Genomic DNA, 52,295 nt, shown 5'->3' with positions numbered 1-52,295 from the left:
CAAAGAGCAAACTAGGAAGCTAGCCGCAAGCTGTACTTGAGTACGGTAAGGCGACGCTGACGTGGTTTGAAGAGATTTTCGAAGAGTATGATTTTGTGAGAGATGAGTCAGATACGGGACAGGCAATCCAGACTTCCACAGGCAACTATAACCATGTTGCCATTTGTTTGGATGGGATGATTTACCACGCTAGTGGAAAAGCGGGTGTTGTCTGTCAGGAACCAGCAGACTTCTTTGAGCCCAATCACTTGTACGACCTTTATGTCTACCCAGAAATGGATATCCATTCGGTGGAGGAAAGAGCTTTCAAACATCTTGGAGCTCCTTATAATGCTTCTTTCTATCCAGATGAAGCTGGTTTTTACTGTTCCCAGTACATAGCAGAAATCCTACCGATTTTTGAAACCATTCCTATGAAATTTGGGGATGGGACTCAGGAGATTAGTGATTTTTGGAGAGAGTATTATAGAGAACTAGGTCTTCCTGTTCCTCTGAACCAAGCTGGGACCAATCCTAGTCAGTTGGCAACATCGCCTCTGTTAGAAAGTAAAGAAAGGAATCTTCATGATTCAGATTTTTAATCCATCTCGTTTGACGAGACAGCCATTTTTTAGAGAATTGATCCGCTATCTGGACCAGCATGAGGATGTTATTTTGCGAGAAATTAAGGCTCAATTTCCAGATGTAGCAGTTGACAAACTCATGGAAGAGTATATAAAGGCAGGCTTGATTCTACGAGAAAATAAGCGTTATTATCTCAATCTTCCTATGCTTGAATCACTCGATAGTCTCGAACTGGATCAAGAGATTTTTGTCAGCGAAGCTAGTCCGGTCTATCAAGCTTTGTTACAGAAGAGTTTTGAGACGGAATTGCGTAATCAAACCAATGCAGCTATTTTAGTTGAAAAGACAGACTTTGCGCGCACTAAAATGACCCTTTCTAATTATTTCTATAAGGTCAAACATCAGTATCCTTTGACAGAAAAACAGCAGGAACTTTATGACATTTTAGGAGATGTTAATCCTGAGTATGCTCTCAAATACATGACAACTTTTTTGTTGAAATTTCTCAAAAAAGACCAGCTTATGCAGAAACGCCGTGATATCTTTGTGGACAGTTTAGTTGTACTAGGTTATATTGTTCAAAATGAAGATGGAAAGTATGAGTTGGCTATCGATTTTGATAAGGAAAGATTAACTTTCTACTTGGCGTGATTTCTTGTTTCTGAGCACATTGTTTGACTTTCCTTAGTATTCGGTATAAACTATATGTAACCGGTAACACATATCGGAATAAACTAAAGGAGACAATCATATGTCACTTGAAAACAAATTGGAACAAGCAACAGGCGCTATCAAAGAAGGATTTGGTAAAGTTACTGGGGATAGCAAGACAGAACTTGAAGGAGCTGTTGAAAAAACAGTTGCTAAGGCAAAAGACGTTGTAGAAGACGCTAAAGGTGCTGTAGAAGGTGCCGTTGAAGGTTTGAAAAACGCTTTTAAATAAAAATAGAAAAAATCAAGGGTTCTATTCCCTTGATTTTTTACTATCTTATAAATAATTTTCTGCGACGGCTGCATCTCCAGGATAGGATTCTTTCTTGCCTTGGACGATTTGGTAGCAATCGGCACCCTTACCGGCGATAATAACTGCATCTAATTCGTGATTTGTGATAGCCATAGCTGCCTTGATGGCTTCTTGGCGATCCGCAATTTTTTCAACAGGATGATCGATATAGCTACTAATTTCATCCGCAATGGCCATTGGGTTTTCGTAGTTGGGGTCATCAGCAGTCAGAAAGACTTGAATCTCAGGATGTTGATTAAGGAGGAGGCCAAAGTCCTTACGACGGCTTTCTCCTTTATTTCCTGTCGAACCCAGAACCAGAGCAATTTTTCCAGTTTGATGAGTTTCAACCACATTGATGAGTTTTTTGAGACTATCACCATTGTGGGCATAGTCGATGAAGACCTTGGCTCCATTTTTCTGAGTGAGGACTTCCATACGACCAGGAACGCGGGTTGCAGCAATTCCTTTTTTGATGTCCTCAAGACTAGCTCCGAGACGGAGGCAAGCAAGTCCAGCAGCAACGGCATTTTCTTGGTTGAAGTGACCAATCAGTTGGATATCATAATCACCAGCCAGTTTCCCACTAGCTGAAAAGCTAAAGGCTTTGGAATTCTCGATTTGATTATTTGATTGGCTACCATAGAAATCATGGTCTTGATCTGCCACTTGTTCTTTCAAGACAGAAAAGTGGTCCATGTCACTGTTAACGATGACTGCTCGGCTATTTTCCATCAAGAGACGCTTGTGGTAGAAGTAGTCTTCAAAGCTAGGGTGTTCAATCGGGCCGATATGGTCGGGGCTGATATTGAGGAAAACTCCCACATCAAAGGTTAGACCATAGACACGTTTGACCAGATAGGCTTGACTGGAGACTTCCATGATGAGGTGGGTACGGTCATTTTGTACAGCTTGATGCATCATATCAAAGAGGTCAATACTCTCAGGAGTTGTCAATGCAGATTTAAAGAAAGTCTTGCCATCTAGAGTTGTGTTCATGGTCGACAACATTGCAGGTCGGTGACTTTGAGATAAAATGTTATAGGCGAAATAGGCTGCTGTTGTCTTACCCTTAGTACCAGTAAAGGCAAGGAGTTTAAGTTTTTTCTGTGGATTGCCATAAAACTCCATGGCAATCAAACTCATGGCTTTCTTGATATCACTGACGATAATAGCAGGAATACCAACCTCATAGTCTTTTTCAGCCACATACCAACCGAGGTCTTGAGAGATGGCAGAAATCAGGAATTCCTTCTTAAAGGCAGCACCTTTGACGAAAAAGAGGCTCTTTTCTTTGGCCTTACGACTGTCATAGCAGATACTGTCAAATACGACATGGCTGTAGTTGTAGTGATAATGTCCTTGGTCGATAATCTCGCGGAAGAGACCATCTTTCTTTAATATATCTAATACGGTTTCAATCTTAATCATACTTTCTATTGTAAACCGAAAGTCGCAAATTTACAAGTAACAAGGAAAAGTTTATAATGGAAGATAAGGAGTTTTTCCTAGTTATCAAAATTGAATGAGGAATCTATGTCGCACGAAAACAATCACCAGCAGGCCCAGATGTTACGGGGGACTGCTTGGCTAACGGCTAGTAACTTTATCAGTCGCCTACTCGGGGCTATTTATATTATCCCATGGTACATCTGGATGGGGTCTTATGCAGCTACGGCCAATGGTCTCTTTACCATGGGTTATAATATCTATGCCTGGTTCTTGCTGGTTTCAACAGCAGGGATTCCAGTTGCGGTGGCCAAGCAAGTTGCCAAGTATAATACCATGCGAGAAGAAGAGCATAGCTTTGCCCTGATTCGGAGCTTTTTAGGATTTATGACAGGACTAGGCCTCGTTTTTGCTTTAATCTTGTATGTCTTTGCTCCTTGGCTAGCAGACTTGTCTGGCGTGGGCAAAGACTTGATCCCAATCATGCAAAGCTTGGCTTGGGGAGTCTTGATTTTCCCATCTATGAGTGTTATCCGAGGATTTTTCCAAGGGATGAATAACCTCAAACCTTATGCCATGAGCCAAATCGCTGAGCAGGTCATTCGTGTTATCTGGATGCTCTTAGCGACCTTTATCATTATGAAGCTCGGTTCAGGAGATTACCTAGCAGCCGTTACCCAATCCACCTTTGCTGCCTTTGTCGGCATGGTAGCTAGTTTTGCAGTTTTGGTCTATTTCCTTGCTCAAGAAGGGTTACTCAAAAGAGTCTTTGAAACAGGAGATAAGATTAACAGCAAGCGTCTTTTGGTTGATACCATTAAGGAAGCTATTCCTTTTATCTTGACTGGTTCGGCTATTCAGCTTTTCCAAATCTTGGACCAAAATACCTTTATCAATAGCATGAAGTGGTTTAGCAACTACAGTAATGAAGACTTAATTGTCATGTTTTCTTATTTTTCTGCCAACCCAAATAAAATCACGATGATTTTGATTTCTGTTGGGGTTTCAATTGGGGGTGTCGGTTTACCACTTTTGACTGAAAACTATGTCAAGGGGGACTTGAAGGCAGCTTCTCGTCTCGTTCAGGACAGCATTACCATGCTTTTTGTATTCCTGTTACCAGCAACGGTTGGAGTGGTTATGGTAGGAGAACCTTTATATACAGTCTTCTATGGCAAGCCAGATAGTTTGGCTATGGGCTTGTTTGTCTTTGCAGTTTTGCAGTCTACTATTTTAGGTCTGTACATGGTCTTGTCTCCAATGCTTCAGGCCATGTTCCGCAACCGCAAGGCTGTTCTCTATTTTATCTATGGTTCCATTGCCAAGCTAGTCTTGCAAATACCTACCATCGCCCTCTTCCACAGTTATGGTCCTTTGATTTCCACAACCATCGGTCTTATTATTCCTAACGTCTTGATGTATCGGGATATTTGTAAGGTAACTGGTGTTAAGCGCAAGGTGATTTTGAAACGAACCATTTTAATCAGTTTGTTAACTATTTTCATGTTTCTAGTAGTAGGGACATTGCAGTGGATTTTAGGATTTGTCTTCCAACCAAGTGGACGTTTGTGGAGTTTCCTATATGTAGCCCTTGTCGGTGCCATGGGTGGAGGAGTATACGGAGTCATGAGTCTTCGTACCCGTCTATTGGACAAGGTGATTGGACAAGCCCAAGCTAATCGCCTACGAGCAAAATTAAAAATTTCTTAAAAAAATAATTTATAAATAAAATGAATAAGTTGAGTTTTTTTAAAATCAAAACACTCTCTTATTCATTTTTTATTGTTAGAATTGGATATGAAATGTAAAACAGAGAATAAATAATGAAAGTAATTGAATTTTATGTCAAAAAACACTTGACTAAAAAGTAGTTAGTTTGTATAATAAAACAAATATTTAAATCAGGAGGTTCTGGAAATGAAAAAGTCTAAGGCCAAGTATGCAACGCTTGCAGGTATCGTGTTAAGTGCAGGTATTTTATTAAGCGCGTGTGGAAATTCTAGCACAGGATCAAAAACCTATAACTATGTTTATTCAAGTGATCCATCTAGTTTGAACTATCTAGCAGAAAACCGTGCAACAACAAATGATATTGTGACCAATCTGGTAGATGGTCTCATGGAAAATGACCAATACGGGAACTATGTTCCATCCTTGGCAGAGGATTGGAGTGTTTCTAAGGACGGTTTGACCTATACCTACAAACTTCGTAAGGATATTAAGTGGTATACTTCAGATGGGGAAGAATATGCTCCTGTAACTGCCCAAGATTTTGTGACAGGTTTGAAATATGCGGCTGATAAAAAATCAGAAGCCTTGTACTTAGTGCAAGAATCTGTTGCTGGTTTAGATGACTATATCACTGGTAAAACAACAGACTTTTCAACTGTCGGAGTCAAGGCTCTTGATGACCAAACCGTTCAATATACTTTGACACGACCAGAATCTTACTGGAACTCAAAAACAACCTCAACCATTCTCTTCCCAGTCAATGCGGATTTCTTGAAATCAAAAGGGGATGATTTTGGGAAGGTAGACCCATCTAGCATTTTGTACAATGGACCTTTCTTGATGAAATCCTTTGTTTCAAAATCGGTCATCGAATACAAGAAAAATCCTAACTACTGGGATGCTAAAAATGTCTTTGTAGATGATGTCAAATTGACTTATTTTGATGGTAGTGACCAAGATGCGTTAGCACGTAATTTTACTGAAGGTGTTTATAGCTATGCTCGTCTCTATCCAAACAGTTCAAGCTTCGAAGGGATCAAAGAAAAGAATAAGGACAATATCATCTATAGCATGCAAGATGCTACTTCTTACTTCTTAAACTTCAATTTAGATAGAAAATCTTATAAATTCACTTCCAAGACAAGTGATGCTGAAAAGAAATCGACTCAAGAAGCGGTTCTTAACAAGAACTTCCGTCAAGCCATTAATTTTGCCTATGACCGTACAGCTTACGGGGCCCAATCTCAAGGAGAAGAGGGGGCAACTAAGATTTTGCGTAACCTCGTCGTTCCTCCAAACTTCGTAAGTATCAACGGAAAAGACTTTGGTGAAGTAGTAGCCTCTAAGATGGTCAACTATGGTAAGGAATGGCAGGGAATCAACTTTGCAGATGCCCAAGATCCATACTACAATCCAGAAAAAGCTAAAGCTAAATTTGCTGAAGCTAAGAAAGAACTCCAAGCCAAAGGAGTTCAATTCCCTATACACTTAGATAAAACTATAGATTTGGCTAATAAGGCTGAAATTCAAGGAATTAATTCCATGAAGCAATCAATAGAATCTGTCTTAGGTGCAGATAATGTTGTGATTGATGTTCATCAACTTTCTACAGAGGACTATGATAGTTCAGGTTATCTTGCTCAAACTGCAGCTCAGAAGGATTATGATCTTTACAATGGTGGTTGGACTGCAGACTATCAAGATCCTTCAACCTATCTTGACGTCTTTAACGTTAATTCTGGTGGTTTGATGCAAAATCTAGGTATAGAGCCAGGTGAAGCCAATGACAAGGCCAAGGCTGTTGGGCTGGATGTCTACACTCAAATGTTGGAAGAAGCTAATAAGGAGCAAGATCCAGCTAAACGTTATGAAAAATATGCAGATGCCCAAGCTTGGTTAGTAGATAGCTCTCTAGCAATTCCAAATGTTTCACTAGGCGGAACACCAACATTGAGAAAAATTGTTCCTTTCTCAACACCATATTCATTGGCTGGTAATAAAGGGGTTGAATCATATAAATACCTCAAATTACAAGATAAGACAGTTACAAAAGACGAATATGAAAAAGCCAAAGAAAAATGGTTGAAAGAAAAAGAAGAATCTAATAAAAAAGCCCAAGAAGAATTGGCAAAACATGTGAAATAGGGATTTTTCAAGAAAAACGATGGTTTCGAAAGAAGCTGTCGTTTTTTATAGAATGATGGCAAATTTGGGCTGAAAGTGTTTACATTTTTTAATTGGTTTACTGAATTTATGTTATAATGAATATAACAAAAACATGAGGAACTATTTTCGAAAGTCTCTTCCAGCGTTAATGGAAGTATGCACATGTTAGGATGATTTTATAGGAGGGATGCTGTCTACTAAAAAAGTAAGATAAAACGTAACAAATGATAAGTTCTTCGTTTATGTGAAGAGTTCTTATCTGCCTATTTACTAATCGTTATGGAGGTATCATCATGGTCGCTATTATGGAGTTTGCAACAGAAAAACAGATTGCATCATTTCTTTCAACTTGTCGCATTGAAGGGCAAAAGAATTTTCTGATGGCTTTCAAGAAAAAGACATTGTTGAAATCCTTTATTGATTTTTTCATTATAGGAGGTAGTTACTATGTTCAGTCGAGTGTGAAGCCTAAGATTCTGGCATTCACACCTAAGGGAATCTACTTGATGGACATTAGTGATGTAACAGAAAATCATTCTAATCAAGTCGTAGAGATGCCTTGGAATCAAGTTCAAGATTTTACTTATAAGCCAGTCTTGAATACAGTTAGGCTGAATTGGAACTATCAAAATGAAGACTATATTTTTTCCGTGGATGTCGGTCAGATTGGTCAGCATGTGGGCAAATACCAATTTAACAAAGACCATTATGACTATTTAGCCCAACAGGATTTCTTTCAGTCAAAGTAAACTCTAGCAATCATTTTCACAAAAGAATCTGGAAGCTTTTCTGGATTCTTTTTAGCTTTACTAGCTAATACTCAATGAAAATCGAAGAGCAAACTAGGAAGCTAGCCGCAAGCTGTACTTGAGTACGGTAAGGCTACGCTGACGTGGTTTGAAGAGATTTTCGAAGAGTATAAGTCTATAGTTTTAAACTATAACTAGCTCTTGAAAAGAAGAAAATGAGTTGATGAAAATAAGTGGTACAATAGTTACTATAGATTTGGAGGTATTGTATGAGCAAGGAATTACACATCAACACAATTTTGGCCCAGGCGGGTATTAAGTCAGATAAAGCGACAGGTGCTTTGGTGACACCGCTTCATTTTTCAACGACCTATCAGCATCCAGAGTTTGGTAAATCTACTGGATTTGACTATACGCGCACTAAAAACCCAACTCGCAGTAAGGCGGAAGAAGTCTTGGCGGCTATTGAGTCAGCAGACTATGCCCTAGCGACTAGCTCAGGTATGTCAGCTATTGTACTGGCCTTTAGTGTCTTCCCAGTAGGAAGTAAGGTTTTGGCTGTCCGTGACCTTTACGGTGGTTCTTTCCGCTGGTTCAATCAAGTGGAGCAGGAAGGCCGTTTCCATTTTACCTATGCCAATACAGAAGAAGAGTTGATTGCCGAGTTAGAAAAGGACGTGGATGTTCTCTATATCGAAACCCCAACCAATCCCTTGATGTTGGAATTTGATATCGAAAAACTAGCAAAATTAGCTCATGCTAAGGGTGCCAAAGTGGTGGTGGACAATACCTTCTACAGCCCTATCTACCAACGTCCGATTGAAGATGGAGCAGATATCGTTCTTCATTCAGCAACCAAGTATCTAGCAGGGCACAATGATGTCTTGGCTGGAGTGGTTGTGACCAATAGTTTAGAACTATACGAGAAGCTATTTTACAATCTCAATACGACAGGGGCAGTCTTGTCTCCATTTGACAGTTATCAATTGATTCGTGGTCTCAAGACCTTGTCTCTTCGTATGGAGCGCTCAACAGCTAACGCCCAAGAAGTGGTCGCCTTTTTGAAGGATTCTCCAGCAGTTAAGGAAGTTCTCTATACTGGGCGTGGAGGTATGATTTCCTTTAAAGTAGCCGATGAAACACGCATTCCTCATATTTTGAACAGTCTCAAGGTCTTCTCTTTTGCGGAAAGTTTGGGTGGAGTGGAAAGTCTTATTACTTATCCAACGACACAAACTCACGCTGATATTCCAGCAGAAGTGCGTCATTCTTACGGTTTGACAGATGACCTCTTGCGTTTGTCTATTGGGATTGAGGATGCTAGAGATTTGATTGCAGATTTGCGCCAAGCATTAGAAGGATAAGACAAAGATGGGAAAATATGATTTTACAAGCCTATCCAATCGTTTAGGGCACCATACCTATAAATGGAAAGAAGCAGAAACGGATAGTGAAGTCCTACCAGCTTGGATAGCGGATATGGACTTTGTAGTCTTGCCTGAAATCCGCCAAGCTGTGCAGACTTACGCAGACCAACTGGTTTATGGCTATACTTATGCCAGTGAAGAGTTAATTAAGGAAGTTCAAAAGTGGGAAGCCACACAACACGGTTACCACTTTGACAAAGAGGCTCTTGTCTTTATCGAGGGTGTGGTACCAGCCATCTCAACAGCTATTCAAGCCTTTACAAAAGAAGGCGAAGCGGTTTTGATTAACACACCTGTCTACCCACCTTTTGCTCGCAGTGTCAGATTGAACAACCGTAGATTAATTATCAATTCTTTGGTGGAAAAGGATGGTCTGTTTGAGATTGACTTTGACCGACTTGAAAAGGATTTGGTGGAAGAGGATGTCAAACTTTATATTCTTTGCAACCCTCACAATCCTGGTGGACGTGTTTGGGAAAAGGAAGTGTTGGAGAAGATTGGCCAACTCTGCCAAAAACACGGTGTTTTCTTGGTTTCGGATGAGATTCACCAAGATTTGGCCCTCTTTGGTCACAAGCATCATTCCTTCAATACCATCAATCCTGACTTTAAAGAATTTGCTATCGTCTTGAGCAGTGCCACTAAAACCTTTAATATTGCTGGGACAAAAAATTCCTATGCAGTCATTGAAAATCCTAAGTTGAGAGTGGCTTACCAGAAACGCCAGTTGGCCAATAACCAGCATGAAATTTCAGGCTTGGGTTATTTGGCGACAGAAGCTGCCTATCGATACGGTAAAGATTGGTTAGAGGAACTCAAGCAAGTCTTTGAAGACCACATCAATTATGTGGTGGAACTATTTGGAAAAGAGACTAAAATCAAGGTCATGAAACCGCAAGGAACCTACTTGATTTGGCTTGATTTTTCAGCCTATGACCTGACTGATGAAAAATTACAAGAGCTTTTGAGAAATGAAGCCAAGGTTATCCTCAACCGTGGTTTGGATTTTGGAGAGGAAGGAAGTCTCCATGCCCGCCTCAATATAGCCATGCCTAAATCCCTGCTGCAAGAAGTTTGTCAGCGGATTGTGACGACTTTTGCTAAACTTTAAAAATCCAGCCTTCTAGGAGAAAAGTCTTCCTAGGAGGCTATTTTCATAGGGGAAAATATGGTATAATAAAAAGATAAGGTAAAGGTAAAAATATGGCTAAATTGATTCCGGGGAAAGTCCGTATCGAAGGCGTTGCCCTTTATGAAACTGGTAAGGTTGATATCATCAAGGAAAAGAACAATCGGCTCTACGCTCGCGTTGCAGAAGAAGAACTGCGCTATAGTTTAGAGGATGATTTGGTTTTTTGTGCCTGCGATTTTTTCCAAAAGAGGGGCTACTGTGTGCATTTGGCAGCTCTGGAGCATTTTCTGAAAAATGATGAGTGTGGTCAGGAAATCTTGCAAAGTTTGGAAGAAGGTCATGAGGAAAAAGAGGCCGTTGAAACCAAGGTGACCTTGGGTGGCAAATTTTTAGAACGAATCTTGTCTCCAAAATCAGAACGCGCCTATGAATTGTCGGCTGTGGGGCAGGTGGAAGTAGGAACCAATCATATCTTGTGGACGCTGAGAATCGGCCAAATCAATAGCCAAAAATACTACGTCATTCGGGATATCCCACTCTTTTTAAAAGTTGTCGAGAAGAGAAAGCCTTATATGATTGGGAAAACCTATGAGGAATCCTTGTCTTGGGAATCCTTTGATGAGGCTAGTCAAGAACTTCTGACTTTCTTGCGCGGACTAATGGAGGAAGGACTGGTTCCAGACCTCTTTTTCCAAAACCAAGGTCGGCACCTCTTTTTTCCTCTGACTTTTTTTGAGCAGGGTGTGAATTTACTGATGACCTTGCCCCATTTTCAATTTGACCATCAAGTGGATAGCTATCAGACCCTACTTTTTCAGGATTTGCATGCTGATGCTAATCTATTTGCCTTTACAGTAACAGAATACTCGGATTATTTTGAAATGGAAATCAGTGAGAGTTCTAGGGTCAATGTCTTTTATCAGGGAGCTGTGCTTTTCCATAAAGGACAGGTTTATTTTCTAAGAGACCAGCAGATGCGTCTTCTCAAGGAAATTAAAGCGCTACCTGTGGATCAACATGGAAAGAAACACCTGCAATTTGATAGCAGTGACCGCGATAAGTTGGCTTCCTGTCTAACGCTCTTTGGCCAGATGGGGACCATCTCAGCTCCAGAACGTTTACAAATCAAAACCTTTACGCCCTCTTTTTACTTTGACAGGGAAGAGGACAATCGGATTCGTTTAGAAATTCAGTTTGATTATGGGGATAGACAGGTGTCTAGCCGACAAGAGCTAGAAGAATTGCCATTTTCGAGTGATGCTGACTTAGAAGAAAGAATTTTCCAAGTCTGTTTGGTAGCTGGATTTGAATCAGACTTTCAATCTTGGCGTCAGGCTTTAAAAGCGGAGTCTGTCTATCATTTCTTCCATGAAATCATTCCAGGCTTTGAAAAACTCGGGAATGTTGACCTATCAGACAAGTTAGAAGAACTCTATAACCTAGCGAGTCCCCAAGTGCAGATTGCTTCCAAGGGAGGTCTCTTGGAAATTCAGTTTGATTTTCAAGATATTGCCCAGAAGGAAATCGACCAAGCCATGCAGGCCTTGGTTGCCAATCAAGATTTTTACATTGGTTCGTCTAATCAAGTCTACTTTTTTGATGAAGAAACCAAGAAAATTCGCCAAAATTTACAGGAACTGGGGCAATTTGAATTTAAAGATGGCTCCTTACAGGCTCGGAAATCCTTGGCCTACAGTTTAGCCCATTTCTTTGAAGGGCGAGACCGTGTTTCTTTTTCACAAGAATTTCAGAATCTGGCTCATGATTTGACGCATCCAGAGGACTTCCCTCGACAAGCAACTCGGGTTCAGGCTGATTTGCGAGATTATCAGGAAAAGGGAATCGGCTGGCTGCAAATGCTCCATCATTATGGTTTTGGTGGGATTTTGGCTGATGATATGGGATTGGGGAAAACTCTCCAGACTATTGCTTTTCTGACCAGCCAAGTGACAAAAGAAAGTCGAGTCTTGATTTTAGCTCCGTCAGGTTTGATCTATAACTGGGCAGATGAATTTCAAAAATTTGCCCCACAGTTGGATGTGGCTGTTGTTCATGGTTTAAAAGCTAGTCGTGAAGAGATTCTTGCCGAAAGCCATCAAATCTATGTGACGAGCTATGCTACCTTCCGTCAGGACAGTGAGCTTTATCAAGGGATGGCCTTTGACTTCCTTTTCTTAGATGAAGCTCAGGTCATGAAAAATGCCCAGACCAAGATAGCCCAGACCTTGAGACAATTTGTGGTGCCGTCGGTCTTTGCCTTGTCAGGGACTCCGATTGAAAATCATCTGGGGGAGTTGTGGTCTATTTTCCAAATCGTCATGCCGGGACTCCTGCCAAGCAAGAAAGAATTTATGAAATTGCCAGCCGAGCGTGTGGCTCAGTTTATCAAGCCTTTCGTTATGAGGCGAAAGAAAGAAGAAGTTCTGACTGAATTACCAGACTTGATTGAAGTAGTTTATAAGAATGAACTGGAAGACCAGCAAAAGGCTATTTACCTAGCCCAGTTGCAACAGATGCGAGACCGTTTAGCTCAGGTGTCAGATCAGGAATTTCAGCGTAGTCGAGTGGAAATCTTGTCTGGTTTGATGCGCTTGCGTCAAATCTGTGACACTCCTGCCCTCTTTATGGAAGATTATCAGGGAGCCAGTGGCAAACTGGATAGTCTTCGTGACCTGTTGGTACAGGTAGCAGACGGCGGACACCGTGTCTTGATTTTCTCGCAGTTCAAGGGAATGCTGGAGAAAATTGAACAAGAACTGCCAGATTTGGGCATGACATCTTTTAAAATTACAGGTTCAACCCCAGCTAAGGAAAGACAAGACATGACCAAGGCCTTTAATCAAGGGGAAAGAGATGCTTTTCTGATTTCCCTCAAGGCTGGTGGTGTCGGTCTGAACCTGACAGGTGCTGATACCGTTATCTTGGTTGACCTTTGGTGGAATCCTGCGGTGGAAGCGCAAGCCATTAGCCGTGCCCATCGGATGGGGCAGGAAGAAACGGTTGAGGTCTATCGCTTGGTAACCAAGGGAACCATTGAAGAAAAAATTCAGGAACTCCAAGAACAAAAGAAACATCTGGTGTCACAAGTATTGGACGGCACAGAGTCACGTGGCAGTCTGACCCTAGCAGAAATTAGAGAAATTTTGGGAATTTCTGAAGTCAGCACTTGAAAAATCAAGACAATACGCTATAATGAAGTGTTGAAAGGAAATAGAAAATGAAACAAGAACGATTTCCATTGGTGTCAGATGACGAGGTCATGTTGACTGAAATGCCAGTCATGAATCTCTATGATGAGTCTGATCTGATCAGTAATATCAAGGGTGAGTATCGAGATAAAAATTATTTAGAATGGGCTCCTATTGCTGAAGAAACACCAGTCAAACCGATTGAAAAGCCAGTAGAGAAACCTAAAAAGGCTCCTTTAGGGGTTAAAAAAGAAGGAAAGAGCTATGCGGAGGTGGCGCGTGAAGAAGCGCGTGCGGATTTGAAAAAGAAACGCTCGGCAAGCTATCTTACTAAGGACATTACTCCTACAAGACGCCATTCTCAGCCAAGTCTAGTTAGACAGGGAAATCAACCTACCGCGCCTTTCCAAAAGGAAAATCCTGGTGAATTTGTCAAATATAGTCAAAAATTGACCCAGTCTCATTATATCTTGGCGGAAGAAGTTCATTCTATCCCTACCAAGAATGAAGAAGTGTCAGCACCTGCTCCAAAGAAAAACAACTATGATTTTCTAAAGAAGAGCCAAATCTACAATAAAAAAAGTAAACAAACAGAACAAGAACGTCGGGTTGCCCAAGAGTTGAATCTGACCAGAATTACAGAATAGGGGAGGAAACATGTCAAAGACATATCATTTTATCGGAATTAAGGGATCAGGGATGAGTGCCTTGGCCTTGATGTTGCACCAAATGGGGCATAAGGTACAGGGATCAGATGTTGAAAAGTACTACTTTACTCAACGTGGTCTTGAGCAGGCAGGAATTACTATTCTTCCTTTTGATGAAAAGAATCTAGACGGTGATATGGAAATTATCGCTGGAAATGCCTTTCGTCCGGATAACAACGTCGAAATTGCCTATGCGGACCAAAGTGGCATCAGCTACAAACGTTATCATGAGTTTCTAGGTAGCTTTATGCGTGACTTTGTCAGCATGGGAGTTGCTGGAGCACACGGAAAAACTTCAACGACAGGTATGTTGTCTCATGTCTTGTCTCACATTACAGATACTAGCTTCTTGATTGGAGATGGTACAGGTCGTGGTTCGGCTAATGCCAAATATTTTGTCTTTGAATCTGACGAATATGAGCGTCACTTCATGCCTTACCACCCAGAATACTCGATCATCACCAACATTGACTTTGACCATCCAGATTATTTCACAAGTCTAGAAGATGTTTTCAATGCCTTTAACGACTATGCCAAACAAATTACCAAGGGTCTTTTTGTCTATGGTGAAGATGCAGAATTGCGTAAAATTACGTCTGATGCACCAATTTATTATTATGGTTTTGAAGCAGAAGGTAATGACTTTGTCGCTAGTGATCTTCTTCGTTCTACAACTGGTTCAACCTTCACAGTTCACTTTCGTGGACAAGAATTGGGTCAATTCCACATCCCAACCTTTGGTCGTCACAATATCATGAATGCAACAGCCGTTATCGGATTGCTTTACACAGCAGGATTTGATTTGAACTTGGTGCGTGAACACTTGAAAACATTTGCAGGTGTTAAGCGTCGTTTCACTGAGAAAATTGTCAATGATACAGTAATTATCGATGACTTTGCCCACCATCCAACAGAAATTATCGCAACCTTGGATGCAGCTCGTCAGAAATACCCAAGCAAGGAAATTGTAGCAGTCTTCCAACCTCATACTTTTACAAGAACCATTGCCTTGTTGGACGACTTTGCTCGCGCTTTGAACCAAGCAGATGCTGTTTACCTAGCGCAAATTTATGGATCTGCTCGTGAGGTAGACCATGGTGATGTTAAGGTAGAAGACCTAGCCAATAAAATTAATAAAAAACACCAAGTGATTACAGTTGAAAATGTTTCTCCACTCCTAGACCACGACAATGCTGTCTATGTCTTTATGGGAGCAGGAGATATCCAAACCTATGAGTATTCATTCGAGCGTCTCTTGTCTAATTTGACAAGCAATGTTCAATAGGATGTTCTCATGGAAATTCCAATTAAGATCATTCAGGCAAGTAAGTCTGATTTGGCTGAGATAGAGACACTTCAGGCTTTATCTTTTCCAGCTGAAAAGCAGCAACCTTCCCATATCTTAGAAGAAAGTATCCGTAAGTGTGCGGATACCTTTCTTCTAGCTAGGGATGAAAATCAACTTTTAGGCTATATTCTATCAAGTCCCCAGTCAGACAATCCGCAATGTCTAGAAATACATTCTTTAGTCATTGATACTGACCATCAGAGACAGGGCTTGGGAACGCTTCTTCTTGCAGCCTTGAAAGAGGTGGCAGTTGAGCTGGATTACAAAGGGATTCGTTTGAAGAGTCCTGATGAGCTGCTTTCCTATTTTGAAATGAACGGTTTTATTGATGAAGAAACTTCTCTTTATGAAACTAGCCAGGGTTTTAGTATGATTTGGTTTAATCCCTTTTATCTGGAGGCAAAATGAAAATCAGACAAGCAAAATTAGAAGATTTGGATCGTATCGTCGAGATTGAACTAGAGAATTTTTCAGTCGAAGAAGCCATTCCTCGCTCTGTCTTTGAAGTGCATTTGCGAGAAATACAGACCTCTTTTCTGGTTGCAGAAAAAGAAGGTAGAATCATGGGTTATATCGAAGGGCCAGTTGGCCCCCACCGCCATCTGCAAGATCAGTCTTTTACAGAAGAGATAGAAGATTATAGTCATGAGCCTGGTGGCTATATCTCTGTGACCTGTCTGTCTATTGCCAAGGAGGCACAGGGCCTCGGACTGAGTCAGAAATTGCTAACAGCCTTGAAAGAAGTTGCTCTTGAAGATGAGAGAGATGGCATTAACCTAACCTGTCATGACTATCTCATCGCCTACTATGAAAAGCATGGATTTGTCAATGAAGGCTTGTCCCAGTCAACCTTTGCAGGGGAAATCTGGCATGATATGGTCTGGGAAACGAAAAAATAAGCTAGGAAAAGTATCATAGGTTGCTTTTCTTGGACTTTTAAGATATAATATTATGGATTGTCAACAAGGAGGAAAAACTTTTGAGTGAAAAGTCAAGAGAAGAAGAGAAATTAAGCTTTAAAGAGCAAATTCTGAGAGATTTAGAAAAAGTAAAACGCTATGATGAAGTTCTGAAAGAAGATGAGGCAGTAGTTTCTACTCCTGCAAATGAACCTTCAGCTGAAGAACTCATGGCTGATTCCTTGTCAACGGTAGAGGAGATTATGAGAAAAGCTCCTGCTGCACCTACTCACCCAAGTCAAGATGTACCAGCTTCTCCAGCAGATGACCTTCAAAGAGAAACTCCTGCCGTCCCAACCCATCCAAGTCAAGATGTGCCTTCTTCTCCAGCAGAAGAAAGTGGCTCAAGACCAGAACCAGGTCCTGTTAGACCTAGCAAAGTTGAAAGAGAATACAATGAAACCCCAACAAGGGTAGCTGTTTCCTATAAGACAGCAGAAGCAGAGAAAAAAGAAGAACAAGCACGTCCAGAAACACCGACGCCTGCTAAAGAAACAGTGGATATCATCAGCGATACACCACGTCGTAGCCGTAGAGAAGGAGCGAAACCCGTTAAGCCGAAGAAAGAGAAAAAATCTGGCTTCAAGGCCTTCTTCATTTCTCTACTGATTTTCCTTACCTTGATTTCGGCAGGTGGTTACTTCGGTTATCAGTATGTTCAGTCATCTTTACAGCCTGTTGACGCTGATTCTAAGCAATATGTAACGGTTCAAATCCCAGAAGGCTCTAATGTTCAAGAAATCGGTAAGACACTTGAAGATGCCGGCTTGATTAAACACGGTCTAGTTTTTAGCTTGTATGCTAAGTACAAAAACTATGCTGATTTGAAATCAGGTTACTATAATTTGCAAAAGAGCATGAGTACAGAAGATATCATCCACGAACTACAAAAAGGTGGAACAGCTGAAGCTCAAGAACCTGTCCTTGCGACTTTGACAATTCCAGAAGGTTATACGATTGATCAAATGGCACAAGCTGTAGGTCAATTGCAAGGTGACTTCAAAGAGCCTTTAACAGCGGATGCCTTTCTGGCAAAAGTTCAAGATGAGAACTTTATCAGTCAAGAAGTTGCCAAATATCCGAGTCTACTTGAAAGCTTGCCTACAAAAGAGAGTGGAGCTCGCTACCGTTTGGAAGGTTTCCTCTTCCCAGCGACCTATTCTATCAAGGAAAGCACAACTATTGAAAGCTTGATTGATGAGATGTTGGCAGCTATGGACAAGACTTTGGCACCTCATTACAGTACGATTAAGTCTAAGAATTTGACGGTCAATGAATTGTTGACGATTGCTTCTCTTGTCGAAAAAGAAGGAGCTAAGACTGACGATCGTAAGTTGATTGCAGGTGTCTTCTACAATCGTTTGAATCTTGGTATGCCTTTACAAAGTAATATTGCTATTCTCTATGCTGAAGGAAAACTTGGTCAGAAGATTAGTCTTGCTGATGATACTGAAATTGATACAACCATCAATTCTCCGTATAATGTTTATACAAACCAAGGTCTGATGCCTGGACCAGTAGATAGTCCAAGCGCGGATGCTATTGAATCAAGTATCAATCAAACTAAGAGTGATAACTTATTCTTTGTCGCAGATGTTACAGATGGCAAGGTATACTTCGCTACGAACAGGGCAGATCATGATCAAAATGTTGCACAACACATCAATAATAAATTAACACAATCAAGTAGTTCAAACTAAAATTATGTGGTTTTCCACATAATTTTGTTTTAAAAAATAAAGTAAAAGAAAGTTGAGAAAAATGGCAGAAAAAACATATCCTATGACTCTTGAGGAAAAGGAAAAACTTGAAAAAGAATTAGAAGAATTGAAATTGGTTCGCCGTCCAGAAGTGGTAGAACGTATTAAGATTGCTCGTTCATACGGTGACCTTTCAGAAAACAGTGAATACGAAGCAGCTAAGGATGAACAAGCTTTTGTCGAAGGACAAATCTCTAGCTTGGAAACAAAAATCCGTTATGCTGAAATCGTCAATAGCGACTCAGTTGCCGATGATGAAGTGGCGATTGGAAAAACAGTCACTATCCAAGAAATTGGTGAGGACGAGGAAGAAGTTTATATTATCGTAGGTTCAGCGGGTGCGGATGCCTTTGCAGGTAAGGTTTCAAATGAAAGCCCAATTGGACAAGCCTTGATTGGCAAGAAAACAGGTGATACAGCAACCATTGAAACACCTGTTGGTAGCTATGATGTAAAAATCTTAAAGGTTGAAAAAACAGTCTAAAAACAAAAAAAGGAGTGGGGAGGCTGTGCGCTTCACTCACTCCTTTTTCCATTTTTAATTGAATTGGAGACGATATGAGTTCAAAGAAGAAAAAAAATAAGATGGAGCGTGGTCTGACCAATCGTCACGTGCAGGTTATGGCCATTGCGGGAACAATTGGAACAGGACTCTTTTTGGGAGCAGGTCGCTCTATCAGCTTAACAGGTCCTTCCATTGTACTGATTTATATGATTACTGGAGCCTTTATGTTCCTCATGATGCGTGCGGTTGGGGAAATGCTCTACCAAGACCCTGAGCAACATACCTTTATCAACTTTATCACGCGTCATTTGGGTAAGGGCTGGGGTTATTTCTCGGTTTGGTCTTATTGGCTATCCGTTGTCTTTATCGGTATGGCAGAAATAACTGCTATCTCTCACTATGTTCAGTTCTGGTTCCCTAGCTGGCCAAGTTGGATGATTGAGATTGGATTTTTGACCATTCTAGCCTTGGTCAATCTGATCGCGGTGAAGCTCTTTGGGGAAGTTGAGTTTTGGTTTGCTATGGTTAAGATTGTGGCTATTTTAGCCATGATTGCCACAGGAGTCTTTATGGTCTTGACTGGCTTTAAGACACCTCATGGAGTAGCAAGTTTGGCCAATATCACCGACAGTTTCTCCCTCTTCCCTAATGGTGGAGTGAACTTTGTCATGGCCTTCCAGATGGTTTTCTTTGCCTACCTCATGATTGAGTTTATCGGGGTAACAACTTCTGAAACTAAAAATCCACGTCAGGTCTTGCCAAAAGCCGTTAAGGAAATTCCTTTGCGTATCGTCTTTTTCTATGGTGGAGCTCTCTTGGCCATTATGTCCATTATTCCGTGGCGTGAACTGGCTTCGGCTGATTCACCTTTTGTTACAGTATTTGAATTGGCAGGTATCAAGTGGGCAGCGGCCTTGATTAACTTTGTCGTCTTGACGTCAGCAGCATCTGCTCTTAACTCAACACTCTATTCAACAGGTCGCCATTTGTACCAGATTGCCCATGATTCGCCAAATCCATTCTTAAAGGCTATTAAGGCAGATACGCTTTCTCGTCATAACGTGCCACAAAATGCCATCATTGCTTCAGCGGTTTTGATTGCCCTAGCAGCATTTATCAACGTCTTGCCAGGAGTTTCGGATGCCTTTGCCTTGATTACGGCATCATCATCAGGTGTCTATATCGCCATTTATATCTTGATTATGGTGGCTCACCTTAAATACCGCAAGTCACCAGACTTTATGGCAGATGGCTATCTTATGCCCCATTATCGTTTCCTAAATCCTTTAACCATGCTCTTCTTTGCCTTTGTCTTTGTAACCCTCTTTCTACAAGAGTCTACATTTGTAGGAGCAATTGGATCAGCTATCTGGATTATCGGTTTTGGGATTTACAGCCAGTGGAAATTTAGAAAATAGATTAAGGACTCATCAACTCAGGTTGGTGAGTTTTCTAGTTTGACAGTCTATTGAAATAGGACTATAATCAAGCTGTAATCGTTTCGAGGAGGTTTAGATGTACTTTAGATTGGAAAACAAGGAGTCTCAGAAAGCGCAAGAAATAGGGAATCTGATTCGTGCTTATAATCGCTCCAAAAGAGAAGAGGCTGAAAGTGAGCCACTTAATCTTTATGTCGAAGATGAAAAGGGCAATCTCCTGGCAGGTTTGATAGCAGAGACTTTTGGAAATTGGCTAGAAATCGAGTATTTATTTGTAAAAGAGGAACTGAGAGGGCAAGGAATCGGTTCAAAACTATTGCAGCAAGCAGAAACTGAAGCTAAGAATCGAAACTGTCGTTTTGCTTTTGTCAATACTTACCAGTTTCAAGCTCCTGATTTTTATAAAAGGCATGACTACAAGGAAGTCTTTAGGTTACAAGACTATCCCTACATTGGGCAAAGATATTATTACCAAAAGGATTTGTAAGGAGAATATGAAAGCATAAATCAAAGAGGGGGGGCTTGACATAAGTATGAAGTAGATTCTCGATAAATACCAGTTAAATCCTACAAGTTGTGTCTTTCTAGGTGATATTTAGGACAATACAATTGCATCTGAGAAATTGGGAATCAAGTCTTATCAGGTTAAGAAAAGAAGTGATGTCGTTGATATTTTGAAATCCTATATTTAAAGGCAACGCTCTCTATTTTTTGTAGTAGAGAGTTTTTTTGTTAATAAAATCTTACAAAATGACACATATATATTGCATTAAGTTAGATATATGGTATAATGTTTTTAAAAGAAGCGCAACTTTTTAAGAATGTGAAGGAGGACGCTAGTGGCTAAAAATTTAAAATTAAAATTAGCTCGGGTGGAGCGTGATTTAACACAAGGGGATTTGGCAGAAGCTGTGGGCGTTACTAGGCAGACTATAGGCTTGATTGAAGCTGGGAAATACAATCCTAGTCTCTCCCTCTGCCAGTCCATTTGCAGATGCTTAGGAAAAACATTAGACCAACTATTTTGGGAGGAAGAAGATGAAAAATAGAAAAAAACTTGTGATCAAAGATGAACGTACAGAAAAATTGGATGGAAAGATTTCAGGAGAAATTCTTTTGGGAATGTGCCTATTTTTGGCACTGGAAATTTTTGCCAAAGTTTATATTTTTAATTTAACGCTTCTATCCTATTCACCAGAATTACTTTTATTGATTGGAGTAGGTTTGTATGCCATTATTCGCCGCATGTATGTAGGAATTGATATTCGAGATATTGTTGAGAATACTGGAAAAGAAAGAATTTTATCTGCTTTGGGATTTTCTATAGTGATTTTATTGATTGATATCATAGGCAATCGCGAGGAACTGGTCAGTCTATTGACTTGGAAGTACTCCCTAAAAGTGGTTCTAGCAGTTATCATCTATCTCGTTGGGAGTTATTCTATGGATAGAGTTATCCTATACTTGAATCGCAGAAATCAGCAAGTTTGGGAGGAAGAAGATGAAAAATAGATTTTTTTATTATCAATTACTAGACGAAAGAGAAGAACAACTGATCAATAAAGCGGGGGCTGAAAGTTTCAATATCTCTATAGCTTTCTTGCTTTTATCTTATATGATTGCAGTATTAGCACCAAGTCTTTTTAATTCTAATATGCTGCTCATCGTTATCATCATAGGGACATTTTACTTTTTTAACCGTGCTCGAAATCTCGGAGTGACCTATTATAGCCGATTTCATTTTACGATTTTGGGATGCTTACTAGTGACTCTTGCAATTACAGCCATCTTGATGTTCCAGAACTACCAGTTCAATATTGAGATTTATCAGCATAATCCTTTGAACGTTAAATATCTATCTGCTTGGGCAATTACTTATGTCATTTACCTTCCCTGGGTCTTTATTGGCAATCTTGGTCTGAAGAGCTATGGTGAATGGGCTCAGAAAAAGTTTGAACAAGAAATGGATGAACTGGAGAGTGGTGAATAGCTTGTTACTCTTTTCTCAATCCAGCTAAAATGTGATATAATAGTACTAATTTATTGGAATACATGAAAGTTCTTGAAAATTTTCATGGGTTTCTAGCTAAGAAAGTAGGAAAAGTATGTATCCAGATGATAGTTTGACATTGCACACGGACTTGTACCAGATTAACATGATGCAGGTTTACTTTGACCAAGGAATTCACAATAAAAAGGCGGTCTTTGAGGTTTATTTCCGCCAACAGCCTTTTAAGAACGGCTATGCAGTTTTTGCAGGTTTGGAAAGAATTGTGAGCTATCTTGAAGACTTGCGTTTTTCAGATAGTGATATTGCCTATTTGGAGTCGCTAGGTTATCATGGGGCATTCTTGGACTACCTCCGCAATTTCAAGTTGGAGTTGACCGTTCGTTCTGCCCAAGAAGGGGATTTGGTATTTGCTAATGAGCCTATTGTGCAGGTGGAAGGTCCTCTAGCCCAATGTCAATTGGTCGAAACGGCTCTTTTGAACATCGTCAACTACCAGACCTTGGTGGCGACTAAGGCAGCTCGTATTCGTTCAGTCATTGAAGATGAACCTTTAATGGAGTTTGGGACACGTCGAGCTCAAGAAATGGATGCGGCCATCTGGGGAACACGCGCGGCGGTGATTGGTGGAGCCAATGGAACCAGCAACGTGCGTGCTGGTAAACTCTTTAATATTCCTGTTTTGGGGACCCATGCCCATGCCTTGGTACAGGTTTATGGTAACGACTATGAAGCTTTCAAGGCTTATGCTGCGACCCACAAAAATTGTGTCTTTCTTGTGGATACCTATGACACTCTTCGTATCGGTGTACCGGCGGCCATTCAGGTGGCGCGTGAGCTGGGTGACCAGATTAACTTTATGGGTGTTCGGATTGACTCTGGGGATATCGCCTACATTTCCAAGAAAGTCCGTCAGCAACTGGACGAGGCTGGATTTACAGAGGCTAAGATTTATGCTTCTAATGATTTGGACGAAAATACTATCCTCAACCTCAAGATGCAAAAGGCCAAGATTGATATCTGGGGTGTGGGAACCAAGCTGATTACAGCCTATGATCAGCCAGCTCTTGGGGCAGTTTATAAGATTGTTGCAATTGAAGATGAAAATGGGAACATGCGCAATACGATTAAGCTGTCAAATAATGCTGAAAAAGTGTCTACGCCAGGTAAGAAGCAGGTGTGGCGCATTACCAGTCGTGAAAAAGGCAAGTCAGAAGGAGACTATATCACTTATGATGGCGTAGATGTTACCAGCATGACAGAAATCAAGATGTTCCATCCGACCTATACTTACATCAAGAAGACCGTTCGTAATTTTGATGCCGTTCCTCTCTTAGTGGATATCTTCAAAGACGGAAAATTGATTTACAACCTGCCTAGCTTGACTGAGATTCAGGATTATGCTCGTAAGGAATTCGACAAGCTTTGGGATGAGTACAAGCGCGTGCTCAATCCTCAGCATTATCCAGTGGATTTGGCGCGTGATGTATGGCAAGACAAGATGGACTTGATTGACAAGATGCGCAAGGAAGCCCTTGGTGAAGGAGAAGAAGAATGAGTTTGCAAGAAACGATTATCCAAGAACTGGGCGTCAAACCAGTGATTGATGCCCAAGAAGAAATCCGTCGTTCCATTGATTTCTTAAAAAGATATTTGAAAAAACATCCTTTCCTAAAAACCTTTGTACTAGGGATTTCTGGAGGACAAGACTCAACCTTGGCAGGACGCTTGGCCCAATTAGCTATGGAAGAACTGCGAGCAGAAACAGGAGATGACAACTACAAATTTATCGCTGTCCGCCTGCCATACGGAGTACAAGCTGATGAAGCAGATGCTCAAAAAGCCCTAGCCTTTATCCAGCCAGATGTCAGCTTGGTGGTTAATATTAAGGAATCAGCTGACGCCATGACAGCTGCAGTTGAAGCGACAGGAAGCCCTGTTTCAGACTTCAACAAGGGGAATATCAAGGCTCGTTGCCGTATGATTGCCCAATATGCCCTTGCAGGTGCCCATAGTGGAGCGGTTATTGGGACAGACCATGCTGCGGAAAATATCACAGGTTTCTTTACCAAGTTTGGTGACGGTGGTGCGGATATTCTCCCTCTTTACCGCCTCAATAAGCGCCAAGGAAAACAACTCTTGCAGGAACTTGGTGCAGACCCAGCCCTTTATGAAAAAATTCCAACAGCAGACCTAGAAGAAGACAAACCAGGCCTAGCTGACGAAGTCGCTCTTGGAGTCACTTATGAAGAGATTGATGACTACCTAGAAGGCAAAACAATCAGCCCAGAAGCCCAAGCGACTATTGAAAATTGGTGGCACAAAGGCCAACATAAACGCCACCTACCAATCACCGTATTTGATGACTTTTGGGAGTAAAAAGGTCCGGGGGACCTTTTTAGCTTCTTGCCCTGAAACTCGAGAGCAGGAATAACCTCCAGTGGAGGTTTTTACCCTGAGCCTAGAAATAAGAAAGCGAAGAAGGTCCGGGGGACCTTTTTAGCTTCTTGCCTAGAAACTGGGAAGCAAGAATAACCTCCAGTGGACCTTTTTAGCCCGAGCATGGAAACAGGTAAGCGAGGAAGGCCCGAGAGACCTTTTTAGCTTATTACCTTGAAATTAAAAAGCAAAGTAAATTTAAATTGAGGTTGGGCAGAGAATCATCTATCAGAAAGCGAGGTAGCGTCATGAAAGCAATCGGTACGCAAATATTACAGACAGATCGTTTAATCTTACGAAGATTTGTGGAAAGTGATGCAGAAGCCATGTTTCAGAATTGGGCTTCATCCGCTGAGAATCTGACCTATGTCACCTGGGATCCTCATTCTGATGTCGAGGTGACTCGAAACTCGATTCGTAATTGGGTTGTTTCCTATGCTAATCCCAACTATTACAAATGGGCCATTTGTCTCAAAGAAAACCCGGAGCAGGTGATAGGAGATATCAGCATCGTTGCAATAGATGAGAACGATTTTTCTTGTGAAATTGGCTATGTGCTAGGCAAGGCTTACTGGGGTCATGGTATGATGACAGAGGCCTTGAAAGCTGTCTTGGACTTTTGTTTTACTCAAGCAGGTTTTCAAAATGTTAGAGCACGATATGCTAGTCTCAATCCAGCTTCAGGTCGTGTCATGGAGAAGGCTGGAATGTCCTATCTAAAGACTATTACCAATGGTGTAGAGAGAAAAGGCTATCTTGCGGACCTTGTTTATTATCAGATAAGTAGGGAAGACTAGTGAATTTTCTTTTCAGTTTCCATCCAAGTCAGACTGTGTCTGGCTTTTTTTGCAACATTTTTTACATAATCTGATTAAATTCCTATTTTTCCCTATCATTGTCCCTGTTTTTTCTGGAGTTTCGGGACTATAATAGTCCTATCAAATCAAAGAATGGAGGAAGGCAATGGATACGATTATCTTTTTTATCAGTGTTTTTCTTGCTGGAATTCTTTCCTTCTTTTCTCCTTGTATTTTACCCTTGTTACCAGTCTATGCGGGGGTTTTACTTGATGACAAAGATGGTGCTCAGGCTTCTAGCGGAAAATTTTCAATCTCACTTGTTAGTCTATTGCGAACTTTGGCCTTTATAGCAGGGATTTCCTTTGTTTTTATCTTACTAGGCTATGGTGCTGGTTTTTTAGGAGACCTTTTGTATGCCTCTTGGTTTCAGTATGTGACGGGTGTGGTTATCATTCTCTTGGGCTTGCACCAGATGGAAGTCTTACATTTGAAGGGACTCTACAAGGAAAGAAGGCTACAACTACAGAGACAGGGGCAAAAGGGTAAGGGCTATAGTCAGGCATTTTTACTGGGGTTGACCTTCAGTTTTGCTTGGACGCCATGTGTAGGACCGGTTCTGGGCTCTGTTTTAGCCTTGGCGGCTTCAGGTGGTTCAGGTGCTTGGCAGGGAGCTGCTCTCATGTTGATTTACACGCTGGGTTTGGCGCTACCATTTTTGGTTTTAGCTCTAGCCTCCAGCTATGTTTTGAAACATTTCCGAAAGCTCCATCCTTATCTCGGAACCTTCAAAAAAGTGGGTGGTTTCCTCATTATCGTGATGGGAATCTTGGTGCTTTTGGGAAATGCTTCCATTTTGACTACATTATTTGAATAGAGAGGAAAAAGAAATGAAAAAATGGCAAACATGTCTCCTTGGAGTAGGCTCAATCTGTTGTTTGGCAGCCTGTTCGGCTAAAAATATGTCAGACGAATCTACTATGAAGGAGCAAACAAAAACAGAACAAGTCAGTTCGCAAACTGCCACCAAGGGTCAGGCGGTTGCTGATTTTGAACTGACAGGAGTAGATGGCAAGACCTACCGCTTGTCTGATTACAAGGGCAAGAAAGTCTATCTCAAATTCTGGGCTTCTTGGTGTTCCATCTGTCTAGCCAGTCTTCCAGATACGGATGAAATTGCTAAAAATGCTGGTGATGATTATGTGGTCTTGACAGTGGTGTCTCCTGGACACAAGGGGGAACAAGCAGAAGCTGACTTCAAGAACTGGTACAAGGGCTTGGATTATAAAAATTTCCCAGTTCTAATTGACCCGTCAGGCAAACTTTTGGAAAGTTATGGTGTCCGTTCTTACCCAACTCAAGCTTTTATAGACAAGGAAGGAAAACTGGTCAAAACGCAACCAGGTTTTATGGATAAGGATATGATTTTAAAGACATTGAAAGAAATGGGGTAGAGAAAGGTCATGAATGATAAAGTAAAATTGTTTGTCTTGGCAGGGATTTTTTTCCTAGCCATAAGCGGTTTCTATTTTCTATTGATGCGAAATGCAGGGCAGACAGATAGCTCGCAAATTGAGAAAGCATCAGTTAGCCAAGGAGGAAAAACAGTGAAAAAAACAGAAGTGAGTAAAGATGCAGATTTGCATGAAATTTATCTAGCTGGAGGATGTTTCTGGGGAGTGGAGGAATACTTCTCACGAGTGCCTGGAGTGACAGATGCCGTATCAGGCTATGCAAATGGTAGAGGGGAAACAACCAAGTACGAATTGATTAATCAAACAGGGCATGCGGAGACTGTCCATGTCACCTATGATGCCAAACAAATTTCCCTCAAGGAAATCCTACTTCATTACTTCCGCATTATCAATCCAACTAGCAAAAATAAACAAGGAAATGATGTGGGAACCCAGTACCGTACTGGTGTTTATTACACAGATGACAAGGATTTAGAGGTGATTAACCAAGTCTTTGATGAGGTGGCTAAGAGATACGACCAACCTCTAGCAGTTGAAAAGGAACCCTTGAAAAATTTTGTAGTGGCTGAGGATTACCACCAAGACTATCTCAAGAAAAATCCAAATGGCTACTGCCATATCAATGTCAATCAGGCGGCCTATCCCGTCATTGATGCTAGCAAATATCCAAAACCAAGTGATGAGGAATTGAAAAAGACCTTGTCATCTGAGGAGTATGCAGTTACCCAGAAAAATCAAACAGAACGGGCTTTTTCAAACCGCTACTGGGATAAATTTGAATCCGGTATCTATGTGGATGTGGCAACTGGCGAACCCCTCTTTTCATCAAAGGACAAGTTTGAGTCTGGTTGTGGCTGGCCTAGTTTCACCCAACCCATCAGCCCCGATGTTGCTACCTACAAGGAAGATAAGTCCTACAATATGACACGCATGGAAGTGCGGAGCCGAGTTGGAGATTCTCACCTTGGCCATGTCTTTACGGACGGCCCACAGGACAAGGGTGGCTTGCGCTACTGTATCAATAGTCTCTCTATCCGCTTTATTCCCAAAGATCAAATGGAAGAAAAAGGCTATGCTTATTTACTAGATTATGTTGATTAAGAAGTCTTTCCTAAGCAGTTAGAGGAGAATTTTGCTATACTGATACTAGTAAGTGACCAAGGAGAGAAGCATGACCTACACAATCTTAATCGTAGAGGATGAATATCTAGTAAGACAAGGCTTGACTAAACTGGTCAATGTAGCAGCCTACGATATGGAAATCATCGGTCAGGCTGAAAATGGAAGGCAGGCTTGGGAATTGATTCAAAAGCAGGTGCCAGATATTATTTTAACCGATATCAATATGCCTCAGCTAAATGGCATCCAGTTGGCCAGTCTGGTCCGAGAAACCTTTCCTCAGGTGCATCTAGTTTTTTTGACGGGCTACGATGATTTTGATTATGCCTTGTCTGCTGTCAAACTCGGTGTGGATGACTACCTACTCAAACCCTTTTCTCGTCAGGATATTGAGGAAATGCTGGGTAAAATCAAGCAAAAGCTGGATAAGGAAGAGAAAGAAGAGCAGTTACAAGATTTATTGACCGATAAGTTTGAAGGAAACATGGCCCAGAAAATCCAGTCCCATCTGGCTGATAGCCAGTTTAGTTTGAAGTCTTTGGCCAGTGACTTGGGCTTTAGTCCGACTTATCTGAGCTCCTTGATTAAGAAAGAGTTGGGCTTGCCTTTTCAGGATTATCTGGTACGAGAGCGTGTCAAACAAGCCAAACTCTTACTCTTGACTACAGATTTAAAGATTTATGAGATAGCCGAAAAGGTTGGTTTTGAAGATATGAACTATTTTACCCAACGCTTTAAACAGATTGCAGGTGTGACACCTCGTCAGTTTAAGAAGGGAGAAGGTCGATGAAACGTTCTTCTCTCCTAGTCAGAATGGTTATTTCCATCTTTCTGGTCTTTCTCATCCTCCTGGCTCTGGTTGGGACTTTCTATTATCAATCTAGTTCCTCAGCCATTGAGGCTAGCATTGAGGGCAATAGCCAAACGACAATTAGCCAAACTAGCCACTTTATCCAGTCTTATATCAAAAAATTAGAAACCACCTCTACGAGTTTGACCCAGCAGACGGAAGTCCTAGCCTATGCTGATAATCCCAGTCAAGACAAGGTCAAGGGAATTCGAGATTTATTTTTGACTATCTTAAAGGCAGACCAGGACTTGAAAACTGTTGTGCTGGTGACCAAATCAGGTCAGGTCATTTCTACAGATGACAGTGTGCAGATGAAAACTTCTTCTGATATGATGGCTGAGGATTGGTACCAAAAGGCTATTCATCAGGGGGCTAAGCAAGTTTTAACACCAGCTCGTAAATCAGATACTCAGTGGGTCATTTCTGTCACTCAAGAACTTGTTGATGCAAAGGGAGCCAATCTGGGTGTGCTTCGTTTGGATATTTCCTACGAAACTCTGGAAGCCTATCTTAACCAACTTCAGTTGGGTCAGCAGGGTTTTGCCTTTATCATCAATGAAAACCATGAATTTGTCTACCATCCTCAACACACAGTTTATAGTTCATCTAGCGAAATGGAGGCTATGAAACCCTATATTGAGACAGGTCAGGGCTATACTCCTGACCACAAATCCTACGTCAGTCAGGAACAGATTGCTGGAACTGATTGGACGGTGCTTGGAGTTTCTTCGTTGGAAAAATTATCTCAAGTTCGGAGTCAGTTATTGTGGACCTTGCTTGGGGCCAGTGTGACCTCTCTTCTTGCCTGTCTCTGCTTGGTTTGGCTTAGTCTTAAACGCTGGATTGCTCCTTTGAAGAATTTGAGAGAAACCATGCTGGAAATTGCTTCTGGTACTCAAAATCTGCGTGCTAAGGAGGCTGGTGCCTATGAACTGAGAGAAGTGACTCGCCAGTTCAATGCCATGTTGGATCAGATTGATCAGCTGATGGCAGATGTGCGCAAGCAGGAAGAAACGACTCGTCAGTATGAACTTCAAGCCTTGTCGAGCCAGATTAACCCCCATTTCCTCTACAATACCTTGGACACCATCATCTGGATGGCTGAGTTTCAGGATAGTCAGCGGGTGGTTCAGGTGACCAAGTCCTTGGCAACCTATTTCCGCTTGGCGCTCAATCAAGGCAAGGACTTGATTTGTCTCTCTGACGAAATCAATCATGTCCGCCAGTATCTCTTTATCCAGAAACAACGCTATGGAGATAAGCTGGAATACGAGATTGCTGAAAATCCTGTCTTTGATCATCTAGTCTTGCCCAAGTTGGTGTTACAGCCCTTGGTAGAAAATGCTCTTTACCATGGCATCAAGGAGAAGGAAGGTCAAGGACATATTAGAGTTTCTGTCCAGAAACAGGATTCGGTATTGGTCATCCTCATTGAGGATGATGGCGTTGGCTTCCAAGTTGCTGGCGATAGTAGTCAGAGTCAGCTCAAACGTGGGGGAGTTGGTCTTCAAAATGTTGATCAACGACTCAAACTTCATTTTGGAGAAGATTACCAAATGAAGATCGATTCTATTCCCTCAAAAGGGACGACAGTTGAAATATACATAAATAGAATAGAAATTAACTAACTCCCAGTCAATTCTGGGAGTTTTATGCAGGTTGGAGTAAGATTTTCAGGTTGTCTATCTTGCTAAAAACAAGAAAAAACGATATGATAGATAGTGATAAAAGAGGTATCAAGTATGAAGGAAAAAGACATTCAAAGAGAGACAAGCCAGATTGTAGAAGATGTATTGGAAAAGGCCAATTTGAAGCAAGGATCCATCTTTGTTTTGGGCCTCTCTTCTAGTGAGGTGATAGGTGGTCAGATTGGCAAGGAATCCAGCCAAGAAATTGGGGAAATCATTGTGAAGACCATTCTAGATATCCTAGAGGAAAAAGGAATTCATCTAGCTGTTCAAGGTTGTGAACATGTCAATCGGGCTCTCGTTGTTGAACGTCAGGTTGCAGAGCAGTTTGGTCTGGAAATCGTCAGTGTCCTTCCTACTCTTCATGCAGGAGGTTCGGGTCAATTGGCAGCCTTCAAGTTTATGCAGGATCCAGTTGAGGTTGAATTTATCAAGGCCCATGCTGGATTGGATATTGGAGACACTGCAATTGGCATGCATGTCAAGCATGTTCAGGTTCCGATTCGCCCTCTTTTGAGAGAGATTGGGCATGCCCATGTAACGGCGTTGGCTAGTCGTCCAAAATTAATTGGAGGTGCGCGTGCGCACTATCCGCAAGATTCTATTAGAAAGTCGTGAGAATGAAAAAAACAAAACAACAACTAGAAAAAATTACCAAATATTCGATTCGTAAGCTAACTGTTGGGGTAGGTCCTGTAGCTATCGGGGCCTTCCTTTTTGGTGCCAGTACCCTTTCGGTAGATAAGGTTCAGGCCAATGAAGTTGGTGGTGCTCATAGCGTTCATTACCGTTATTTAGCGGAGCAGGAATTAACCGAGTCTGAGAAAGCCCTGATTCACCATGAGGTTCCAACAGAATTTCAAGATGATGATATTCTTTATGTAGTTTATCGTAAGAAGACAACTAACAGTCAACAACTTCCTTACACAGGAAGTAAGGAAGTTGCTTTAGCAGGTCTTGGCTTGGCTACTGCTTCTCTAGCAGTCTTTTTGGTGTCTAAAAAAGGTCGTAGAGAAGTCCTAGGTGTTCTCTTGATTGGTTCTTTAGGAGCCAGCACCTTTATACCTTATGGGACATTTGCATTTGAAAATAAAGAATTGCTTTCTTATAACCAAACTATTTCAGCCTCTACACATGAAGGTTTGGCTGAAGGGATTATCCACATTGATGGCTATGAATACATTGGCTACTTCAAGGAAGCAGAACTTCATCCATCAAGCCCAGTTTCAGCTGAACAGCCTCAGTTGCCAGTAGAGAAGCAAAGTTCAAAAGAAAATGAGAAAACTGAAGTCGTTCAAGAAAGAGCTGCGGTTACTCCAGAAACTGTCGTTGAAAAACCTGTAGTGGAGACTCCAGTTGGTCCCGCTACTGAAGAAAAACCAGTTTCTGAGAAACCTCAGACAAGACAGGAAGAGAGCTTGGTGGAGATTCCTTTTGAAACGGTCACAAGCCCAGAAACGAATCTAGCAGAAGGACAGACTCGTATCGTCACAGCCGGAGTAAATGGTCAGCGTAGAATTGTAACCAAAGTTTCGGTGGTCAATGGTCAAGAAGTTAGAGAAGTCATCGAAGATCAAGTGGTTCAAAATCCTGTGTCGCAAGTCATTGCAGTCGGAACTAAGAAAGAGGTGCAACCTGCCCCAACTCCAGTACCACAAGCTGAACCAAGTCATCAAGTAGCTAAAGGAACCCAAGAGGCAGGTAAGGAAGGTCAATCTTTAACGCAATCCGAATTGCCAGAGGCTACAGTAGAGTCTAAAGGTACCCAAGAAGAAGGTAGAGAAGGCCAAGCCCTAACGCAACCCGAATTACCAGAAGCTCCAGTTGAAGTGAAAGGTACTCAAGAAGAAGGTAAGGAAGGCCAAGCTTTAGTACAGCCAGAACTTCCTGAATATAAAGAACCAGTTTCAACTAAAGGAACACAAGAACCCGAACATGAAATGAAGTCTCCAGTGCTAGACTTACCAGAATATAAAGTAACAACTGGTACAGTTGAGAAATCTACTGAAAGTGAATTAGATTTCACAACAGAAGTAGTTCCTGACGACACAAAATATGTGGGTGAAGAGGTAGTTGAACGTCAAGGTACTAAAGGAGTTCAAGTTACGAAAACAACTTATGAAACAGTAGAAGGTGTTGAAACAGATAAAGTCCTTTCTACAACGACAGAAGTAAAAACTCCCGCTGTTTCTAAAGTCGTTAAAAAAGGTACGAAACCTATTGAAGGAACAAAAGTTGAGACAAGAGAAGAAGTCATTCCTTTTGCTACAAAAACAGAAGATGATGACACTTTAAAACGTGGAACAACTAAAGTTGCTCAAGAAGGTGTAGACGGTAAGAAACAAATTACTGAAACCTATAAAACGATTCGTGGAGAAAAAACAAGTGAAGCTCCAACAGTAGAAGAAAAAGTTATCTTACAACCTCAAGATAAAATTATTAAGAATGGTACAAAAGGTTTAGAAAAACCAACATTACAGTGGGCTAATACTGAAAAAGATATCTTGAAGAAGAGCGCTGCAGCTAGTTATACATTGAATAAACCAGCTGGAGTAGAAATTAAATCAATTAAATTAGCGTTAAAAGATAAAGATGGACAACTTGTTAAAGAAGTAACGGTAGAAGAAAATAAATTAAACGCTACTTTAGATAAATTGAAATATTATCAAGGTTACACTCTATCCACAACAATGGTTTATGATCGTGGAGAAGGCGAAGAAACTGAGAAATTAGAAGATAAACAAATTCAATTAGACCTTAAAAAAGTTGAAATCAAAAATATTAAAGAAACAAGCTTAATGAGTGTGGATGCTGAAGGAAATGAAACAGATAAGAGCTTATTATCTGAAAAGCCGACAGACGTTTCTCCATTGTATTTACGTGTAACAACTCATGACAACAAAGTGACAAGACTTGCAGTAAGTTCAGTTGAAGAAGTTGTTGTTGATGGAAAAACATTGTACAAAGTTGTAGCCAAAGCTCCAGACTTAGTTCAACGTAGAGACGATGATACACTAAGCGAAGAGTATGTACATTACTTTGAAAAACAAAAAGCAAAAGAAGGTAATGTATACTACAATTTCAAAGAATTAATTGAAGATATGCAAAAAACTCCAAATGGTGAGTTCAAGTTGGGTACGGACTTAACTGCTGCAAATGTTCCGACTCCGAATAAACAATACGTGACGAACATTTTTAAAGGGAAGTTGTATAGTGAAGGTGACAAACGTTATACCATTCACAACCTAGCTCGACCATTGTTCAACCGTGTTGAAAATGCTCATATTCATGACATCAACTTTGGTAATGTGAATATCAATATGCCGTGGGCTGATAAAACAGCTCCACTTGGGGATATGTTTAAGAACTCAACGATTGAGAATATTAAAGTTACGGGTAATGTGGTTGGTAATAACGACGTTACAGGCATGGTCAACAAACTAGATGAATCCAATATGCGTAATGTAGCCTTTATCGGTAACATCACAAGCGTGGGTAACAAAGGTTGGTGGTCTGGTGGACTTGTAAGTGAAAGCTGGAGAAGTAATGTAGACAGTTCTTATGTTGACGCGAACATTAAAGCTAACAATGCTAAATTTGGTGGACTTGTTGCCAAAGTCAACCATGGTGGAAATCCAAATGATGTTAAACAAAAAGGTCGATTAACAAAATCTGTTGTCAAAGGTACCATGACGCTTCAAACGAACAATCAAAGTGGTGGTTTAATTCATGAAAACTATGATTGGGGTTGGGTTGAAAATAACGTCAGCATGATGAAAGTGACAAATGGTGAAATGATGTATGGTTCAGGATCGGTTGACTCAGGTGACCCATACTTCGGATTTGATTACTTCAAGAACAATGTGTATGTGAATGATGTTGCATCAGGTAACGTTTCTTATAACCGTTCGAAACAAATTAAGGGTGTCGATCAAGTAGAAGCGGATAAACGTATTGCTTCGTTCAATATCACAGCTGATAAATATGAAATCACACCATATTTGACTGATAAACTGAATTATGTAGCGTATAAAGAAGACACGTATAAAACTACTCAAGATTACAATGCAGAACGTGAACTTGCATACCGTAATATTGAAAAACTTCAACCGTTCTACAATAAAGAGTGGATTATCAATCAAGGTAATAAACTTGCAGAAGGTTCAAACTTGTTAACCAAAGAAGTATTATCAGTTACAGGTATGAAAGATGGACAATTTGTAACAGACTTGTCAGATGTCGATCATATTATGATTCATTATGCTGATGGTACGAAAGAAGAAAAAGCTGTGTCACCTAAGGCTACATCAAACGTGGAACAAGTAAAAGAATATGGTATTACAGATTTAGGAGATGTAGTTTACACACCAAATATGGTGGTTAAAGACCGTACTCAATTACTAAGTGATATTAAAGCAAAACTAGATACAATTACTCTTGAATCTCCTGAAGTTCGTGCGATAACAGGTAATGTTGGAGCATTATATTTAGAAGAAAGTTTCTCAGAAGTAAAAGGAAATCTTGATAAATTAGTAAAAGCTCTTGTTGAAAATGAAGATCATCAGTTAAATGGTGATGAGGCAGCCATCAAAGCACTTCTTAAGAAAGTAGAAGATAATAAAGCTAAAATTATGATGGCACTTACTTACCTCAATCGTTATTATGGAATTGAATATGGTGACTTGAACATTAAGAATATGATGATGTTTAAACCAGACTTCTATGGTAAGACACCAAGTGTTATTGACAGATTGATTCGAATTGGCTCGCAAGAAAAGAACTTAAAGGGTGATAGAACTCAAGATGCATACCGTGAAATTATTGCAGGAGACACTGGTAAAGGTGATTTACGTAGTTTCTTAGATTATAATATGCGTCTCTTCACAAATGACACTGATCTTAATGATTGGTTTATTCACTCAGCGAAAAATGTTTATGTTGTAGAACCTGAAACAACAAATCCAGATTTCAAAAATAAACGTCATCGTGTCTTTGATGGTCTGAATAATAATATGCATGCACGTATGATTTTACCATTATTGAACTTGAAGAAAGCACATATCTTTATGATTTCAACCTATAATACTATGGCTTATAGTTCATTTGAAAAATATGGTAAAAATACAGAAGCTGAACGTGAAGCGTTCAAAGAACGTATTAATTATGTAGCTAAAGCTCAACAAACATACTTAGACTTCTGGTCACGTCTTGCACTTCCGAATGTTCGAGATAGACTTCTTAAGAGTCAAAATATGGTTCCTACACCTGTATGGGATAATCAAGCTTATGCAGGTATTAAGGATGCTAATCGTCGTGGATATGGTACAGATGGTAAGGTAGCGACACCAATTCGTGAGTTATTTGGCCCAACAGATAGATGGCATCAAATTAATTGGAATATGGGAGCTATGGCTAAAGTCTATGCAAATCCATATGAAGATGAACAAGTTTTCTTCATGGTAACAAATATGTTAGAGGACTTTGGTATTTCAGCATTTACACATGAAACAACACACGTAAATGACCGTATGGCATATCTTGGTGGTCATAGACATCGTCCAGGTACAGATCTTGAAGCATATGCGCAAGGTATGTTACAAACACCTGATAAATCAACATATAATGGTGAGTATGGAGCATTAGGTATTAACATGGCTTATCATCGTCAAAATGATGGAGATCAATGGTATAATCCAGATCCTGATAAATTACAAACTCGTGAACAAATCGATCACTACATGAAGAACTATAATGATGCTCTTATGATGTTAGACCATCTTGAAGCTGATGCTGTATTACCGCAGTTAAAAGGAAATACAAGTCGTTGGTTCAAGAAAATGGATCGACAATACCGTAGTGGAAATTCAGGTCATCAGTTCGATAAAATTCGTGAGTTGACAGAGGATGAGAAAAAAATCACCATCAATACAATTGATGACTTAGTTACTAATAACCTAATGACGAAACATGGCGCTCCTGGTGACGGTACTTATAACCCAACGGACTTCAGCTCTGCTTATGTCAATATGAATATGATGACAGGTATCTATGGCGGTAATACAAGTCAAGGTGCTCCTGGTGCGGCATCATTTAAACATAATACATTCCGTATGTGGGGTTACTTCGGATATGAGAATGGATTTGTTGGATATGCTTCTAGTAAGTATCAAGATGCAGCTAATAAAGAAAATAATAAGATGTTAGGTGATGACTTCATTATCAAGAAAGTTTCTAATAACAGATTTAGTACTCTTGAAGAATGGAAAAAAGCTTATTATCAAGAAGTGAAAGCAAAAGCTGACAAAGGATTTACTGCAATTGAAATTGATGGTAAACAAATTACTAATTATGCTGAGCTAAAAGTCTTATTTGATAAGGCGGTTGAGGCTGACCTAGCAGGTGGAGGAACAGCTAAAACTGTAGAGCTTAAATCAAAAGTCTTTAAAGCACTTCTTAAGAATACAGACGGATTCTCAGGAAATCTTTTTAAAGCATAGATTGTATTAAATAGATGAGTAAAAAGGTAGATTAAGTTTTTCTTGATCTGCCTTTTTATGCTATACTTAAGGTATGCATAGAAAAACAGTGATTGATTTTAGGGCTTTGGGGGAGAGATACACCTTTACCCAGCCGATTAAAGAGTTGAAAACGAGAAATGTAGCAGAAGTGTCAGACTTGCTGGCACAAGTGGAAAGCTACCAAGAGCAAGGCTATTATGTGGTGGGCTATGTCAGCTACGAGGCTGCACCTGCTTTTGAAGAGAAACTAGCAGTTCACAAGGCACCTTTATTGGACGAGTATTTACTTTACTTTACTGTTCATGATAGGGTGGAGACCTCCCCTATTCCCTTGACTTATGATGAGGTTGATTTGCCTTCAAATTGGCAGGAAGTAACATCTGCAGATGACTATGAAAAAGCCATTGCTCAGATTCATCATCATTTGCGGCAGGGGGACACCTATCAGGTTAACTACACCGTCCAACTCAAGCAGGACTTAAGTGCTAATCCTTTTGCTATCTACAATCGTATGGTGGTAGAGCAGGAGGCAGGCTACAATGCTTATGTGGAACATGATGAGATGGCAGTGATTTCCATGAGCCCAGAGCTCTTTTTTGAGCAAAATGACCGTGAGTTGACAACACGACCAATGAAGGGAACAACTCAGCGTGGGATCACCGACCAAGAAGACCTTGCCCAAGCTAGTTGGTTGGAGCAGGATCCCAAAAATCGCTCTGAAAATATGATGATCGTGGACCTCTTGCGCAATGATATGAACCGTATTTCTGAGGTGGGGAGTGAGCATGTGGAGCGTTTGTGTCAAGTGGAGCAGTATTCGACTGTCTGGCAGATGACTTCGACTATTAAAAGTCAAGTTCGATCAGATGTGGATTTAGTTGAAATTTTCCGCTCACTCTTTCCTTGCGGTTCTATAACTGGCGCACCAAAGATAGCGACTATGGAAATCATCAAGAACTTAGAGCCTCAAGCACGTGGTGTTTACTGTGGGACCATTGGTATCTTGCTTCCAAATGGACGGAGGATTTTTAATGTGGCCATTCGTACCATTCAACTTCACAAGGGTCAAGCCATTTATGGAGTTGGTGGGGGAATCACTTGGGACAGCACCTGGGAGTCTGAATATCGTGAGGTTCATCAAAAGGCTGCTGTGCTTTATCGGAAACAAATCCCTTTTCAGCTTATTACGACAGGGAAAATTAGTCAGAACCATTTGCTATTTAAAGAAGAGCATATAGAAAGACTCAGAAAGGCTAGTCGCTATTTTGCCTATCCTTTTAATCCAGAATACTTGAGACAAAGGATAGAGGAAGAGTGTCAGGCTTGTGATGCTAATCAAGATTACCGCTTGCGTATTTCTCTCGACAAGTCTGGAGAGATAGAACTCAGTCGTCAAGTATTAACACCCCTTAGTCCAAGTTTTTGTCAGGCCAAACTTTACCTTCAGGAAACCAATTTGCAACAAGCCTTTACCTATTTTAAAACGACTTATAGACCGCATTTGAACCTAGGGAAGCAAGAGATTATTTACCACAATAAGTCTGGAGAACTTCTTGAAACCTCTATCGGAAATTTGGTTCTGAAAATCGCTGGGAAACTCTACACACCGCCTATCGAACTTGGAATCTTACCAGGAATTTATCGTCAGCATTTGCTAGAAACAGGACAGGTAGAAGAGAAAGTCTTGACCTTGGCAGATTTAGCCCAAGCAGAAGCTATTTACGGCTGTAATGCAGTGAGAGGCTTGTATGAATTAAGCCTAGAGGAGAACTAAATAAAACTGGTATTTTACACGGGCTAGGGCAGTCAGCAGAGAGTTGGAAAGAAGTTCGAAATCTACTGACAGATTATCCTTCTGAGGCTATCGAGTTATTTCCTTCTACAGTTAGCAACTATCAACAAGCCAAGGAACGAGTTTATCAGCATCTAGCTCAAGAGACAGAACCTTTTATTTTGGTTGGATTGTCTTTAGGTGCGGCCCTGGCACTAGAACTTTCCAGTTATGATTTACCAAATCTTCAAGGTTTAGTTTTGTCAGGTTGCCCTCTGAAATTAGCTGGAAATATCTTATTTAAAATCCAGTTGATGATTTTTAAACTACTTCCAAAAAGTTTTTTTGAAAAACGGGGAGCAAACAAAGCTCTTATGGTCGGAGTTTCTGAGGAATTGAAGACACTTGATTTAACGGCTATATCAAGAACTTGTCCTTATCCAACCTTACTAATTTGTGGTAGCAAAGATAAACCGAATCTTAGTTCTATGAGAAGTCTTCATAAATTAATATCAGAATCCCAATTTCAGATTATCCCAGACGGCCCTCATGTTTTGAACGAAGCTAAACCAGAAGAGTTTGCTGGGACAGTCAAAGATTTTCTTGAATTGTTAAAGTAAGTTTTGTAAAATAATATTGAAATCGATAACATTGTTATAGGAGAAAGAAATGAACAAACGTCTATTTTTAAAAATGAGTCTGGCTACCTTGCCAGTTTTAGCCTTGTTTTCACAACCTGTGTTAGCAGAAGAAAACATTCATTTTTCTAGTTGTAAGGAAGCTTGGGCGAATGGATACGCGGATATTCATGAGGGAGAACCTGGTTATTCTGCCAAGTTAGACCGTGATCATGATGGTGTGGCGTGTGAATTGAAAAATGCCCCAAAAGGTGCTTTCAAAGCAAAACAATCAACGGCGGCTCAAACTGATACAAGTTCAGCAACAGCAAGTGGCTGGGTTAAGCAGGACGGTGCTTGGTACTACTTTGATGAAAATGGAAATCCAGTGAAAAATGCTTGGCAGGGAAGCTATTACCTGAAAGCTGATGGTAAAATGGCACAGAGCGAATGGATTTATGACTCTTCTTATCAAGCTTGGTATTATTTGAAATCAGATGGTTCTTATGCAAAGAATGCATGGCAAGGAGATTATTACCTTAAATCAAACGGTAAAATGGCACAAGGTGAATGGATTTATGACTCTTCTTACCAAGCCTGGTATTACTTGAAATCAGATGGTTCATACGCTCGCAATACATGGCAAGGCAATTACTATTTGAAATCAGATGGCAAAATGGCTAAAAATGAGAGAGTTGATGGAGGTCGTTACTATGTCGATGCTTCAGGTCTCTGGAAACCATAAGTCAGGATAAAATTCAGAAAGTTAATGCAAACCTTTGCATAAACGATTAGTTTTTGTTATACTATATCTGTAAGCATTTTCAGTTAATTCATAATGAAAAAGGAGAATATGATGAGTCAAAAGATTATTGGGATTGACCTTGGTGGAACTTCTATCAAATTTGCAATCTTGACAACAGCAGGAGAAATCCAAGAAAAATGGTCAATCAAGACCAACATTTTGGATGAGGGAAGCCATATCGTTGATGATATGATTGAGTCTATTCAACATCGTTTGGACTTACTTGGATTGGCAGCAGCAGACTTCCAAGGTATTGGAATGGGATCACCAGGTGTGGTTGATCGTGAAAAAGGAACTGTTATTGGTGCCTACAACTTGAACTGGAAAACTCTTCAACCAATTAAAGAAAAAATTGAAAAAGCCTTGGGTATTCCATTCTTCATCGATAATGATGCCAACGTGGCAGCTCTTGGTGAACGTTGGATGGGTGCTGGAGATAACCAACCAGACGTTGTCTTTATGACACTCGGTACTGGTGTTGGTGGCGGTATTGTCGCAGAAGGAAAATTGCTTCACGGTGTGGCTGGTGCAGCAGGTGAGCTTGGCCATATCACTGTTGACTTTGATCAACCAATCGCATGTACTTGCGGTAAGAAAGGTTGCCTTGAGACAGTTGCTTCTGCAACAGGTATTGTCAACTTGACTCGTCGCTATGCCGATGAATACGAAGGCGATGCAGCCTTGAAACGCTTGATTGATAACGGAGAAGAAGTAACTGCTAAGACGGTCTTTGATCTTGCAAAAGAAGGAGACGACCTTGCTTTAATCGTTTACCGTAACTTCTCACGTTACTTAGGAATCGCTTGTGCCAACATCGGTTCAATCCTAAACCCATCAACAATAGTCATCGGTGGTGGGGTGTCAGCTGCAGGAGAATTCCTTCTACAAGGTATTCAAAAAGTCTACGACGAAAATAGCTTCCCACAAGTACGCACATCAACAAAATTGGCTCTTGCAACTCTAGGAAATGACGCTGGGGTTATCGGGGCAGCATCACTTGTATTGCAATAAAATAAAAAAGGAGAAAATTGCTTTCCAGAAGCGAGTGATTTTCCTCCTTTCTTTTTTTATGCTATACTAGTTAGGACAATGAATGAGGTGAAATGAAATGACCAAAGCAGATACGATTTTTAAAGAAAATATTGAACGCATTCTAAAGGAAGGTGTTTTCTCAGAACAGGCTCGTCCTAAGTACAAGGACGGAACCGTTGCCAACTCTAAATATGTGACAGGTGCCTTTGCCGAGTATGATTTGGCTAAGGGTGAATTTCCCATTACAACCTTGCGTCCTATCGCTATCAAATCCGCCATCAAGGAAGTTCTCTGGATCTACCAAGATCAGTCAAATAGCCTAGACGTGCTTAATGACAAGTACAACGTTCACTACTGGAATGACTGGGAAGTGGGAGATACAGGAACTATTGGTGAGCGTTACGGGGCAGTCGTTAAGAAACACGATATCATCAATAAGCTTCTCAAACAGTTGGAAGCCAATCCTTGGAATCGTCGGAATATTATCTCCCTTTGGGATTACCAAGCTTTCGAAGAAACAGAAGGCCTACTCCCATGCGCCTTTCAGACTATGTTTGATGTCCGCCGTGTTGATGGGGAAATCTATCTGGATGCGACCTTGACTCAGCGCTCGAATGATATGTTGGTGGCCCACCACATCAATGCTATGCAGTATGTGGCTCTTCAAATGATGATTGCCAAACATTTTGGCTGGAAGCTTGGGAAGTTCTTCTACTTTATCAACAATCTCCATATCTATGACAATCAATTTGAACAAGCTCAGGAATTGCTTCGTCGTGAGCCGTCTGACTGCCAACCACGCTTGGTTTTGAATGTTCCTGATGGGACTAATTTCTTTGATATCAAAGCAGAAGATTTTGAATTGGTGGATTATGACCCTGTCAAGCCACAGTTGAAGTTTGACCTAGCTATTTAAAAGAATAGAAAAAAGAAGTTGAGAAAATAAATCCCAACTTCTTTTGTTTCTTAACGTGATACGCGACGACGAGCTGCTTTTTTACGGTTTTCTTCGATGAAAGCTGCTTTTTGCTCTTCTGGTTCGATCACTTTCTTTTTAAATGCGTATACTGCACCTGCAACTGCAGCGACAGTTCCTGCGACACCTGTTACAAGACCTTTAGCGAATCCTTTAGCCATGAGTCTTCCTCCTTTATCTTCTTAATTAGCCAGCCTCCTCAAGAGGTCACATTTTTCTGACTGACCTTTTTGTGTTATAATAATAGTAACGAAAAAATGGGAATTTTTCAAGGAAAAAAGATGAAAACAAAAATAATTGTGATTGTTGGACCGACTGCTGTTGGAAAAACGGCTCTTGCCATTGAAGTGGCCAAGCACTTTGGTGGGGAAGTTGTGAGTGGCGATAGTCAGCAGGTTTACCGTGGTCTAGATATTGGGACGGCTAAAGCTAGTCCAGAAGAACAGGCAGCTGTTCCCCATCATTTAATCGATGTTAGAGAGGTAACCGAGTCTTACTCGGCTTTTGATTTTGTTTCAGAAGCTAAGATGGCTATTGAGGATATTCACAGCCGTGGCAAGCTAGCCATTATAGCTGGTGGAACGGGGCTTTACATCCAGAGTTTACTTGAAGGTTACCATCTGGGGGGGGAGACACCTCATGAGGAGATTTTAGCCTATCGGGCTAGTTTGGAGCCTTATACAGATGAGGAATTAGCCTATCTTGTGGAGCAAGCAGGCCTTGAAATTCCCCAGTTTAATCGTCGTCGTGCTATGCGTGCCTTGGAAATTGCCCATTTTGGTCAGGACTTGGAAAATCAAGAGACCTTGTATGAACCGCTGATCATCTGCTTGGATGATGAACGCAGTCAGCTTTATGAACGTATCAACCATCGAGTTGATTTGATGTTTGAAGCTGAACTTCTAGACGAAGCTAAGTGGCTTTTTGACCATTACCCTGAAGTTCAGGCTGCTAAAGGAATTGGCTATAAGGAACTCTTTCCGTATTTCCGTGGAGAGCAGACCTTGGAGGAAGCTAGTGAGAGTCTCAAACAGGCGACCCGTCGTTTTGCCAAGCGTCAGTTGACCTGGTTCCGTAATCGTATGCAGGTCACCTTTTATCAGATTGGAGAGTCTGGTGTGCAGGAGCGTATTTTTAGCCAGATTGAGGAGTTTTTAGATGATTGAAACGGAGAAAAAAGAGGAACGCGTCCTGCTGATCGGTGTGGAATTGCAGGGCATGGACAATTTTGACCTCTCTATGGAAGAATTGGCCAGTCTAGCCAAGACGGCTGGTGCAGTCGTAGTGGATAGCTACAGACAAAAGCGTGAAAAGTATGACTCCAAGACCTTTGTCGGCTCTGGTAAGTTGGAAGAAATTGCGCTCATGGTGGATGCAGAAGAAATTACCACTGTCATCGTTAATAACCGTCTGACCCCACGGCAAAATGTTAATCTAGAGGAAGTTCTGGGTGTCAAGGTCATTGACCGTATGCAGTTGATTCTAGATATCTTTGCCATGCGGGCTCGAAGTCATGAAGGGAAACTCCAAGTGCATTTGGCTCAGCTCAAGTATCTTTTGCCTCGCTTGGTTGGTCAGGGGATTATGCTCAGCCGTCAGGCAGGGGGAATTGGTTCCCGTGGACCTGGTGAAAGCCAGCTGGAGCTGAACCGTCGTAGCGTTCGCAATCAAATCACAGATATCGAGCGCCAGCTCAAGGTGGTTGAGAAAAATCGAGCGACAGTCAGAGAAAAACGCTTGGAGTCTAGCACCTTTAAGATTGGTTTGATTGGTTATACCAATGCTGGGAAGTCAACTATCATGAACACTTTGACCAGTAAGATCCAGTATGAAGCAGACGAGCTCTTTGCAACTCTGGACGCGACGACTAAGAGTATCCATCTGGGGGGCAATCTACAGGTGACTTTAACTGATACTGTTGGCTTTATCCAAGATTTACCGACAGAGTTGGTGTCCAGTTTTAAGTCAACCTTGGAAGAAAGCAAGCATGTGGACCTTCTGATTCATGTTATTGATGCCAGTAATCCTTACCACGAGGAGCATGAAAAAACAGTCCTGTCCATCATGAAAGACTTGGACATGGAGGATATTCCTCGCCTGACCCTCTACAATAAAGCCGATTTGGTGGAGGATTTCACGCCTACCCAAACGCCTTATGCCCTCATTTCTGCCAAGTCTGAGGATAGTCGTGAGAACTTGCAAGCTTTATTGCTAGATAAGATTAAGGAAATTTTTGAAGCATTTACCCTGCGCGTCCCTTTTTCTAAGTCCTACAAGATTCATGATTTGGAAAGTGTAGCGGTTCTGGAAGAACGTGATTATCAGGAGGACGGTGAAGTGATTACAGGCTACATTTCCGAGAAAAATAAATGGAGGTTAGAAGAATTTTATGACTGATATCAAAACATTAGCTCTAAAATATGGGGGCTATACAAGTCTGGACAAGGTCTATCTGGATCAACTTCTAGCTGGCAAGACAGAGCAGGAGCAGTTGGCACTGATCACTCCTCCGCCTAGCGTGGTCAATGCTTACTTTGCAGAACTATATCAAAAAAAGAGTCCTCAAGCTGCGACGGATTATTTTGCAGAACTCAGCCAGGAGTTGAATCTTTACAATGCTGAACCAAGTTTCACCTTTGAAAATAAGCCCTTTATTCGTCTGAATCTGTCTGGCAAGTCTTTTGGTTTTTGCTATGAGAGTGAGGATCTTGGTCGGATTTTTTCTGAAAATGAGGAAGTAATCTCGGATGACTTGCTTTTTGAAATTGCACAAATTTTCCCCCATCAACTGGTCTTGGAAGAGTCTGGCAAGATTTACATGAAGGCTGTTGGAGGTGAAGAAGTTGTTAGCATGGAGAGTCTAACAGCTTTGACTGATTTGGAAAGCTTGGCTGATGGTCGCAAGCGTCTTAAAGGTTACAGCCAAGAGGAGTTATTACAAGAAGCTACTGCTTTTTCTGGCAAGCGCTATTTCCGATCGGAAAACCGCACAGCCATGTTATATATTGATTAATTAGAAAGTATCGAATGGATATTCAATTTTTAGGAACGGGGGCTGGTCAGCCCTCTAAAGCCCGTAACGTTTCTAGTCTTGCCCTGAAACTCTTGGATGAGATTAACGAAGTCTGGCTCTTTGACTGTGGAGAAGGAACGCAAAATCGCATTTTGGAAACCACGATTCGACCACGTAAGGTCAGCAAAATTTTTATCACCCACCTGCATGGAGACCACATTTTTGGCTTGCCAGGATTCCTTTCTAGCCGTGCCTTTCAAGCCAATGAAGAGCAGACAGATTTAGAAATCTATGGACCTCAAGGGATCAAGTCCTTTGTCTTAACCAGCCTTCGTGTGTCAGGTTCGCGCCTGCCTTACCGTATTCATTTTCATGAGTTTGACCAAGATTCTTTAGGAAAAATCCTTGAGACCGATAAATTCACGGTGTATGCAGAGGAGTTGGACCACACTATTTTCTGCGTTGGCTATCGTGTCATGCAAAAGGACTTAGAAGGAACCTTGGATGCTGAAAAGCTCAAGGCTGCTGGTGTCCCATTTGGCCCACTTTTTGGGAAAATCAAGAATGGTCAGAACGTTGTTCTTGAAGATGGGACTGAAATCAAGGCAGCAGACTATATCTCAGCTCCACGTCCAGGTAAAATTATCACTATTTTAGGAGACACTAGAAAAACGGATTCCAGTGTGCGTCTGGCTGTCAATGCCGATGTCCTTGTCCATGAATCCACTTATGGCAAGGGTGATGAAAAAATTGCTCGTAACCATGGCCACTCTACTAATATGCAAGCTGCACAAGTAGCGGTAGAAGCAGGTGCTAAACGCCTCTTGCTTAACCATATCAGTGCCCGTTTCCTCTCAAAAGATATCAGCAAGCTCAAGAAAGATGCTGCTAGCATTTTTGAAAATGTCCATGTGGTCAAAGACTTGGAGGAAGTGGAAATCTAGCAGTCACAGAAAGGATAAGTATGCCTACTATTCTCATTACTGGAGCTAGCGGTGGCCTAGCCCAAGAAATGGTTAAACTTCTGCCAAATGACCAACTCATCTTGCTTGGAAGAAATAAGGAAAAATTAGCCCAACTCTACGGAAACAATCCCTATGCAGAATTGATTGAAATTGATATTACCGATGATTCAGCCTTAGAAACTATGGTAGCAGACCTCTATCTCCGCTATGGCAAGATTGATGTCTTGATTAACAATGCAGGTTACGGAATTTTTGAGGAATTTGACCAGATTTCTGACCAAGATATTCATCAGATGTTCGAGGTCAATACCTTTGCCCTGATGAATCTATCTCGACGCCTTGCGGCTCGTATGAAGGAAAGCCGAAAAGGCCATATCATCAATATCGTCAGCATGGCAGGTTTGATTGCAACAGCTAAGTCTAGTTTGTACTCAGCAACTAAGTTTGCGGCTATTGGTTTTTCAAATGCCCTACGATTAGAACTCATGCCTTATGGTGTCTATGTGACAACGGTTAATCCAGGACCAATCCGAACAGGATTTTTTGACAAAGCGGACCCAGATGGGACTTATCTTAAGTCGGTTGACCGTTTCCTGCTAGAACCAGATACAGTGGCTAAAAAGATTGTTAAGATTATAGATAAAAATAAACGAGAACTCAATCTCCCTATGTTGTTGAACCTAGCCCATAAGTTTTATACTCTCTTCCCCAAGTTAGCTGATAAGCTGGCAGGGGAGACTTTTAATTATAAGTAAAAAGAACCAATATGCAGGTTATTGCTAGCCTACATATTGGTTCTTATTTTTTCTCAACTATCAAACTGGACTTCTTCTAGTAGATAGTCGATAAAGCGTTCGCCCATCTTAGAAAGGCTGGTTTTTTCATGCTGGATATAGACCAGCTCAATGGGGTCATCAATGTCCAGTGGGATAGAAACGATATTGTCTCCGTTGAGGTTGCTGTTCAAAATCCCTGTTGCAATGGTATATCCATCCAGACCAATCAAGAGATTAAAGAGGGTGGCACGGTCACTGACTACGATAGATTTCTTGTGGTGTTCTTGAGAAAGAATCTCTTCTGAAAAGTAGAAGGAGTTGTGCGTCCCTTGGTCATAACTCAGATAAGGGAAGTTTTCCAAATCAGACAGTTTCACCTTGTCTTTCTTTGCCAGAGGATTGGTCTTGCTGACAAAGATATGTGGCTGGGCTGTGAAGAGATGGTGAGCCAGCAGGTGATTGTCATCCAGCATTTTCGTTAAAACATCACGGTTGTAGCTGTTTAAGAAGAGGACACCGACCTCACTACGGAAGTTCTTGACGTCGTCGATAATCTCCCAAGTCCGAGTTTCACGAAGGAAGAGCTCGTATTTCTCCATATCACTTTTCTTGAGCAGAGAGACAAATGCATTGACCACAAAGGCATAGTGTTGAGACGAAACGCTAAAGAGTTCGCGGTGGGCGACAGGATTTTTATAGCGTTCCTCCAGAAGTTGAGTTTGCTCGACAACTTGACGGGCATAAGAGAGAAACTCCATCCCATCACGGGTCAAGGTGATACCCTTAGGATTACGAATAAAGATTTCAATGCCCATTTCATTTTCCAAATCTCTCACAGCATTGGAAAGACTCGGCTGGGTGATAAAGAGTTGCTTGGCTGCCTCATTCATGGAGCCAGTTTCGACGATTTTGATAATATAATGTAATTGTTGAATTCTCATGTTTTTATTGTACCACACTTGCGTCAGAATCGCCAAAGAAGATAGGAAAATCAGGGGGATTGTGTGAGTCTCTTCTTGAAAAAAACACAAAATTTTGCTAGAATGAGTCTTATGAAAACATTCTATGATGTGCAGCAATTCCTCAAACGATTTGGTATTATTGTTTATATGGGAAAACGCTTATATGATATTGAACTGATGAAACTGGAACTCTCTCGGATTTACGATGCAGGGTTGATGGACAAATTAGACTATCTAGAAGCAGAAGCGGTTCTTCGCAGAGAGCACAAGGTAGAATTGGATTATATTGAGAAAAATGGAGAAAAGAACTAATGGTTACTTGGATTTTGTGGGCACTTATACTAGCAATGTTGGCATGGATGGGCTTTAACTATCTTCGCATTCGCCGTGCGGCTAAAATTGTAGACAATGAGGAGTTTGAAGCCTTGATTCGTACGGGTCAATTGATTGATTTGCGCGACCCAGCAGAATTCCACAGAAAACATATCCTTGGGGCCCGCAATATTCCTTCAAGTCAGTTGAAGACTAGTCTTGCAGCTCTTCGTAAGGATAAACCTGTCCTTCTTTATGAAAACCAACGTGCGCAACGTGTCACAAATGCGGCCCTTTACTTGAAAAAACAAGGTTTTTCTGAGATTTATATCCTTTCTTATGGTTTGGATTCTTGGAAAGGGAAAGTGAAGACTAGCTAACCTTATTTCCAAATTAGTCGAATGATAGGATGAAGCTATTGTTTTATGGTATAATTAATTTGTATAAAATTTAAGGAGTTCTTAGAACATGAAAGAAAAGAAGAAAAATCCACTTTTTGTGGGTATTTTGTCGATTATTCTTGGTTTGTTATTTCCAATTGTAGGCCTGATTTTGGGGATCATAGGATTGGTCTTGGCTTTTTCATACCAAAAAGAATCTAGACTAGACTATAAAACAGAAAAAATTCTCAACATCGTAGGACTTGTGGTTTCTGTACTTAACTGGATTGTAGCCGTCGCAGTATTTTTTAGATAAGCAATAAACAAAAAGCTTTAAACATAAAGCTTTTTTCTTTTATCCACTTTTCTCTAAGTGATTTTTAATGATTTCCAGTTCCTCTGGATTCAAAGGACGGTAATGGCCTTCTGTTAGTTCTGTGTCTAATGTAAAATCACCGAATTGAACTCGTTTGAGAGAAGTCACCTTGACACCAACTGAGAGGAACATTTTCTTGATTTGATGAAATTTTCCTTCTGAAATGGTAATGGAGGCTTGACTGAGGGAAGGTCTTGCAGATAGAATCTCTAGTCTTGCGGGTTTACAGACAGTACCATTTAAAAAGACAATTCCTTTTTGAAAGGCTTGGATATGGTCAGGTGTTAGAAGTCCATTGACCTCAACTCGATAAGTTTTATCGACATGATATTGGGGATGGAGGAGCTGAAAGCCCAAGGGACCGTTGTCGGTCAAGAGGAGGAGACCCGTCGTATCTCGGTCCAGTCGGCCGACAGCATAGAGCTTGTCAGACTGGATGTCAGGCGGAAGCAAGTCCATGACGGTTGGAAGTTCCTTGTCTTTGTTGGCTGTAACGACACCAGCTGGCTTATGAAGCATAAGATAGGTGTGCTCATATCCTTGAATGATTTGGTCCTGAAAAAGGAGTTCTTGTAGTCCCGTATCGATATTCTGAGTTAGGGAGCGGGTTGGGCGACCATCGACTAGAATTTCTCCTTTGAGTAAGGCTTGTTTCATGGCCTTTCGGCTGATTTTTTCTTGGGCTAATAAATTATCTAAACGCATACTGTGCTTATCTTATCATAAGTCGCTTGCTTTGAAAAGGCTTGATGTGAAAAGAAAAGCAGAGTGAAAACATTTACACTTGCTTGAGTTATGTTATTTACTTGAAATTATGGTATAATCGTTCAGTTAGAAAATAAATTTTGAATATTATAGAGGAAATCATGACAAAATTAAGAGAAGATATCCGTAACATTGCGATTATCGCCCACGTTGACCACGGTAAAACAACCCTCGTTGACGAATTATTGAAACAATCAGAAACGCTTGATGCACGTACTGAATTGGCTGAGCGTGCTATGGACTCAAACGATATCGAAAAAGAGCGTGGAATTACCATTCTTGCTAAAAATACAGCCGTTGCCTACAATGGAACTCGTATCAACATCATGGATACACCAGGACACGCGGACTTCGGTGGAGAAGTTGAGCGTATCATGAAAATGGTTGACGGTGTTGTCTTGGTCGTAGATGCCTACGAAGGAACAATGCCACAGACTCGTTTTGTATTGAAAAAAGCCTTGGAACAAGATCTTGTCCCAATCGTGGTTGTCAACAAAATCGATAAACCATCAGCTCGTCCAGCTGAAGTAGTGGACGAAGTCTTGGAACTTTTCATCGAGCTTGGTGCAGATGACGACCAGCTTGATTTCCCAGTGGTTTATGCTTCAGCGATCAACGGAACTTCTTCATTGTCAGATGATCCAGCTGACCAAGAAGCTACTATGGCACCAATCTTTGACACGATTATCGACCATATTCCAGCTCCAGTAGATAACTCAGATGAGCCTTTGCAGTTCCAAGTATCACTTTTGGATTACAATGACTTCGTTGGACGTATCGGTATCGGTCGTGTCTTCCGTGGTACTGTTAAGGTTGGGGACCAAGTTACTCTGTCTAAACTTGATGGCACAACTAAAAACTTCCGTGTTACAAAACTCTTCGGTTTCTTTGGTTTGGAACGTCGTGAAATCCAAGAAGCCAAAGCAGGTGATTTGATTGCTGTTTCAGGTATGGAAGATATCTTTGTCGGTGAAACCATTACTCCGACAGACGCAGTTGAAGCTCTTCCAATCCTACACATCGATGAGCCAACTCTTCAAATGACTTTCTTGGTCAACAACTCACCATTTGCTGGTAAAGAAGGTAAATGGGTAACTTCTCGTAAGGTAGAAGAACGCTTGCAGGCTGAATTGCAAACAGACGTTTCCCTTCGTGTTGACCCAACTGATTCACCAGATAAATGGACAGTTTCAGGTCGTGGAGAATTGCACTTGTCAATCCTTATCGAAACAATGCGTCGTGAGGGCTATGAACTTCAAGTATCTCGTCCAGAGGTTATCGTAAAAGAAATCGACGGTGTTAAATGTGAGCCATTTGAACGTGTTCAAATCGATACTCCAGAAGAATACCAAGGTTCTGTTATCCAAAGTCTTTCTGAACGTAAGGGTGAAATGTTGGATATGATTTCAACTGGTAATGGTCAAACTCGGTTGGTCTTCCTTGTTCCAGCGCGTGGCTTGATCGGATACTCAACTGAGTTCTTGTCAATGACTCGTGGTTACGGTATCATGAACCATACCTTTGACCAATACTTGCCATTGATTCCAGGGGAGATTGGTGGTCGTCACCGTGGTGCTCTTGTTTCTATCGATGCTGGTAAGGCTACAACTTACTCAATCATGTCTATCGAAGAACGTGGTACGATCTTTGTCAACCCAGGTACTGAGGTTTATGAAGGAATGATCATCGGTGAAAACTCTCGTGAAAACGACTTGACAGTTAACATCACTAAGGCTAAACAAATGACCAACGTTCGTTCGGCTACTAAGGACCAAACAGCTGTTATCAAGACACCTCGTATCTTGACACTTGAAGAGTCTCTTGAGTTCTTGAACGACGATGAGTACATGGAAGTAACGCCTGAGTCTATCCGTTTGCGTAAACAAATCCTTAACAAGGCAGAGCGTGAGAAAGCTAACAAGAAGAAAAAATCAGCTGAATAAGAGCTAGAAAGAGAGAAAGATGGTCTATTTAGTCCTAGGGATTTTACTGCTCCTACTCTATGTATTTGCGACACCAGAAAGCATTAAAGGGACAGTCAATATCGTCGCTATGGTATGTATTTTAGTGGCACTCTTGGTTTTGTTGGCTCTATCTTTTCTGAAAATTTTTCAATTACCAACAGAAATGTTTCTAGCAATCGCCATGTTAATCCTAGCTTACTTTAGTGTGAGGGACATCACACTCATGCCAGTCAAAAAAAGTAAAAGAAGATAAAAAAGAGAGTTTCGGCTCTCTTTTTTTGTAGAAATTTTACAATAGTTTGAATTGCCTTTTACTATAACATCATCTTTTTTGCTTGTAAAGTATGAAGGGGAAAACTGGAATAAAATCCGCTAATGACATCTATTTTTAAGGGAACTGTAAAATTCTATTACTAATAATATTTTAGCAAAATATGTTGACAGATTATATAGAAAGTGATATATTTACGGTATAAGAAACCGATTTCAAAATAAGAAAGGATTAAATTTATACTCAATGAAAATCAAAGAGCAAACTAGGAAACTAGCCGCAGGTTGCT

General features: G+C 40.9%; 49 protein-coding genes. 45 read left to right on the top strand and 4 right to left on the bottom strand.

Features of this window, described 5'->3' with window-relative positions:
* Positions 1-74: 74 nt before the first annotated feature.
* The 3 genes from ADI58_RS03495 (at position 75) to ADI58_RS03485 (ending at position 1,507) form a co-directional block, all read left to right on the top strand.
* Positions 75-581: a YiiX/YebB-like N1pC/P60 family cysteine hydrolase gene (locus tag ADI58_RS03495; protein WP_049521478.1), complete on the top strand. Its 507-nt coding sequence runs from the start codon at positions 75-77 to the stop codon at positions 579-581.
* Positions 565-1,215 (top strand): DUF1803 domain-containing protein, encoded by a 651-nt coding sequence (locus tag ADI58_RS03490; RefSeq protein ID WP_065428649.1) that lies wholly within the window; start codon positions 565-567, stop codon positions 1,213-1,215. The genes ADI58_RS03495 and ADI58_RS03490 overlap by 17 nt, the downstream gene beginning before the upstream one ends.
* 100 nt (positions 1,216-1,315) lie before the next feature.
* Positions 1,316-1,507, top strand: coding sequence for a CsbD family protein (locus tag ADI58_RS03485; RefSeq protein WP_049521477.1), 192 nt, complete (start codon positions 1,316-1,318; stop codon positions 1,505-1,507).
* Between the two features lie 45 nt (positions 1,508-1,552).
* Here ADI58_RS03485 and ADI58_RS03480 read toward each other — a convergent pair whose 3' ends face one another.
* A complete protein-coding gene (locus tag ADI58_RS03480) occupies positions 1,553-2,998 on the bottom strand; it encodes a UDP-N-acetylmuramoyl-L-alanyl-D-glutamate--L-lysine ligase (RefSeq protein ID WP_049521476.1) in 1,446 nt (481 codons plus the stop codon).
* 105 nt (positions 2,999-3,103) lie between these two features.
* On the opposite strand from ADI58_RS03480, the gene ADI58_RS03475 reads away from it, so the two are divergent.
* The 32 genes from ADI58_RS03475 (at position 3,104) to ADI58_RS03320 (ending at position 42,162) form a co-directional block, all read left to right on the top strand.
* Complete coding sequence (locus tag ADI58_RS03475; RefSeq protein ID WP_049521475.1) at positions 3,104-4,726, top strand: putative polysaccharide biosynthesis protein; 1,623 nt, start codon at positions 3,104-3,106, stop codon at positions 4,724-4,726.
* 207 nt (positions 4,727-4,933) lie between these two features.
* Positions 4,934-6,892 carry a peptide ABC transporter substrate-binding protein gene (locus ADI58_RS03470; RefSeq protein ID WP_049521474.1) on the top strand — a complete coding sequence of 653 codons (1,959 nt, stop codon included), beginning with the start codon at positions 4,934-4,936 and terminating at the stop codon, positions 6,890-6,892.
* Positions 6,893-7,206: 314 nt separating this feature from the next.
* Positions 7,207-7,662, top strand: a complete 456-nt coding sequence (locus tag ADI58_RS03465) for a hypothetical protein (protein WP_049521473.1) — start codon at positions 7,207-7,209, stop codon at positions 7,660-7,662.
* Positions 7,663-7,931: 269 nt separating this feature from the next.
* Positions 7,932-9,026, top strand: coding sequence for a cystathionine gamma-synthase (locus ADI58_RS03460; protein ID WP_049521472.1), 1,095 nt, complete (start codon positions 7,932-7,934; stop codon positions 9,024-9,026).
* 7 nt (positions 9,027-9,033) lie between these two features.
* The gene (locus ADI58_RS03455) at positions 9,034-10,200 is read left to right on the top strand and encodes a PatB family C-S lyase (RefSeq protein WP_049521471.1); all 1,167 of its coding nucleotides are present in this window, start codon (positions 9,034-9,036) and stop codon (positions 10,198-10,200) included.
* Between the two features lie 92 nt (positions 10,201-10,292).
* A complete protein-coding gene (locus ADI58_RS03450; protein WP_049521470.1) occupies positions 10,293-13,391 on the top strand; it encodes a pilus expression-regulating Snf2 family helicase in 3,099 nt (1,032 codons plus the stop codon).
* A gap of 47 nt (positions 13,392-13,438) precedes the next feature.
* Complete coding sequence (gene zapJ / locus ADI58_RS03445; protein WP_049521469.1) at positions 13,439-14,056, top strand: divisome accessory protein ZapJ; 618 nt, start codon at positions 13,439-13,441, stop codon at positions 14,054-14,056.
* 10 nt (positions 14,057-14,066) lie between these two features.
* Positions 14,067-15,401 (top strand): UDP-N-acetylmuramate--L-alanine ligase, encoded by a 1,335-nt coding sequence (gene murC, locus ADI58_RS03440; protein WP_049521468.1) that lies wholly within the window; start codon positions 14,067-14,069, stop codon positions 15,399-15,401.
* Between the two features lie 9 nt (positions 15,402-15,410).
* On the top strand, positions 15,411-15,872 hold the full coding sequence (locus ADI58_RS03435; protein WP_049521467.1) for a GNAT family N-acetyltransferase: 462 nt from the start codon (positions 15,411-15,413) through the stop codon (positions 15,870-15,872).
* Positions 15,869-16,363 (top strand): GNAT family N-acetyltransferase, encoded by a 495-nt coding sequence (locus ADI58_RS03430; RefSeq protein WP_049521466.1) that lies wholly within the window; start codon positions 15,869-15,871, stop codon positions 16,361-16,363. Before ADI58_RS03435 ends, ADI58_RS03430 begins: the two co-directional genes overlap by 4 nt.
* A gap of 80 nt (positions 16,364-16,443) precedes the next feature.
* Positions 16,444-18,123, top strand: a complete 1,680-nt coding sequence (gene mltG, locus ADI58_RS03425; RefSeq protein WP_049521465.1) for an endolytic transglycosylase MltG — start codon at positions 16,444-16,446, stop codon at positions 18,121-18,123.
* Positions 18,124-18,184: 61 nt separating this feature from the next.
* The gene (greA, locus tag ADI58_RS03420; protein WP_049521464.1) at positions 18,185-18,667 is read left to right on the top strand and encodes a transcription elongation factor GreA; all 483 of its coding nucleotides are present in this window, start codon (positions 18,185-18,187) and stop codon (positions 18,665-18,667) included.
* A gap of 74 nt (positions 18,668-18,741) precedes the next feature.
* Complete coding sequence (locus ADI58_RS03415) at positions 18,742-20,106, top strand: amino acid permease (protein ID WP_049521463.1); 1,365 nt, start codon at positions 18,742-18,744, stop codon at positions 20,104-20,106.
* Positions 20,107-20,203: 97 nt separating this feature from the next.
* Entirely contained in the window at positions 20,204-20,614 is a 411-nt protein-coding gene (locus tag ADI58_RS03410; protein WP_080982449.1) for a GNAT family N-acetyltransferase, read from the top strand.
* Positions 20,615-20,966: 352 nt separating this feature from the next.
* Complete coding sequence (locus ADI58_RS03405) at positions 20,967-21,176, top strand: helix-turn-helix transcriptional regulator (protein ID WP_001107502.1); 210 nt, start codon at positions 20,967-20,969, stop codon at positions 21,174-21,176.
* The gene (locus ADI58_RS03400; protein ID WP_049521462.1) at positions 21,166-21,639 is read left to right on the top strand and encodes a DUF6773 family protein; all 474 of its coding nucleotides are present in this window, start codon (positions 21,166-21,168) and stop codon (positions 21,637-21,639) included. The genes ADI58_RS03405 and ADI58_RS03400 overlap by 11 nt, the downstream gene beginning before the upstream one ends.
* A complete protein-coding gene (locus tag ADI58_RS03395) occupies positions 21,629-22,117 on the top strand; it encodes a DUF6773 family protein (protein WP_049521461.1) in 489 nt (162 codons plus the stop codon). The genes ADI58_RS03400 and ADI58_RS03395 overlap by 11 nt, the downstream gene beginning before the upstream one ends.
* A 115-nt stretch (positions 22,118-22,232) precedes the next feature.
* A complete protein-coding gene (locus ADI58_RS03390; RefSeq protein WP_049521460.1) occupies positions 22,233-23,693 on the top strand; it encodes a nicotinate phosphoribosyltransferase in 1,461 nt (486 codons plus the stop codon).
* Positions 23,690-24,514: an ammonia-dependent NAD(+) synthetase gene (gene nadE / locus ADI58_RS03385; protein ID WP_049521459.1), complete on the top strand. Its 825-nt coding sequence runs from the start codon at positions 23,690-23,692 to the stop codon at positions 24,512-24,514. The genes ADI58_RS03390 and nadE overlap by 4 nt, the downstream gene beginning before the upstream one ends.
* A gap of 308 nt (positions 24,515-24,822) precedes the next feature.
* On the top strand, positions 24,823-25,371 hold the full coding sequence (locus tag ADI58_RS03380) for a GNAT family N-acetyltransferase (protein WP_049521458.1): 549 nt from the start codon (positions 24,823-24,825) through the stop codon (positions 25,369-25,371).
* Between the two features lie 166 nt (positions 25,372-25,537).
* Positions 25,538-26,248, top strand: coding sequence for a thiol-disulfide oxidoreductase-associated membrane protein CcdA2 (gene ccdA2, locus ADI58_RS03375; protein ID WP_049521457.1), 711 nt, complete (start codon positions 25,538-25,540; stop codon positions 26,246-26,248).
* A 13-nt stretch (positions 26,249-26,261) separates the two neighbouring features.
* Complete coding sequence (locus ADI58_RS03370; RefSeq protein ID WP_049521456.1) at positions 26,262-26,825, top strand: redoxin family protein; 564 nt, start codon at positions 26,262-26,264, stop codon at positions 26,823-26,825.
* Between the two features lie 9 nt (positions 26,826-26,834).
* The gene (gene msrB / locus ADI58_RS03365) at positions 26,835-27,947 is read left to right on the top strand and encodes a peptide-methionine (R)-S-oxide reductase MsrB (RefSeq protein WP_049521455.1); all 1,113 of its coding nucleotides are present in this window, start codon (positions 26,835-26,837) and stop codon (positions 27,945-27,947) included.
* 70 nt (positions 27,948-28,017) lie between these two features.
* On the top strand, positions 28,018-28,755 hold the full coding sequence (locus tag ADI58_RS03360; RefSeq protein WP_049521454.1) for a response regulator transcription factor: 738 nt from the start codon (positions 28,018-28,020) through the stop codon (positions 28,753-28,755).
* Positions 28,752-30,443 (top strand): cache domain-containing sensor histidine kinase, encoded by a 1,692-nt coding sequence (locus tag ADI58_RS03355; RefSeq protein ID WP_049521453.1) that lies wholly within the window; start codon positions 28,752-28,754, stop codon positions 30,441-30,443. Before ADI58_RS03360 ends, ADI58_RS03355 begins: the two co-directional genes overlap by 4 nt.
* Positions 30,444-30,557: 114 nt before the next feature.
* Positions 30,558-31,121 (top strand): TIGR01440 family protein, encoded by a 564-nt coding sequence (locus tag ADI58_RS03350; RefSeq protein ID WP_049521452.1) that lies wholly within the window; start codon positions 30,558-30,560, stop codon positions 31,119-31,121.
* 2 nt (positions 31,122-31,123) lie between these two features.
* A complete protein-coding gene (locus ADI58_RS03345) occupies positions 31,124-37,000 on the top strand; it encodes a ZmpA/ZmpB/ZmpC family metallo-endopeptidase (RefSeq protein ID WP_049521451.1) in 5,877 nt (1,958 codons plus the stop codon).
* A gap of 73 nt (positions 37,001-37,073) precedes the next feature.
* Positions 37,074-38,795 (top strand): aminodeoxychorismate synthase component I, encoded by a 1,722-nt coding sequence (gene pabB / locus ADI58_RS03340; RefSeq protein ID WP_049521450.1) that lies wholly within the window; start codon positions 37,074-37,076, stop codon positions 38,793-38,795.
* Between the two features lie 11 nt (positions 38,796-38,806).
* The gene (locus tag ADI58_RS03335) at positions 38,807-39,412 is read left to right on the top strand and encodes an alpha/beta fold hydrolase (protein WP_049521449.1); all 606 of its coding nucleotides are present in this window, start codon (positions 38,807-38,809) and stop codon (positions 39,410-39,412) included.
* 49 nt (positions 39,413-39,461) lie between these two features.
* Positions 39,462-40,154: an excalibur calcium-binding domain-containing protein gene (locus ADI58_RS03330; protein WP_080982447.1), complete on the top strand. Its 693-nt coding sequence runs from the start codon at positions 39,462-39,464 to the stop codon at positions 40,152-40,154.
* Positions 40,155-40,265: 111 nt separating this feature from the next.
* Positions 40,266-41,225: an ROK family glucokinase gene (locus ADI58_RS03325; protein ID WP_049521448.1), complete on the top strand. Its 960-nt coding sequence runs from the start codon at positions 40,266-40,268 to the stop codon at positions 41,223-41,225.
* Positions 41,226-41,322: 97 nt separating this feature from the next.
* Positions 41,323-42,162, top strand: coding sequence for a thymidylate synthase (locus ADI58_RS03320; RefSeq protein WP_049521447.1), 840 nt, complete (start codon positions 41,323-41,325; stop codon positions 42,160-42,162).
* A gap of 50 nt (positions 42,163-42,212) precedes the next feature.
* On the opposite strand, the gene ADI58_RS03315 is transcribed toward ADI58_RS03320, so the two are convergent.
* Positions 42,213-42,383 carry a DUF3042 family protein gene (locus ADI58_RS03315; protein WP_001051780.1) on the bottom strand — a complete coding sequence of 57 codons (171 nt, stop codon included), beginning with the start codon at positions 42,381-42,383 and terminating at the stop codon, positions 42,213-42,215.
* Positions 42,384-42,503: 120 nt separating this feature from the next.
* Here ADI58_RS03315 and miaA point away from each other — a divergent pair, with 120 nt between their 5' ends.
* From miaA to ADI58_RS03290, 5 genes are read left to right on the top strand one after another with little or no spacing between them, the layout of a single operon-like run.
* Positions 42,504-43,388: a tRNA (adenosine(37)-N6)-dimethylallyltransferase MiaA gene (gene miaA, locus ADI58_RS03310; RefSeq protein ID WP_049521446.1), complete on the top strand. Its 885-nt coding sequence runs from the start codon at positions 42,504-42,506 to the stop codon at positions 43,386-43,388.
* A complete protein-coding gene (hflX, locus tag ADI58_RS03305; RefSeq protein WP_049521445.1) occupies positions 43,381-44,619 on the top strand; it encodes a GTPase HflX in 1,239 nt (412 codons plus the stop codon). The genes miaA and hflX overlap by 8 nt, the downstream gene beginning before the upstream one ends.
* Positions 44,612-45,235 (top strand): cystathionine beta-lyase, encoded by a 624-nt coding sequence (locus ADI58_RS03300; RefSeq protein ID WP_049521444.1) that lies wholly within the window; start codon positions 44,612-44,614, stop codon positions 45,233-45,235. Before hflX ends, ADI58_RS03300 begins: the two co-directional genes overlap by 8 nt.
* A gap of 14 nt (positions 45,236-45,249) precedes the next feature.
* Positions 45,250-46,179 (top strand): ribonuclease Z, encoded by a 930-nt coding sequence (rnz, locus tag ADI58_RS03295; RefSeq protein ID WP_049521443.1) that lies wholly within the window; start codon positions 45,250-45,252, stop codon positions 46,177-46,179.
* A gap of 20 nt (positions 46,180-46,199) precedes the next feature.
* Positions 46,200-46,955, top strand: coding sequence for an SDR family NAD(P)-dependent oxidoreductase (locus ADI58_RS03290; protein ID WP_049521442.1), 756 nt, complete (start codon positions 46,200-46,202; stop codon positions 46,953-46,955).
* Between the two features lie 53 nt (positions 46,956-47,008).
* On the opposite strand, the gene ADI58_RS03285 is transcribed toward ADI58_RS03290, so the two are convergent.
* Positions 47,009-47,917, bottom strand: a complete 909-nt coding sequence (locus ADI58_RS03285; RefSeq protein WP_001222592.1) for a LysR family transcriptional regulator — start codon at positions 47,915-47,917, stop codon at positions 47,009-47,011.
* A 63-nt stretch (positions 47,918-47,980) separates the two neighbouring features.
* Between ADI58_RS03285 and ADI58_RS03280 the strand changes: the two genes are divergently transcribed.
* The 3 genes from ADI58_RS03280 to ADI58_RS03270 all read left to right on the top strand — a co-directional run bounded on the left by ADI58_RS03280 (position 47,981) and on the right by ADI58_RS03270 (position 48,946).
* Positions 47,981-48,250 (top strand): YqgQ family protein, encoded by a 270-nt coding sequence (locus ADI58_RS03280; RefSeq protein ID WP_000051787.1) that lies wholly within the window; start codon positions 47,981-47,983, stop codon positions 48,248-48,250.
* A complete protein-coding gene (locus ADI58_RS03275) occupies positions 48,250-48,630 on the top strand; it encodes a rhodanese-like domain-containing protein (protein ID WP_000259256.1) in 381 nt (126 codons plus the stop codon). The genes ADI58_RS03280 and ADI58_RS03275 overlap by 1 nt, the downstream gene beginning before the upstream one ends.
* Positions 48,631-48,718: 88 nt before the next feature.
* On the top strand, positions 48,719-48,946 hold the full coding sequence (locus tag ADI58_RS03270) for a hypothetical protein (protein WP_000660077.1): 228 nt from the start codon (positions 48,719-48,721) through the stop codon (positions 48,944-48,946).
* 39 nt (positions 48,947-48,985) lie between these two features.
* Here ADI58_RS03270 and ADI58_RS03265 read toward each other — a convergent pair whose 3' ends face one another.
* Positions 48,986-49,711, bottom strand: coding sequence for a 16S rRNA pseudouridine(516) synthase (locus ADI58_RS03265; protein WP_049521441.1), 726 nt, complete (start codon positions 49,709-49,711; stop codon positions 48,986-48,988).
* A gap of 161 nt (positions 49,712-49,872) precedes the next feature.
* On the opposite strand from ADI58_RS03265, the gene typA reads away from it, so the two are divergent.
* Complete coding sequence (gene typA / locus ADI58_RS03260; RefSeq protein ID WP_000164111.1) at positions 49,873-51,714, top strand: translational GTPase TypA; 1,842 nt, start codon at positions 49,873-49,875, stop codon at positions 51,712-51,714.
* 19 nt (positions 51,715-51,733) lie between these two features.
* Positions 51,734-51,988 (top strand): DUF3165 family protein, encoded by a 255-nt coding sequence (locus ADI58_RS03255; protein ID WP_023932983.1) that lies wholly within the window; start codon positions 51,734-51,736, stop codon positions 51,986-51,988.
* The last annotated feature ends 307 nt before the right edge of the window (positions 51,989-52,295 follow it).

The sequence above is a fragment of the Streptococcus mitis genome, assembly GCF_001074635.1.
Lineage (GTDB): Bacteria > Bacillota > Bacilli > Lactobacillales > Streptococcaceae > Streptococcus > Streptococcus mitis_E.
The sequence above is the reverse complement of the archived record's forward strand: the minus strand, read 5'-3'. Positions and strand labels throughout refer to the sequence as shown.

Bases quoted from the DNA above. Each gene is read 5' to 3' on its own strand.
- ADI58_RS03490 (WP_065428649.1), top strand. From the start codon at position 565: ATGATTCAGATTTTTAATCCATCTCGTTTGACGAGACAGCCATTTTTT.
- ADI58_RS03485 (WP_049521477.1), top strand. From the start codon at position 1,316: ATGTCACTTGAAAACAAATTGGAACAAGCAACAGGCGCTATCAAAGAA.
- ADI58_RS03480 (WP_049521476.1), bottom strand. From the start codon at position 2,998: ATGATTAAGATTGAAACCGTATTAGATATATTAAAGAAAGATGGTCTC.
- ADI58_RS03475 (WP_049521475.1), top strand. From the start codon at position 3,104: ATGTCGCACGAAAACAATCACCAGCAGGCCCAGATGTTACGGGGGACT.
- ADI58_RS03470 (WP_049521474.1), top strand. From the start codon at position 4,934: ATGAAAAAGTCTAAGGCCAAGTATGCAACGCTTGCAGGTATCGTGTTA.
- ADI58_RS03465 (WP_049521473.1), top strand. From the start codon at position 7,207: ATGGTCGCTATTATGGAGTTTGCAACAGAAAAACAGATTGCATCATTT.
- ADI58_RS03460 (WP_049521472.1), top strand. From the start codon at position 7,932: ATGAGCAAGGAATTACACATCAACACAATTTTGGCCCAGGCGGGTATT.
- ADI58_RS03455 (WP_049521471.1), top strand. From the start codon at position 9,034: ATGGGAAAATATGATTTTACAAGCCTATCCAATCGTTTAGGGCACCAT.
- ADI58_RS03450 (WP_049521470.1), top strand. From the start codon at position 10,293: ATGGCTAAATTGATTCCGGGGAAAGTCCGTATCGAAGGCGTTGCCCTT.
- zapJ (WP_049521469.1), top strand. From the start codon at position 13,439: ATGAAACAAGAACGATTTCCATTGGTGTCAGATGACGAGGTCATGTTG.
- murC (WP_049521468.1), top strand. From the start codon at position 14,067: ATGTCAAAGACATATCATTTTATCGGAATTAAGGGATCAGGGATGAGT.
- ADI58_RS03435 (WP_049521467.1), top strand. From the start codon at position 15,411: ATGGAAATTCCAATTAAGATCATTCAGGCAAGTAAGTCTGATTTGGCT.
- ADI58_RS03430 (WP_049521466.1), top strand. From the start codon at position 15,869: ATGAAAATCAGACAAGCAAAATTAGAAGATTTGGATCGTATCGTCGAG.
- greA (WP_049521464.1), top strand. From the start codon at position 18,185: ATGGCAGAAAAAACATATCCTATGACTCTTGAGGAAAAGGAAAAACTT.
- ADI58_RS03415 (WP_049521463.1), top strand. From the start codon at position 18,742: ATGAGTTCAAAGAAGAAAAAAAATAAGATGGAGCGTGGTCTGACCAAT.
- ADI58_RS03410 (WP_080982449.1), top strand. From the start codon at position 20,204: ATGTACTTTAGATTGGAAAACAAGGAGTCTCAGAAAGCGCAAGAAATA.
- ADI58_RS03400 (WP_049521462.1), top strand. From the start codon at position 21,166: ATGAAAAATAGAAAAAAACTTGTGATCAAAGATGAACGTACAGAAAAA.
- ADI58_RS03395 (WP_049521461.1), top strand. From the start codon at position 21,629: ATGAAAAATAGATTTTTTTATTATCAATTACTAGACGAAAGAGAAGAA.
- ADI58_RS03390 (WP_049521460.1), top strand. From the start codon at position 22,233: ATGTATCCAGATGATAGTTTGACATTGCACACGGACTTGTACCAGATT.
- nadE (WP_049521459.1), top strand. From the start codon at position 23,690: ATGAGTTTGCAAGAAACGATTATCCAAGAACTGGGCGTCAAACCAGTG.
- ADI58_RS03380 (WP_049521458.1), top strand. From the start codon at position 24,823: ATGAAAGCAATCGGTACGCAAATATTACAGACAGATCGTTTAATCTTA.
- ccdA2 (WP_049521457.1), top strand. From the start codon at position 25,538: ATGGATACGATTATCTTTTTTATCAGTGTTTTTCTTGCTGGAATTCTT.
- ADI58_RS03370 (WP_049521456.1), top strand. From the start codon at position 26,262: ATGAAAAAATGGCAAACATGTCTCCTTGGAGTAGGCTCAATCTGTTGT.
- msrB (WP_049521455.1), top strand. From the start codon at position 26,835: ATGAATGATAAAGTAAAATTGTTTGTCTTGGCAGGGATTTTTTTCCTA.
- ADI58_RS03360 (WP_049521454.1), top strand. From the start codon at position 28,018: ATGACCTACACAATCTTAATCGTAGAGGATGAATATCTAGTAAGACAA.
- ADI58_RS03355 (WP_049521453.1), top strand. From the start codon at position 28,752: ATGAAACGTTCTTCTCTCCTAGTCAGAATGGTTATTTCCATCTTTCTG.
- ADI58_RS03350 (WP_049521452.1), top strand. From the start codon at position 30,558: ATGAAGGAAAAAGACATTCAAAGAGAGACAAGCCAGATTGTAGAAGAT.
- ADI58_RS03345 (WP_049521451.1), top strand. From the start codon at position 31,124: ATGAAAAAAACAAAACAACAACTAGAAAAAATTACCAAATATTCGATT.
- pabB (WP_049521450.1), top strand. From the start codon at position 37,074: ATGCATAGAAAAACAGTGATTGATTTTAGGGCTTTGGGGGAGAGATAC.
- ADI58_RS03330 (WP_080982447.1), top strand. From the start codon at position 39,462: ATGAACAAACGTCTATTTTTAAAAATGAGTCTGGCTACCTTGCCAGTT.
- ADI58_RS03325 (WP_049521448.1), top strand. From the start codon at position 40,266: ATGAGTCAAAAGATTATTGGGATTGACCTTGGTGGAACTTCTATCAAA.
- ADI58_RS03320 (WP_049521447.1), top strand. From the start codon at position 41,323: ATGACCAAAGCAGATACGATTTTTAAAGAAAATATTGAACGCATTCTA.
- ADI58_RS03315 (WP_001051780.1), bottom strand. From the start codon at position 42,383: ATGGCTAAAGGATTCGCTAAAGGTCTTGTAACAGGTGTCGCAGGAACT.
- miaA (WP_049521446.1), top strand. From the start codon at position 42,504: ATGAAAACAAAAATAATTGTGATTGTTGGACCGACTGCTGTTGGAAAA.
- hflX (WP_049521445.1), top strand. From the start codon at position 43,381: ATGATTGAAACGGAGAAAAAAGAGGAACGCGTCCTGCTGATCGGTGTG.
- ADI58_RS03300 (WP_049521444.1), top strand. From the start codon at position 44,612: ATGACTGATATCAAAACATTAGCTCTAAAATATGGGGGCTATACAAGT.
- rnz (WP_049521443.1), top strand. From the start codon at position 45,250: ATGGATATTCAATTTTTAGGAACGGGGGCTGGTCAGCCCTCTAAAGCC.
- ADI58_RS03290 (WP_049521442.1), top strand. From the start codon at position 46,200: ATGCCTACTATTCTCATTACTGGAGCTAGCGGTGGCCTAGCCCAAGAA.
- ADI58_RS03285 (WP_001222592.1), bottom strand. From the start codon at position 47,917: ATGAGAATTCAACAATTACATTATATTATCAAAATCGTCGAAACTGGC.
- ADI58_RS03275 (WP_000259256.1), top strand. From the start codon at position 48,250: ATGGTTACTTGGATTTTGTGGGCACTTATACTAGCAATGTTGGCATGG.
- ADI58_RS03270 (WP_000660077.1), top strand. From the start codon at position 48,719: ATGAAAGAAAAGAAGAAAAATCCACTTTTTGTGGGTATTTTGTCGATT.
- ADI58_RS03265 (WP_049521441.1), bottom strand. From the start codon at position 49,711: ATGCGTTTAGATAATTTATTAGCCCAAGAAAAAATCAGCCGAAAGGCC.
- typA (WP_000164111.1), top strand. From the start codon at position 49,873: ATGACAAAATTAAGAGAAGATATCCGTAACATTGCGATTATCGCCCAC.
- ADI58_RS03255 (WP_023932983.1), top strand. From the start codon at position 51,734: ATGGTCTATTTAGTCCTAGGGATTTTACTGCTCCTACTCTATGTATTT.